We start from the raw sequence: 56,134 nt of genomic DNA, 5'->3' as shown, positions 1-56,134 counted from the left end.
CGGCGGCCACCGCGCCTATGCGCCGAGCGCCGGTTTCGTCGAGCTGAGCCCCGAACTGCTCCGGTCCGTCCGGGACCGACGTGTCGCGGTGTTCCAGCGGATGAACGTCGACGGGCGCCCTCGTCTCGTCGTCGGCATGCCCGTCACGTACACCTGGGGCGAGGGCCTGGAGACCAGGCTCTCCGGAGTCGTGATGTACCTGGAGGTCCCGCAGACCACCGAAGAGGGGTACGTCGAGGCCATGGTCAGCGGCATCGAGCGGGCCACCCTGGTGGCGCTGTGCCTCGCCGTCGTCCTGGCGCTGCTCGCCGCGAGCGGCGTACTGCGTCCCGTACGGGCGCTGCGCCGGGCGACGCGCCGGATGGCCGCGGGGCATCTCGACGTCCGGCTGGACGTCACCGGCTCCGACGAACTGGCCGACCTCTCCCAGTCCTTCAACGAGACGGCGGCCGAACTGGAGCGGACCGTAAGGGAACTGCGCCGCCTGGAGGCCCAGGGGCGCCGCTTCGTGGCGGACGTCTCCCACGAGCTGCGCACGCCGCTGGCGGCGATGTCGGCGGTCACCGACGTGCTGGACCTGGAGGGGGAAGGGGAGACCGGTGAGGCGCTGCGGCTCATCAGCGAGGGAACGAACCGGCTGAGCGGACTGGTGAACGACCTGATGGAGATCTCCCGCTTCGACGCGGGGGCGGCCGAACTCAACCGGGACGAAATCGACCTGGCCGAGTCCGTACGGCGCACCGTCGCCTCCCGGTGGCGGCAGGAACAGGTGGAGATGCGGCTGCCCGGACCGGGTGAGCTCCGCGCGCGCGTCGATCCGCGCAGGCTCGACGTGGTGACGGCCAATCTGATCGGCAACGCGCTGCGGCACGGAGCGCCGCCCGTGCGGCTGACCATGGGGGTACGGGTGGACGGGGCGGGCATGGCGTGGGCCGTCATCGAGGTGACCGACAACGGACCGGGGATCGCCGAGGAGGCCATGCCGCACGTCTTCGAGCGGTTCTACAAGGCGAACACCTCACGGGCCAGGAGCGAGAGCAGCGGGCTGGGTCTGGCCATCACGGCGGAGAACGTGCGCCTGCACGGGGGGCGCATCCGGGTGGCGAACCTGCCCCGGGGCGGCGCGGTGTTCACGGTCGAACTCCCGCTGCACCGCGACGACACCGACACCGACACCGAGACCGACGGGGGCACCCGGTGAAGGGCTCGCGGACGGCAGCGCTGCTGTCCGGGCTCACGGCCGCGGCCGCGGTCGCGCTCACGGCGTGCGGAGTCCCCCCGTCCGGTGTCATCGAGGCCGGTGCGCCGGCGAGCGGCATGGTCTCCCACAGTGCGACACCACCCTCGACGCCCACCACCGTCTCCCTCTTCTTCCTGCGCGACGGGGAGTTGGTGCCCCGTCCCCACCGGATCGACGACGCCGGGAACCTCGAGGTCGTCGTACGCCTGCTGTTCGAGGCGTCGGCCGCGAACGAGGTCCCGGCGGCCACCACGGAGCTGCCCCGCCTGACGGACGCGCCACGGGTGGCGATCGCCGACGACGGCATCCTCTCCGTCCGGCTCCCCGGTGAGACGGCACCGCTGAGCCGTCGGGCCATGCTCCAGCTGACGTGCACGGTGAACCACGCGGCTTCGCCGTCCCCCACCGCCGTCCCCCGCGCCGACGCGGAAGCCGACGGCGACACCGCGCGCCGTTCCGCCGCGCCCAGCAGCCTCCATGTGTTCGGGGACGGATGGGCGATGACGCAGTCGGACCACGCCTGCCCCGTCGTGTCCCCTCCGCAGGAGCAGCCGGAAGCACCGACCCCGCAGGAGCCCGCCGGCTGACCACCGGGCGGCCCCCGCCCAGAACCGGAGCCGGCCTCCCGGCCGCTTCCACGGCCGGCCCCCGGCCGCGGTCACCTTTCCGGCCGGCCCCCGGCCGCGGTCACCTTTCCGGCCGGCCCCCGGCCGCGGTCACCTTTCCGGCCGGCCCCCGGCCGCGGTCACCTTTCCGGCCGGTCCTACGGGCGGATCAGCGCAGTCCGGCGAAGAGATCGTTCTCGGGCAGGGCCGCGCCGGTGGAGTCCTGGACACGTACGAAGGTCTCCACGCCCATCAGCTCGCCGAACCTCTCCTTTCCCATCTTGAGGAAGAAGATGTTCTCGCCCTGACTGGCGTGCGCGGCCAGCGCGTCGAACTTCTGGCCGCTGAACGCGGTGGTGTCCACCCATGTGGTGATCTCATCGTCGGGGAGGCCGATCTCGGCCATCGCGGCGGCCTCGGCAGGGTCCGGCTCCGGCATGTCCGGATGGAACTCGCGCATGATCTCGCCGAACCGCTGCATCCCCGAGCGGGGCATCGTGGTCCAGTACACCTTCGGCGTCAGCGCGGTCATCTCCAGCGCCGCCATCGTGATGCGGTGGGCCTGGATGTGGTCGGGGTGGCCGTAGAAGCCGTTCTCGTCGTAGGTGACGACCACGTCAGGTCGGTAGTGCCGCATGAGTTCCGCGAGCCGGGCCGCGCCTTCCTCCACGGGGGTCCGCCAGAAGGACCCGGGGGCGTCGTTGCTCGGCCAGCCCACCATCCCGGAGTCGGCGTAGTCCAGCATCTCCAGATCGCTGACCTTCAGGACATCACAGCTTGCTTCGAGTTCTTGACGGCGCATCAAGGCGACCGACGCCGGATCGTGCCCGGGCTCGCCCGGCTTGACACCCCCCGGCCCGTCACCGCAACCGCCGTCGGTACACGTCACGAGAACCGTGCGGATTCCTTCCGCCGCGTACCGCGCGAGGACACCCCCGGTCCCGGTGGCCTCGTCGTCGGGGTGGGCGTGTACTGCCATGAGAGTCAAGGGCCGGTCAGTCATGAAACAGTCCTCCTGCGGATATAAGTCCTGGCCCGAGTACGCGGCGGGCGTGCCGCGATCCCGGAGCCCGGATCCTGGTGGGGGCGGACGACCTTGCGGCCTCAGCGCTCCCGCCGTCCGGCGCCGGCCCCTCGGTCGGTGCAACCGCGCCGGACGCACCGGCTGTTCCCGGCGCGGCCACCCGGCCTTCCGGGCGTCGGCGTTCGACGCGACCGGGGGACAGGCGCGACCTGCACGTCTCGGCACCACGTCGGATTCGGCTTCCGTCGCGTCCGGTAAGGCTCCGTGATCAGGTCTTCCACCCCGGTACGCGTCCCCGCCTGTCGCGTCGGCCCAGGTCCGCACCCTGGTTTCGTCCTCCGGCCCGGGTGCCTCCCGGTGCCGGGCGCCGAGACCTGAGGAGGGGGTTCGAGGCCGTAGCGGCTGGGCGGCCGTCTCACCGCGTATTACGGGGCTTCGTCGCAGGTCTTGCCGGGCCGCATACTCACCACGGCCGTCCATGGCGAGGAGACTTCGCCGTCCGTCTCGGAGCTGATCTCCACGTGATGCCGGTCAGCGACGATCAGTGACAGCGTGGGCACGTTCCCGCGACGATCACACCCCCGCCGTCCGGGGCGGGCTCCTGAGTGAACAGGGCGGTATCAACCACACCGAAATTCTCATCGGCGTACGGCATGCGGTAATCGTGTCGGTCGGCTCGCGTCATGGCATTTCTCCGCTTTCAGCGGGGCACTTCGGCTGGAGAGAGCTCGATCCGGTCCTGCCGGCGCGGGCACAGCCCACCAGCCGTTGCGCGGTGAGAGGGGCCCATTGAGGGGTTTCGAACCACTCGTAGTCCACGTCCTCGTGCGGGCCCCAGTCGACCAGCGCCGCGATCTCGTCCCACGTCGGGGTGAACTTCCTCAGCGCCTTGGGCAGGCCACAAGGGCGGCGCTCAGCCCGAGAGAGCGGTACGGGTGGTAGCGCGAACAGTGAGGAAGAGCCGAAGGGATCAGGGACGGCACCGGATCCGTGAGCGGGAAGGACGGGCCGTGTTCCCGTCGGGCGGGACGTGGGATGCGGAGTTCGTGGAAGGTGCCGTCGCAAAGCGTCGTGGAGAGCACGTCGACCCGTTGCCCCGCTCGGGTCCGCGATCAGTTGTGCTCCTCGTCGATGGTGACGGCGACCCCGTCCTCGACCTGGACGGCGACAGCGACGCTGCCCTTCTTGGCCGCGGCTTCGAGGTCTTCCTCGGTGCAGGGCGTGACGGTCTCCGCGTCACCGCAGATCCAGCCGGCGCCGTTGATGACGGTGTCGGTGGCAGTGAAGAACGCACGCTCGTCACCGTCGCGGCTGAGGGAGTACTTGCCCGGGGCCATGTACCCGAGCGTGCCGGAGAAGAGCCCCGACCTCTCGCCCTCGCCCATACCGTTGCCGCCGCCGGTACCGGTGCCGCTGTCGGTGTGGTCCTCGATGATGCTGACAGCCACTCCGTCCTTGACGTCGACCGTCGCTTCGAACCCCTTCTTGGCCGCGGCTTCGAGCTCCTCCTCGGTGCACGGCGTGGCGGCCTGGCCGTCCGCGTCACCGCAGATCTTGCCCGCGCCCTCGATGTCGGTGTCCTCGGAGGTGAAGAACGCCTGCTCCGCGTCGTTCGCGTCCGTGACGGTGTACTTGCCGGGGGCGAGGTAGGAGACCGTGCCGACCCACTTGCCCGACACCGTGCCGCTCTTCGAGCCCTTCTCGCCCGACTGGGACTCGCTGCCGGTACCGGTGCCGGTGCCACTCCCACCGTTGTCGGACTTCCCCTTGGCGGCCGAGTCCGAGACCGTGGCCCCGGCCGACTTGCCGCCGTCCTCCGTGTCCTCTCCCTGACAGGCGGTCAGCAGCATCGTCGTGGCCACCAGGGCCGCGGCGGCGAGGACGGACTTGCGGCGGTGCGTGCGAAGCATGGTGGGACTCCCCCTGCTGATGGTGATGCGGCCGGGCCGGACTGGTCATTCCGGCTGGTCTCTGCCTTGTCGATCACCATCCTGAACGGTGCGGCGACCCCCTGGAAAGCGCGGTTACGGTGTCATGACACTCCTGTCGTGTTCACGGGACGCCGCTACAACGTCCACGAGCCCATGCGGCACGGCCGCCTCTTCCTCGCCGGTCGGGCGGAAGTGGCGGAAGGCACGTGAGACCGTCGGCATGTCAGAGGGCTTCCGCTTCTACGATCTCCGCACTCCGACGACGAGCGGCAGGCGGAGGTCGCCGCCGGGCTGGATGCCACCGTGCGGAAGGCGCGGGCCGGCGACGGCGCTTGCACGACCGGGCGGCCGTCGGCCTGCGCGGATTCGTTGTGCTGACGCCGTTGCGTGGGCGAGGTCGTACCGCTGTGGACCGTGGTTGTCCGGTGGCACCGGCACGGATCGGGAACGGCCTCCGCTTGTGTCGCTCGGCGGCACCACTCCGTCTGTGGAACCGTGTGCCGGATGCCGTGTGCCGGATGCCGGATGCCGGATGCCGGTTCCGTGACGTGCTGCGGACGGCAGCGCCCGGTGGTGGCAGGGCTCGACAGACGTGAAGGACGACACGGTTACGGCGGTGTCCGCAGACCGGGAAACCGCGCTCCCGGCCCCGCGGCCCGTACAGGCGCATCCGGTACGACGGTCGGAATCGGCACGCCGGGACGTCAGGGGGAGCCCTCCGGGCCGGAAAACCTCCGTAGCAGCCCTCTCTCCATCGCCACCACCACAGCCCTCGTCCGGTCGTTCACGTCGAGCTTGGCGAACAGGCGGAGCAGGTGGGTCTTCACCGTCGCCTCGGCGATGACGAGTCGCCGCCCGATCTCCGCGTTGGTCAGGCCGTCCGCCACCGCGTTGAGAACGTCCGCCTCGCGGTCCGTGAGCGCGGCCTGGGCGGGCTGCCGCATCCGGGCGACAAGCCTCTCGGCGACCCGGGGCGCCAGCACCGTCTCACCGCGGGCCGCCGCATGGATCGCGTCGACCAGCTGCTCACGGGTGGTGTCCTTGAGGAGGTAGCCGATGGCCCCGGCCTCCACTCCGCGTTCGATCTCCGCGTCGGTGTCGTACGTCGTGAGGATCAGCACCCGGGTACGCGGGAAGCGCGCCACGATCTCGGTCGTCGTGGCCACTCCGTCGAGCACCGGCATCCGCAGGTCGACCAGGGCGACGTCGGGCTCGTACCGCTCGACGAGTTCGAGGGCCGCCCGTCCGTCGCCCGCCTCGCCGACGATCTCGATCGTGCTCTCGGAGACGAGGAGAGCCACCACTCCGGCCCGCATGACGGTGTGGTCGTCCACCACGACGATGCGGATCGCTCCGCCGCTCCCTCCTGCCACCCGCCGGCCGGTCACGCCTTCGCCCCGCTCTCCGCCGGCGCCTGGGAAGCCGTGGGAACCCACGCCAGTACCCGCGTTCCGTCCCCCACCGAACTCGTCACCGTCAGTCTCCCGCCCAGCTCCGCCAGCCGTTTGCGCATTCCGTCCAGACCGAAGCCCACCGACTCCTCGACCACGAATCCCGTCCCGTCGTCGGTGATCTCCAGTTCCACCCCGTACGCCTGCCGTGCCAGCACCACGCCGACCGTGGACGCGCGGGCGTGCTTGCGTACGTTGGCCAGGGACTCCTGGGTGCAGCGCAGCAGCGCGATCCGGGTCTGCTGGTCGCACACCAGGTCCTCCAGGTCGGCGTTCACGGTGAGCGCGGTGTCCTCGGCGAAGCGGTCCAGGGTCCGGCGCAGCGTCTGCGCCACCGAACCGGCGGCCATCTGGCCCGGCCGGTGCGCCGAGGCGACCAGTTCCCGTGCCTCGGTCAGGTTCTCCCGGGCCGTGGACTCGATCGACCGCAGCTGCTGGGCACTTCGCGCGGTGTCGGAGTCGAGTCCCGCCCGGGCCGCCTCCGCGAGCACGATGATCGAGGCGAACCCCTGCGCGAGCGTGTCATGGATCTCCCGTGCCATCCGCTCCCGCTCGTCCGCCGCGCCCTGGCGCTGGTGCGCCTCGGACAGCTGTGCCTGAGTCCGCTCCAACTCGTCGATGAGCCGCGCCCGTTCCGTGCTCTGTGCGACCACCGAGTGCGCCCACAGTCCGATGAGCACCCCCACGGCGACGACGATCAGCGTGGACACGAGCGTCTCGCTGAAGAACTCCACCGACCAGCCGTCCTGCCGCAGGACGCTCCCGGCCAGGGTGCCGGCCGTGGCGAGCCCCAGGAAGCCCATCGAGGCCCTCGGGGTCCGCCCGAACATCCAGTAGTGCGGCAGCGTCACCATGAACAGCGCCGCGTAGTTGCCGCGCAGGTATGCGAGCCCGCCCAGCGCCACGGCCAGCACCGAGAGGTAGACGTGCGGCCGTACGACGGGGTTGTCCGGGAAGCGGTCGAGGACCGCGTAACACAGCACTACACCACCGAGGAGCGCGAGCGCCGCGTACGTGCCCCCGCCGGGCCGGTCCATCGCCACGAGACCGACGGCCATCACGGCGAACAGCACCCAGCACACCGCGTTCCAGCGGCGCAGCGACATGGCCCAGAAGGTGTCGGCGGCGGGCCCGGCGAGAGCGGTCATACCGATCAACGTACGCCGGCCGCTGAACGTGGGATGGTCCCTTTCTCCGATGCGGTCGCCACCCGCCGCGGACGCGAGGGCCACCAGCTCGCCTCGCCCAGCAGCAGCATCGCCGACGGCAGCACCAGGATCCGGACCACGAAGGCGTCGAGCAGCACGGCCGCCGCCAGTACGAAGCCGATCTGCTTCATCTCGATGATGTGCAGGAAGACGAAGCTCGCGAAGACCGTCGTCATCACGACCGCGGCGCTGGTCACCACGCTCGCCGAGCTGCGGATCCCGTCGAGCACCGCCTGACGCGTGGGGACCCCGGCGGCCGCGGCCTCCCTGATCCGGCTCACCACGAACACCTGGTAGTCCATCGAGAGCCCGAAAAGGATCACGAAGAGGAAGAGCGGGACCCGCGACCCGATCGATCCCGTGGAGTGGAAGTCCAGCAGCCCTTCGGCCCACGTCCCCTGGAAGACCAGGACGAGCAGTCCCAGCGCCGCCGTCGCGGACAGCAGGTTCAGCACGACACCGATCAGGCCGAGCACCACCGAGCGGAAGGCGTACACCGTCATCGCGAAGGTCACCAGGAGCAGCGCGCCGAGGACCAGTGGGAGCTTGCCGTTCTGATGGGCGGGGTAGTCGGCGTAGCGGGCGACGTCGCCGCTCACACCGAACTCGGCGCCGTCGATCCCGCCCACGGCGGCGGGCAGGTAGTCGTCCCGCAGGCGGTCCAGGGAGTCGTACGCCTGGTCGGAGTTGCCGAGGTGCGGCACCTTCAGCTCCAGGACGTTGGTGCGGTGGTCGGCGGACGTCCGTATCCGCGAGGTGTCGGCGAACAGCGGGTCGGCGGCGGCTCGTCGGGCCACCGTGCGCAGGGCCGAGGTGACCTCCGCGGTCTGCGAGGCGTCGGCGCGTACGACGACCTGGTGGGTGACCCGCTGCTCCGGGAACGCCTCGTTGAGCCGGTCGTACACACGCATCGCGGGGATGTCGCGGGAGTGCGTGTCCCGGCTCATCTCCGTGATCTTCAGTCCGGCGAGCGGAGTGACGAGCGCCAGCAGGCCGAGGACCGAGACGCACAGGGTGACCAGGGGATGCCGGGTGGCGGGCCGCAGCAGTGCGGCCCACATCCGGCCGCCGGCTCCCTGCCCCTTCACCCGGCGGACGGGCTTCCCGCTCCGTGCTCGCCGCAGTTCCTTGCGTTCCGCCCGCTTCCCGAGCTTGACGAGGAGTGCGGGCAAGGCCGTCAGCGAACTGGCCACCGAGACCAGTACGACGACGATGGTGCCGGTCGCGAGCGAGGAGAAGATCACGTCGGAGGCCAGATACAGCGTCGCGGTGGATACGACGACCGCGAGCCCGGAGACCACGACCGCCCGGCCCGAGGTGGCGGCCGCCAGTTCCACCAGTGCCTCCGAGCCGAGCCGGCCGCCGGAGCGGGCCCGCTCCTCGCGCTCGCGCTTGAGGTAGAAGAGCGTGTAGTCGACGCCGACCGCGAGGCCGATCATCAGGATGACGTTCGTGCCGACCCCGGCGTCGGGGGAGAGGTGTGAGACGACCATGGAGAGCCCGATCGCCCCGGCGATCGACGACAGCGCCAGCAGCAGCGGCACCCCGGCCATGGTGACCGACCCGAACACGACCAGCAGCGTGATCAGCGTGACCGGAAGGGTGATCGCCTCGGAGAGCGCCAGGTCGTCGCTGCGCTGCCGGTCGACTCCCTTGCTGATGGAAGGACTTCCGGTCTCCTGGAGGAGCAGGCCGGGATGGCTCCGCTGCACCGCCGCGGTCTGCTCCACGAGCGCGTCGACCTTGTCCTTCGCGTCCCGCTCCTCGCCCTTCAGCGTCACCTCGACCATGAGGATCGCGCGGTCGTCGGAGAGCATCGGGTCGGCCACGCCCGCGACATCGGGCAGCCGCTCCATCCGCGCGGTGAGATCCCTCGCGGCGGCTTGTGCCGTGGCCCGGTCGAGAGCGCCCGACCTGGCGGAGATCAGCACCTGCTCGGTGGATCCGCGTTCCAGGTGTCCTTCGGCGGCCAGGGCCTCGGCGCGGCCGGCCTCACCGACCCGGTAGTCCGCGGTCCTCGCGCTGTTCGTACCGACAGCGCTGCCGACCCCCAGGCACAGCGCCACGAACACCAGCCAGCCGACGATCGCCCGCCAGGGGTGCCGCGCGCTCCAGCGAGCCATGCTCACAGAGAATGATTTCATGCCCGAAAGCCTTGTTTAACAGGTCACTTGCCGGACAGAGGTACTCGGTTGAACCTGCTGTCCACCACTCGGTGGACAGCAGTGCTGGGGGAAACCCCATGCGTACCGGGTTTCCGGTTCCCGGGAGTCGTCCCGACACCCCAGTTCAAGGGGTGCGGCGGAGTTCGAGATCCGCAGGTGCGGACGGTGGCCCGAGGCCGTGGGCGACTGGTCCGTGAGCGGAAGGAGCCCCGCACGGTCTCCGAGGGTTACGGGGTGAGGGCCCTGGGGATCCCGGAGATTTCCGGTCCTGGACAGCGAAGAACCCCCGGGTCGCTGACCTGGGGGTCTCGCTCGGAGCGGGTGACGCGAATCGAACTCGCGCTCTCAGCTTGGGAAGCCTGGGTTCTACGAGCTCGATGGTCTTGCTGACCTGCTGTCGATCCGTGTCATGACCTGGGGGCGTCTCTGGGTGGGTGCCCACTGTTCCCCGTGGCTCCCCGCAGTATCTGGCACGGTTCCGGCACGGGGCGCGTTCAGGCGGGTCAGTCAGTCGCGCAGCGACCCTGGCACGCCGGTGACGGATCCGAGATCGGAGGAGGCGGTCAATGAGCGAGCCGCGGTCCTGAGACCGCTCTCCCATTCCGGGAGTTCGTCCGCGCCCATCCATTCGCTGTACTCCGCTGCGATGGAGAGGAACCGCGTCTCCTCCGGGGTGCGGGCCGCGACCGTCATCGACAGCCGGTCGACCACGTCCTCGGGGCTCAGCTCGGCTTTCGCGAGACCGACCGCGAGGCTCACGAGGAGCCGGCGGCCGGCTGTCTCCTCGTCGGGAAGGGGTATGCCGAGTTCGTGCAGGGCCTGGACGTACAGTTCACGGATCTCGGTCTCATCGCTCCTGCGTGGCAGGCCGGCCAGTTCGCGCAGGGCGGGGGAATCACGCCCGTCGACGAGTGCATGAGCAGCAAGCATCGGGAGCTCCTCGGGTGGGAGTACCTCCGCCACATACCGCCAAGCGCTGTGCTCCAACCGGTCCATGCACTCATCGTGAGAGCAACGAGACGTCCTGGCCACCTGATTGCCGATTTGGCCTCGGTTTCTGCAGGCAGCGGCCTCTTCGTCCCGAGGCGACTTGGGTGGGGGTGCTGCATTGGGCTGATCTGGCTCTCACCTGGTGCAACGGCCCACAGGCGTCCACGGTTGTCCACCGCTGTTCGTCTGCGTTGTCACGCAGTTACTGACCTTCAAAGCGTGGTGTCGTCATAGTGAGCTGCCCCGAGTTTCGTGGAGTCCGCGGAGTGTCCGCCACATCCTCGATGACCAACGCCGACAACCCCGAAAGCACCTTTCCCACAAGCGTGTTCGCATCATGCACGCTCAATGATCACGGGCGAGCACTCACCGTCACAGTCCCGCACCGCCTCACTGTGTGGGGCCGGTCAGGCGGCCGGCGCGGTGCCGGGCTGGTCATGCACGTTTGCTGCCGCGTTGATCTGATCTGTGCCCGCCTGGGTGAGGAAGACCCACGTCCCGTAGACGCCCCACATGAGGCCGAGCAGCGAACTCGCGGCGTAGAAGCCCATTCCGTCGGTGGAGCCGACGGTGGCGAACAGTCCGGCGGCGGCGATACCTGCCGCGAACACGACGAGCGCGACGACGAGGATGGGCCGCGCATGCCGGGACGTGCCACGGCGGGCTGCGTGGTCGAGCACCGAGAGCAGACTTGCGCTTGCTGCTGCGGCGACCAACAGTTCGACCCCGAGCGCCCAGGTCGGTTGCGGCAGGGTGACCAGCGATGCGGTGACTGTGGTTGTCAGGAACAGGGAGACGGTTTGCGCGGCGCGGTTGCGGTATTCCTGGGAGGTGGCGACGACGTCGAAGCGGAAGGCGACAACGATGAAGGTGAGGCCGGTGAGGCCGGCGGCGCTTCCGCCGACGGTCGCAGCGAACGTGGTCCACATGGCGGTTGCTCCTGTGCGATCCGTGCTGGGGTGGAAGGTCTCGGTGCGATGAAATGCGGTGGGCGGCGGCCGTCGCGCCGCCGCCCGCCTCGCGGAACTACCTCGTTTCGACCTTGGCCATCGGGTCTTCACCGTTCTCCAGGGCGTTCACCGCGTTCTTCCAGGACGGGTCGGCCGAGTAGAGCTGGCTGCGCAAGTAGGCCCACACGAGAGCCCGCAGAGTCGCCACGCGCTCGGGATTTTCGTCGCCCGTCTCCGCCGCGTCGTATCCGGATATGCCACCGAAGATGTGACCAGCGCCGTACATGGTCACCATGGTCTTGTTGCCGCCGGGGCTGGCCGAGTAAGCGTCAGCACGGTAGCTGAGCCGATTGGAGAAGTTGGGGTTGAGGTCCTGATCGCCCACGATGATCAGGGCGGTGCCTGTCATCTGCTCGAAGTCGGTGTAATACAGCACCGGGTAGTTCGTCTTGGCCCACTCGGCGAAGTGCTCGTCGTTGCCGATGCCCGGAGCTCCGATGAGCACTCCCGCCTTGACACGAGAGTCGGAGAGGTCCTTCGGCCGGTCGTCGTCCGGGTCCAGCATCTGGGCTCCGAGGAGGAGGGAGACGGTGTTGCCGCCCAGGGAGTGTCCTACGGCGCCCACACGGTCCCTGTCGATCCGCCGTTCGGCAAGACCCGGGACAGCGGCCTCGATGTCGTCGAGGCGGTCGAGGATGGTGTGCATGTCGGTGACGCGGTCACGCCAGAACAGGGGCGCGTCCTTGAGGTCGGTGTCGCGCAGACCGAGGGCCGTCGAGTCCAGGTGGGTCGGCTGGATGACCGCGAACCCGTGGGCGGCGAAGAAGTTCGCCAGCGGCCCGTAGCCGTTGTAGGAGGACAGGAAGTTCGCCAGCCCGTGCCCGTGGGACAGGAGGATGAGCGGCAGGTCGGTGCCGTCCGCGGGGATCGACACCTTGACCTGCAGCGGCACGGGCCGGCCGGGGACGTCGAGGGTGACCGGGTGGTAGGTGAGGACGGGTTGCGACGCGTTGACCGGGATGTTGGCGGCGTCGCTGTACGGCTTGCTCATCGGAGCCCTTTCAAGGTCGGTGTCGACATAGCGCTTGTCGTAACTGGCGGTAGGCATGGAATCGGCGGTCGTGGCCGCGAGCCTGAGGGGTCAGGGACGGCCGCCCGGCACCCGGGTCGGTGTGGACGGTGATCTCCGCAGTGGTGCACAGATGTCGGCAGGTGTTCGTCCCGCGGTCTGACGGCGGGGGGAGGGCGGCTGACTCAGCCTTCGACTGTCGTGCCTACCTGGCCCGACGGATGCGCTTGTCTTGCCGGTAACTGTAAGATCAATCGAACAAGCCGAACTAGGGCGAAAATGACATGGCTGAGTCCGTGATCGATGGGCGTCGCAGAAGAGCACGGTTCGGAGTCGAGAGCCTGGCTGTGCGCGTTGCCGATGGTGACTTCCCGACCGTTGTGAACAGCGGGTACACCGTCAAGATCACGCATGGCGGCTCTGCGCCCCCTTTTCAGTACCTCGGGCGAACCCAGGGTCCCCCTGTTCCTGGCGCGGTGACGGTGATCGAGCCCCATGAGGTCGTGAGCTGCCTCGCTCAGGACAAAGCCGCCGCTGACGGCCAGGCCATTGTGCAACTGATGTTCATTGACGCCGATCTCATGCCAGTCGGCACAGGCAGGCCGCGCTTTCATGAGGTGACCTATTCAGACCGCAGCCTCTTCGACGGCGTTGCTGCGCTGCACAGGGATTTGGCGGACGGCGAGGACGAGTTGGATCTCGAGTCGTCGCTGATCCGCTTGTTGAACGTCCTGCTCGCCAGGCATGCGGACGCTCCCGGCGCAGCGAGTCCGACACTTCGTCCTCGAGCGCTTCGTCAAGTACGGGAGATGCTCCACAGCCAACTGAACTCCAACATCAAGCTCGACGACCTCGCGGCAGTCGCCGGTTGCAGCAAACGCCATTTGATCAGGAGTTTCCGGCAGGCTTACGGGGTTCCACCGCACCATTACCGGACCCTGTTGCGCTTGGCCGGCGCCAAGTCCATGCTGGTGGCGGGACGATCCGTGGCAGAGACCGCCGCCGAGCTTGGTTACTGTGACCAGAGCCAGCTCAACCGGCACTTTCGACGGGAGTTCGGCATGAGCGCAGGTGGCTATGCCAGGACCGTGCGGTAGACCTGCGATGTCTTGACTCAACTGCCACCTTGCCGGCCCTCATGGGAAAGCGCTGACCTCCGGTGGGTTGCGGGTGCGGTCAGCTCAGGAGAAGCAAGCGGCGATGGACCGGCTGACCGCCGAAGTGCGCGCTCACAAGCTCGCGGAGGTCAGGCGTGAACAGGCGCTGACTCAGCGCCAAGTGGCCGAGTCGATGGGGGTCTCAGCACCTCGGGTCTCCGCGATCGAGCACGGTGAGCTGGATCGCGCGGAGGTTGCGACCCTCCGGGCCTACGTGGCAGCGCTCGGCGGTCGGCTGCGAGTGGTCGCAGACTTCGGGGACGCGGAGTACACCGTCGCCTGAGGTGCGTGCCAAAACTCTCATCAACCATCAAGGCCCAGGTGTCTGACCTGGGCCTTGATCATGGAGCGGGTGACGAGAATCGAACTCGCGCTCTCAGCTTGGGAAGCGACGGCGTTTGCGTGGCCGTATAGCTGCTGACTTGCGCAGATTCGTATTGCGGCCGCAGGCGTGAGTGCTTGGTGGCACCGCTGTCGACCGTGGTTGTCCACTCTTACGGGCACGCTGTGGGCACGGGCGCGACCAGCAGTCGGGCCGCACAGCGCGCGACGCCTGCACCGGACGGACCGCATCGTCTCTGGGGGCTGACCCGGAGGGTCCGTCACGACCGCACGCACCGGGAGCCGACATGTGGACCGGTCAATGTTGGTGACGTATTCTTCTATGTACATCATCAACATCGCCTGGGAGGTTCGGTATGTCCGTGACCCAGATCGACATCGACGACGACGCCCTGGAGCGCGCCATGGCTCTGGCCCGCGTCCGGACCAAGAAGGAGGCGGTCAATCTCGCTCTGAACTTCTACGCCGAGCAACAGGAGCGTGCGGCGCGCATCAGCCGTCACTTCGAGCGTGCCCGTGAGTGGGGTGCCGTCGAGGACGCCGAGCATCTGCACAGGGCGGAGAAGCGCAGCCGGTGATCTACCTGCTCGACACGTCCGGCCTGGTCCGGCTGCTCCGGGATCCGAAACTGCAATCGGCCTGGTACGACGCGATCGACGCCGGGGCCATCGCATCCTGCTACGTGCAACGCACCGAGTTTCTCCACAGCGCCCGGAGCGGACGGGAGTACGACGAGATCGCGGAAATGTTCACGGATCTCTACCCCGACGTGTCGGTGCCGAAGAACGCGGGGCGTTGGATCGGTGCGGTGCAACACCGCATGGCCCGGGCAGGGGAGCATCGCAGCGCCTCGGCGGTGGACCTCCTCATCGCCGCCACCGCGGCCCACCATGGCCTGGCTGTCCTCCACGACGATGCCGACTACCGGGCGATTGCCCGGCACGCATCCGACCTGACTGAGCACAACGTCCACGACATCGCTTGAAGGCGCCTTGCCGCCCGACAGGTACAGCGTGTGGCGGGCCGGGATCGCTTCGCCTTCTCCTGCGCGGTGACGATCTCCGCACGAAGACGGTCAGGACGCCCGGTCTTCGTCCGCCTGTTCCCGAGCAGCTTGTCCGTTGAAGTCGTACGTGTCTGCCCGGACGGCCGGCTTGCGGTCACTCCGGTACCTGCACGACGGTCAAGACGATCACCACTGACAGCTCCGGTGCATGGAAGACCACGGCGAAGGCGTCGACGGACGGTTACCGGCGCTACACCTTCGCCGGCACGTCCACCACCGCACCCGCCACCGTCTCGGGCGATTACGTCGACGTCCGCTGATCCCGCGGAACCCGGCGACAGTCCTCACGCGAGTGGCGGCGCCCACCGACAGGAACCGATCACTTCTCGTCGACACAACGGCGAGCGCGCTCCCGATGGGACCGAGTCCGATGCGGGCGTCCGGGCTGTCGTTCTCCCGTCCTTGCTCCACAAGGAGGGTGGGACAGCACCTCGTGCGATGGGTCGAGAAGACCGCGCTGATCTTGGGTGTGACCACCGCATGAGGAGTTCGATCAACGAGGCCTCGCCGTATGCCGCGGCAGGGGGCGCGAGGGCAGGCCGAGCCGCAGGAGACCGTGGGGTCCGCCGTCGTCGACGTCAGGCTTGCCGGGGCACGATGCTCACCGCACGGTAGTCGTACCCGTCCTGCTTGAAGCCGGGAGCCTCCCACGTGAGGTCCACCTGTTGCCCGGGTGACAGCGTGCGGAAGCCGGCTGCCTGGATGTCGGAGTAGTGGCCGAAACAGCCGCCAGGAGTCTCGGGGCAGTCGAGCACGCCCCACCCCTCCTCATCGTCCCACTCGCGGACAGACGCGGTCACCATGAGCTGAACCCTACAAGCGCTGCCTGCGCCGGCACACGCCTGGATCTTGGTTCGGGAAGCTGCGATCATTTGGAGCCGGTCCGGGTGCCGACCCGGGCCGATGGCTGAGCGGACACCAACGTCTTGTCGTGCGGCCCTGCCGCACCGTCCGTCGTACGAGTCTCCCGTTTTCCTTGCTTTCCTGGCTTTCGTCTCCCGTGGAGGAACCGAGTGGGCAGATATGCCCTCACACGTGGTGGTGTCGCCGCCGCCACCTCGCTCGCCCTGGCCCTGGGCCTCGGACCGCTGACCCCCGACGCGCACGCGGACGGGGCCGCCGAGGTGGTCATCCCGGCGGCGACGTCGCTGCGGCCCCAGACCGCCCTGTTCAGCGCGGGACCGTCGGGGTTCCTGCGCCATGAACCCGGGCGCGGCCACATATGGACCACCTACACCGGTGAGGACACGGTGGTGGACTCCTCGGCCGCCGAGGTCTGGGGCATGCCGGAGTTCGGCGCCGGTTCCGACGTCGTCGCCCGCCAGGACGACGCACGGACCGTGACGCTGCGGGACATGGCGGCCGGGGGGACGGCCACGACGATCCGGCTCCCGGACCGGCACACCTACCAGGGGACGCTTGGGCGGACCGTCGTGACGACCGCCTGGTCGGGTACGGGCGACGACCTGACGTGGCACCTGTTCGACCTCCAGGACGACGGCACGGTGCGCGACCGCACGGTGGCGGGCGTCCCGACGGGCGTCACTTCGGTGATCAGCGGCGACTCGCCCGTGGCGGACGCCCACGGCATGGTGGTCCTGTACAGGGCCGGCGGGACGCTCCGGCGCGGCTGGCTCGACGCCGACGAGGGCCGGCTGGTCGAGCTGTCCCACGACCCGAGCGGCAACGGCAGCGGGAACGTGATCCTCACCGCCACCCATCTGCTGTCGTGGAACGGTACCGCCGTCTCCGTCTACTCCCGCGACGACCTGAACACCGCCGTCCGTACCGTGCCCCTGGCGAACGACGGGCCGACGCACCTGCTGGGCATGGTCGGCGACACGCTTCTGGTCTCCCGCTACGACTCCTCGCTGGGCGCCATGGACGGTGCCCTGCCCGTCTGGCGCGTCGAGGCGCTCGCCACCGACGGGTCGACGACGGGGACCGTACTGGCCCGGTCGCGCAGCCTCTCCCTCGCCGTCCCCACCCCCGACGGCGGCCTCCTGGTGCCCGGCAGCGGTCCCGACACCGCCGACTGGGGAGTGCATCTCGTCCGTGCGGGCGCCGACGGCACTCCCGTGGTCAAGAAGGTCGCCGCCGCCGAACTGAAGCCCGTGGTCGACCCCGTGCGGGAACTCACCCTGGCGGGTGGCCGGCTGACCGTGACGGAACACGACTGGGACCGGGGCCGTACGTACATGTACGGCCGGACGATCGACGCGACCGGTGACACCCTCACCGCCGGTTCACGCACGGCCCAGGGCGTCACCGACGGCAACCCCTACCTCGTGGGCACCGGGGACGGCCGCACGGTGGTCTGGAGCACGGGGCTGTCGGGCGGCGACCGCGTGCCCCGGTTCGTGGGACCGACGGGCTCGCTGCCCGGCACACCCGTCGACGCCGAGCACGACTACGTCCGCGTGTGGGACGCCAGGGGCCGGCACGTCGCGATGGCCACCGAGTACACCGACGAGACCGCGTCGCAGACGCGGGTGATCGACCTCGACACGGGTGACACGGTGCTGACCTCGCCGGAGAACGGTACGGCGATGTGGGGCACCACCCTGTGGGTGCGGGACGGCAACGACGGCGTGGCGCCGGTCGACGTCCGCACGGGCAGGCGCGGCGAATCGGTGTGGTTCGGGCGAGGGTGTCTGCTGGAGGACCTCCAGGCGGCCGGGCGCTGGCTGCTGTGGTCGTGTGTGGGATCGGCGGAGAGCCAGGGCGTCTACGACACCGTCGCGAAGACCAGGCTGACCCTCACCCAGGGAGCCTGGGAGACCGCGAAGCTCGGTGACGGGTTCGTCGTCACCGGCGTCGACGGACGGTTCGAGGTCACCGACGTCCGCAGTGGCACACCCGTCACGCACTCGGCGGGGACCTTCCAGTCCGGGCAGCCGTGGGACGTCGACCCGTACACCGGTCTGATCGCGTACGTGGACGCCAAGGGCGACACCCACGTGGTGTCCAGCGGTGTCCCCGCCCCGGCGCTCACCCAGCTCGACTCGGCCGTCGCCGGCTCGGCCGATGTGAAGGGCGGCGCCGCGAGCTGGAGCCCCAAGTGGTGGCTGTCGAAGCCGGCTGCCTCCTGGCACCTCGTCCTCAGGAACAAGGCCACCGGTGCGACCGTGCGCACCCTCACCGGCGGTACCGCACGGGGCGTGATCCCGGCGTCGTGGAACGGCAAGGACGGTGCGGGCAAGCTGGTCGCCAACGGCGCGTACACCTGGACGCTGACCGCAGCCCCGGCCGACGGACAGGGCGCGGCCCTGACGAGGACCGGCACGGTGAAGGTCACCGGCGCGACCCCGGTCCGGCGGGACTTCGCCACCTCGGACGGCTTCGGCGAGCTGCTCACCCTCAACGGCTCGGGCGGACTGACGTACCAGTACGGCACCGGCACCGGGACCTTCACCAGCAAGAAGACGGGCTCCGGATGGCCGACGAGCGCGAAGTTCGTGCCGTACGGCGACCTGAACGGCGACCGGTGCAACGACGTGCTCGTCCGCCACAGCAGCGGCACGCTGCGCGCCTACCGGCCCGCGTGCGGGGCGGCGGTGACCCCGTCGACCGCGTACACCTCGCTGGGCACGGGCTGGAACCAGTACGACGTGCTGACCTCGCCGGGGGACATCAGCGGTGACGGCCGAGCGGACTTGATCGCCCGTCAGTCCTCGACCGGGGACGTCTACCTCTACAAGGCGACGAGCACGGGGAAGCTCTCGGCGCGGGTGAAGATCGCGTCCAAGTGGACGGGCTACAAGAAGATCCTTGGCGCCGGTGACCTGAACGGCGACGGCCGCGGCGATCTGTTGGCGCAGGACAAGTCGAACGAACTGTGGCGGTACGACGGCACCGGGACGGGCGCGTTCAAGAGCCGGGTCAAGCTGTTCAACGACTGGGGCTCGTCGTACAACGTGCTGGTGGGCGTGGGCGACATCACCGGCGACGGCAAGGCCGACCTCGTGGCCCGCGACACCGCCGGCAACCTGTGGCGCTCCAACGGCACCGGCAAGGGCTCCTTCGGCAGCCGTACGAAGATCGCCACGGGCTGGCAGGGCTACAAGGGCGTGTTCTGAGCCGTAGTTCGTCTCCTCGGACACCGAGCCCCGGGGCGCGGTGTCCGAGGAGACGAAACCACTCCGACGACTGACGACGGACAGCAAGAAGGCCCAGGTCGATGACCTGGGCCTTCTTCATGGAGCGGGTGACGAGAATCGAACTCGCGCTCTCAGCTTGGGAAGCTGCGATCATTCGCGGCCGGATCGGCCGCTGACCTGCACGAACGGTACGGATGCCGCCTCGTCGGCCTCGGCGGCTTTCACCGTGGTTCCCCGCTGTTCCCCGCTCCGTCTGGTGCGCTTGTGGTGCGCGGCTGGCGACTGATCGGAATCTCGTAGACGATCTCGCAGAGCGCGGCGGGTACCACGATGTCCGCGGTCTCCACGGGCCGTCCCTGGTCGCTGTAGTACGTCCGCCGGATGTGCGTGACGAGCGCGCCCTTCTGGACGCCGAGGAGTGAGGCCTCCTCGGCTGTCGCCTGCCTCGGCTCCGGTTGCTCCACGGCGTGGGTGACGGTGACGCCGATCTCCGCCATGCGGTTCACCACCCCTGCCCCGGCGTGCGGTCCTCCCTCAGGGAGGACGACGAGTGTGCCGCCGGTGAGGTCGTACGGCTCCCAGCTCGTCGACAGCTGCACCGGCCTGCCGTCGGCGAGGAACTCGTACGCCGTCCGCACGCACAGCTCGCCTTCGGCGATACCGAGCCGCGCCGCGACCTCCGCCGGTGCCGGAACCTTGGCCTCGGTCCGGCTCTCCCAGTCGCCTTGCCTGCCCACGGCCTTCATGTCCGCGCGGAACGGTGAGCTGCTGGGCTGCTCACGCGCCGATGACCTGACCACCCGTACGCGTTGCCGTGGCTCGGCGACGTAGGTGCCGGAACCGGCGCGGCCTTCCAGCACACCTTGGGAGATCAGCAACTCCTGTGCCCGGCGCACCACGTTGTCGCCGACGCCGTACTCCTGGCCGATCTGGGCGCGGGAGGGAAGCCGGTCCCCCGGCTCCCACTCGTGCTCCGCGATCCGCCGCCGAAGCTCGTCGGCGATGCGGAGGTAGGGCGGTTGCTCAGGCATATGGAAAATCTAGTCCACTAGCTCTAATCTAGTTAACTAGCTTCACTCAACGTGATCGCCGCTAACCGGAGGGCTGCCCTGTGCCTGCTTCCACAGTGCGCGCGGAGGCCATCGCGGCCCGGTTATCGGCCGTCGGGCTCGCCACGCGCGTGGAGGAGCGCGACGACTGCACGGCCATCGAGGCGGAGGTGCCGGAACCACTCTCTGCCGAGTCATGGCGGGAGGTCCTGGAAGCGGTGGCCGATGCCGACCGCTTCGGCCTCCTCGCCACCAGTTCGAACGACCGCACCCTCTGGGCGGTCGTACGCAAAAGGTCCCCGCGACGGGCGATGTCGGGGGACCGGGCCATCAGCGACAGGAGCTGAACAGCGTGCTCAATCGTATCCGTCGTACCGTCTCGAACCTCAGGGAGCGGTACTTCCACAAAGGCCGGCACCGCCGCCCTGTAACGCCCGTGCGGCCGGTGGCCGTTTCCCCGGACGTCGCTTACGGGGCGGTGCTGTTGCTGCGTCGGCACCGCGAGCACACGGGCGTTCTCGTGGGCGAGGAGACGGCGCTCGTCCGCCCGTATGTACTCGCCAGTGAGGCGCGCGCACGGCACCGCTCAGCGGCTGTGAACTGCGCTCCGCTCGCCGGTCCTCGGCACGCCTCGGCAGGTGACCGCTGATGCCTTCCCGCCAACAGCCCCACACCGCCCAGACAGGGCCCGACTCCTTCCGGTCGACCTCCTGCCGGATCGGTACGCACCACGCCTGTGCGGAGTCGCCCCCGGCCACCGCCCCGGTTGACGTGCCGGTGATCTACGAAGCCTGCACCTGCTCGTGCCACACCATCGCCAATTGCCCCGCACCGCCGGAGGCGGCACGGTGAGGGGAACGGCACTTAGTGGCGCGGTGCTCTCTCCTGTCGAGATCACCTCCGCCAGCGTGCAGCGCGGCGACATCATCCAGGTCGGGGGCCAGCAGTGCCGGGTGACTGACCTCTTCCAACTGCCCGGCGGAGCCAAACGACTCGTCTTCGACTCGGGCGAATTGCTGACCATCCACACGGGGACCCGGCTCGTCGCCCTGCGGCTCGTGCGAGTGAGAGGCGGTGATCCCGCCCGTGCCCTCGCGTCGCGACGCCATCGCCGATGACCTCCGGGAGCGGATCGTCACCGGTCGGCTCAAGCCCGGTGAACGCCTGCCTTCTGAGGCGCACTTGGCCGCGCAATACATGGTCAGCACACCGACGCTGCGGAATGCCCTCGCCGTACTCCAGGCGGAAGGCCTCGTCGAGAAAATTCACGGCAAAGGGAACTTCGTTCGCCGCCCGCTCCGCAAGATCACGTACGTGGGAGGAGGCCGAACCCCCGACACACACAACGCGGATCTCGCACCTCTGAACATCACCGTCCACACCACCAGGGTTCGAGCCCACGGGCACCTGGCGGCCCTGCTGAAGATGCCGACCGGCAGCCCTCTGACCGAAATCCTCTGTCTCGGCCATGAGGGCGACAGGCCCCACAGCCTGGCTCGCATCTACGTCCCTTGCGACCTGGCGCCGGCCGCCGTGCTCCGCGAGTCGCTCCCGTACGAGGCGGTGGTGACGCGACTGATGGAACTCCGCCCGCCGCTGGCTGAAGTCCGGGAGGAGATCAGCGTCCGCCTCCCCACACCGGAGGAGGCATCCACCCTTCGGATCAGCTCGGCCCTGACCGTTCTCGCCGTCACCCGCCAGACGGCCGATACCGCTGGACGTGTGGTCGAGGCGGCTCTCCTGGTGCTGCCGGGAGACCGCGCCGACGCGGTGTTCACCACTCACTACGTGATCGATGAGAGGGCGGCGGAAGGATGACGATGTCGAACGAACTACGGCTCCTCCCCTGGACGGGACCCGAGGGCAAGCCGTGCTTCCTCAGCACTGATGACAATGGCGGCCACATGTCCCGCCTGGCCGACAACCTCGAGTCAGTACAACTCGGCATGGCGACCGAACTCCTGGACCAGGCGTTGGACATGCTCGCCGAGGCCGATACGGACCCGGACGACCTGCGACTCCTGACGAAGGACCTGACTGGAGCTCTGCGGGACACGCTCCGCGTTGCGACCAGCCGCGGTCACCGCCTGGATAGCCGGTCTGGCTGACCAGCGGAACTGAAGAAGCCCACGGCTCTGACCAGATCAGATGCCGTGGGCTTCTGTCGTTGCTGGTCGACGTCGGCTGGCTTTGGACGGCCCGGGACGGCCCGGCTTTGCGCGCCCTACCAGCCTGGGAGAGACGACCTCTTCGTCCCGAAGCAACTCGGACGGGGGCTCTGCCTTGGGAGGGCGTGCCCTTCACCTGGGCTGATGGTCCGCAGCCGTCCGCGCTCGTCCGCCGTTGTTCGTCGGCGTTGTCACGCAGTTAGACACTCACCCAGCAGGCGCTATGAGAGCTTCAGTCGCCCGCGAACCACAGGTAACTGCCTGGAGTGGCTGCGCACTCACCCAGCATCCTCGCGAGGTCGTCCAATGCGGCGAGCTGACGCTCGTCACTGCATCTCTGCTTCAGATTGCCAATCTCACGGACGGCGGCTGCGGCCTCCTGCTCGTTCATCAACGTGTCCCCGTACAGATCGACGGCAGTTAGCCTCCCGGGTACGCCGAGGAGCTGAAGCGAGCCGAGCGCATCGGCCAGAGCGTCGCCATGCCCGTAGGAACTCTGCAAGAGCGTCGCGCGCCAGTTCTTGCGCGCCGGCCGTGATGAGTGCAGCTCCAGATCAATCCCCATGCCTCATGATGCACACGCTGTGCTGTTGGACAGCTGTTCGTGACCTGCGCGGCCACACGTGGTCAAGGCCCTTCGCACACAGGTGTCTTCTTGCCCTGGGTCTTGTCGGAGATCTTGATGAGCTGGGTTTTTACTGGTCAGGGGCAATTGGCGCGTGCGCCTGGTGGTCGTCATTGACCACTGTCGAGCGACCTGGGACGGCCTAGAGACGGCCCGGCGCTGACACCCTCTGGCTTCTCAGGAGCAGGCCGTTGTCAGTGGCTACGGCTAGGGTCACGGGCGCGCGGTCGGCATCCGAGGTGCCCAGCTCTGTAGTGCAGCTGCATCCCCGGTTCTGTCTGGGGGCGGCCCGGGAACAGCCCGGGACCTAACCGACGGCCGGGCTTCGTCGATGGCCAAGAGCGAGACCTGCCAGCGCCGGCCGCGCGCTTCTTCGTCTCGAACCGCTGGCTGAAGGTCCATCGAGAATCAGTGGCTGGTCGGAAGGCTCGGTGGTCGGCTGAGGTTCGGCCCTCGACACCCGCTTTAGGAGAGAGGCTGGGTGATCTGCGGGTTGAGCTGCGGTTTCGCCGACCGAGGAAGCGGGCGGCTACTCGACTGCCAGGCACCGGTGTTGACCGTGGCTGACCCCTGCATCTGGCACGGTTGTGGCACGAACCCCAGCCGACGACAGTCAGCCACGACGGCGGGTGCGCCGAGCGACCATGTACGCGTGTGCCTCGCTGCACCCCTACCGGCCTCCACCACGCTGGCAGCGTCCGTCGACCACAGCACGCCACGATGGCCGGCGCGTCATGACGGTGCCTGAGCCCATAGCTGAGGAGTTGAGTTCTCCGGGCTTAGGCATGGCTCAACCAGTGTCGCAGATCCAATCGGGTGACCTGCGGCTGTCGCCGCCTACGACTGTCGTTAGTAGTCGTCACCGGTCGCCACTGAGCGGCCTCGGACGGCCCAGAGACGGCCCAGAGACGGCCCAGCGAAGATCACTCGTCGGCCGCCAGCCACTCATCGAGCCGGACCTTGACCTGGTGGTTTTGGGCGGCGCGCCAGACGACCGAGCCAGGTGCTGTTGTCAACTTCGATCCAGATCTGGTGGGCCTTTGCTCTATGGTGATTTGTCTCAGGCATCAAACCAGGGGGTTGGAATGCTGAACGAGGCTCTGACAGCCATGGCCGCAGCGGGCGGGACGGCTGTAGTACAGGCGGCCGGGACAGACGTCTGGATGGTTGTACGGAGCCGAGTGGCTGCACTGTTGGGTCGGGATGATGTAACAGAACAGACCGTGCTGGCCAGGTTGGACCGCACTCTGGCTGAGCTCCAAGAAGGCCATCGGCCCGACGAGGCCACACAAGCGCGCCTCGTGGACGCCTGGCGAACTCGATTCGAAGACTTCCTCGAAGATCTTCCTGAGGAGGACCAGGAGAACGCCACACAGGCACTGCGAGACATTGCTGCGCTGGGTGCCCTCGGTCAGGGCAACACGTGGGCGGGTGACCGAGGGTTGGCGGTTGGCGGAGATCTTCATGTGCAGGCAGAGCACGGGTCCGTGGCTGGCGGAGTATTGAATGTAGAGGGCGGCCTGAGCTTTGCAAACCCTCCCTTGCCGGAGGCAGGCCAGGGCTGACCGCTTCCGGCAATTCACAAAGCCCGCAGGTCGCAGCAGAGACGTCCGTGCTCGCAAGTAATGGCGGGCTAGCGGCTGGATACATTGGCCAGTTGGTCATGTCCTCGTCGTCAACGGAAGCGGACAATTCCGCGATCCTGATTGGCAGCCCTCCCAGAGAAGCTGACTGTTTCCAGGAACGGAAAGAGAGTGAGCGTCTAGCCCTAGAACTTGCATCAGCAGACGCGGTACCCGAAGCCTGCTTTTTGATCGGGGGAGGCGGGGTAGGCAAAACTCAAATTGCCGCACGCTACGTCAGGGAACGCTTAAATGAGCGATCAGTCGATGTGGTTGTATGGGCCTCAGCCAGCAGTAGAGATTCGGTACAGTATTCTTACGCTGAGGCGATCCATGCTCTGACGGGTGCTGATGCCAGTGACGCAGAAGGTGCCTCCGCCCGCTTCCTGGCCTGGGCTCATACCACGGATAAAAAGTGGTTGGTCGTACTGGATGACCTAACCACACCCTCTACCCTCAAGGGACTTTGGCCCCCTTCAAGCAAAAGCGGTAGGGTTTTGGTGACAACTCGCCGGAGAGACGCAGCACTCTCTGCCGCGCGATGGCGCCGCATTCCCGTAGATATCTTCCGTGCGGACGATTCCGTGAGCTATCTAACTGAAAAACTCTCAGTTTGCGGAATCATCGAAAGCCCTCAGGAGTTGCTGAACCTTGCGGATGACTTGGATCATTTACCACTAGCGCTGGCTCAGTCCGCTGCTTACTTGATCGATTCGGGTCTGGAATGTTCGCAATACCGAGAGCTGCTCGCTGATAGACGCCGCACACTAAGGGAGATTTTGCCAGACCAGGAAAGCCTGCCAGACGATCATAGTGACATAGTGACGGCTACTTGGTCACTTTCCATGGAACAGGCGAACTCACTTACGCCGCATGGCGTTGCTCGCCCACTGCTCCAGATCGCCGCCGTCCTTAGCCCTAACGGTATCCCAAGGCGGGTCTTCGCAACATCCGCCGTACGGGAATACCTACGCAGTTTTATAGATGGGATGACAGAAGAGCATCTAACAGAGGCTCACGTAAAGGCTGCACTGCGTAATCTCCACAGACTCAGCCTGCTGGATGATAACTCTGCGGCATTGCCCGGTTCGGAGGTGTCGGTGCACGCACTGGTGCAGCGGGCAGTCGTGGAAACATTGAGCGAAGAAACCTACCACACCACTATCCAAGCGGCCGCAGACAGCCTACTCGAGGCATGGCCAGAGAGTCCACTTCAGTCGGACTACATACGAGCCTTGAGGACGAACGCGGAGTTCATGCGCGATAATTTTCTCCCTCGATTGCTGTCTGATTACTGTCACGAGCTGCTCTGCAGGCATGGCGAAAGCCTCATCGCGGCCGGCCTGGCGTCAGCTGCGGTGGATCACTTTGAGATACTTCGGTCTGCTGTTACAGCGATTGATCCATCTCGTCCCGACCTCACCTTCCTGAGGGTGTCACTGGGTGATGCTCTCGAAGAGGCGGGGCAGACCACGAAGGCATTGAGAGAATATCGAGAAGTCCTCAATGACGAGTTGGAACATCGCGGCAAGGATGACGGATGGGTTCTGCATATCTGGAGCTCCTTGGCCGAATGCCTAGGACGCGCCGGTGACGCGAAGGGTTCAGTGCGCGAATTCGAGAAGCTCTTGATGGAGAGAATTCGAGTTAACGGTCCTGATCACGAGTACACATTTGACACACGCCGTCGTCTAGTGGTGGCGCGGAGTCGTGCCGGTGACATCCCTGGAGCAATTGCCACCTGCGAGGAACTACTGGAAGACGAACTGCGAGTTCACGGTAGAGATCACAGGCACACCTGGCACACTCAAACTCACCTCGCGGACGAGATTGGTGCTTCTGGTGACGTAACCACAGCAATCGAAATCTTGGAAGGTGTGTTACGTCAGATTACGCGACAGTACGGAGAACACCACGAGGAGACGTTTTCGGTTCGCCGTCACCTCGCGCAATGGTACGCCGAGGATGAACGTTACAAAGTGGCTATCGAGACTGTCCAGTCACTGCTGCAAGACGAGCAGGCAGCCTTCGGGGAAAGTCACCCGAGAGTGCTAGATCTTCAGTCCGACCTTGCCGACTATATTGGAGTCGCCAGCGACCCAAGTCGCGCTCTTGAGATCGCTCGAGATGTGTACGAAAAGCATCTTTCCGAGCTAGGCCCTGAGCATCCGGAAACTCTGGACGCCAGAGGATTGGTCGCGCATTGGAAGGGCCGGTCAGGTAATTGGCAAGAAGCAGCTCGCGAGTATGAGACGTTGCTTAAGGATTGCGAGCATATTCTGGGTCCTGATCACCTGATGACCGTCAGAATGGTGATGCTGCTCGCTTCAGCGTTGCGTAATACCGGAGACCTCCGAGGGGCACTCTCGTCCTATCAAAGGCTCGCTCGCGACAGGGAGAGAATTCACGGATCCGACGACCCCCGCACATTGAAGGCTCGGGACTACCTGGCTTACCACTTGCATTTTATGGGAGAGCGGGAAAAAGCTTTGGAGGCGTTCAAGCAAGTGCACCTTGATCAAGTTCGCCTGCTAGGGGAAGATCATCCGGACACGCTACATACACGCGAACACATTGAAGATCTGGAGATCTAATGCCGTTATATCTTCAGGTTGGCACGTGGATTGAGGTCGGCGGAACGGCTTTGGGCTGGAGCTGATTTGGCGCGAGTGATCATGGCCCATTACGCTGGCCCGCGGATCGGGCAGGTTTGTGAGCCTGCCCGTTAGTGCCCGATCTTGGGCCATGATCTTCGAGGCTCGCGCCAAATTGGCTGCCTAAAGCCGTGGAGCCGACCGGCCTCAGCCACGGAGGGTTTCCCCACCTCTGCACGCAGCGCGCCGCCGGGCGCGGCCAGCCGGGGCGGAGACAGGAGGCAGGCCGCGCCGCAGAGGCGGCGCGCGCCCGCGCCGTGCGCGGGCTTGATGAAGTAGGGAAAGTCTTATCCCGCTGGGATGAGCTGTTTGCCGTCGTGGCTCCGTACGTGGGGGCCGTTGCCGTCCAAGGCGTCCAAGAGCCTGATCGCGTAGACCTCGGCCATGCGCTCGCTGACCTCGTCGGGTGTGAGCCAGGAGACGGCCGTCGACTCGCTCGATGTGCGCTCAGTGCCGCCGGAGGGCTTGCAGCGGAAGACCAGGGCGACGATGCCGCGGGTTGTGTTCTTGTAGACGCCGGTGAGTTCATCCACCTCGACGTGGATGCCGGTCTCCTCCAGGACCTCGCGGGCTACGCCGGCCTCCGGGGTCTCGTCGAGTTCGAGCACGCCGCCGGGGAGTTCCCATGTGCCGTTGTCGGCCCGGCGGATGGCCAGGAGGCGCCCGTCCTCGCGCACCACTACTCCGGCGACGGAGACGGAGTGCAGGGGTGAGGGCGTTGCTTCCTGTGATTGACTCATGTACAGGAGCATAGGAGGCGGAGAACGACTATGGGAACTGCGGTAGAGGGGGGCAGGTCGGGGCCTCGGTACGTGCAGATCGCCGATGAGATCGTGCGGCAGATCCGGGCCGGTGTGCTCAAGCCCGGCGACATGGTGCCGAGTGAGTCGGAGCTGGTGGAGCGTTACGGCGTCTCGGGCGGCACGATCCGCAAGGCCATGGTCGAGGTGCGGGCGAGCGGGCTCGTCGAGACTCGGCACGGCAAGGGGTCGATCGTGAAGGACCGGCCGCCGGTGCGGCATCGGTCGTCGGATCGCTTCCGGCGGTCCCATCGGCAGGGAGGTAAGGCCGCGTACCTCGCGGAGTCCGCGCAGTCCGGCGCCACGGCCAAGGTGAGCGTCCTCTACATCGGGCCCATGGAGGCCCCCGAGGATGCCGCCCGGCGACTGGGCGTCCCCGCTGGCACTCAGGTGCTCGCACGTCGGCGTCTCTACTTCCGCAACGGCACCCCGGTCGAGACCGCCTCCTCGTACCTCCCGTGGGACGTCGTCAAGGAGATCCCGGAGCTGTTCGCCGAGAACCCCGGCGGCGGTGGCATCTACGCCCGACTCGAAGACCACGGGCACGAGTTCGCCGAGTTCGTCGAGACGCTGCAAGCGCGGCCGGCCTCCAAGGTGGAGGCGTCCGAGCTGGCGCTCAGCCCCGGTGCGCCGGTGGTTCACCTGATCCGTGAGGCTCGCACGACTGCGGGGCTCGTGGTCGAAGTCTGCGACACGCTCATGGCTGCTGACCAGTTCGTTTTCGAGTACCGGATCCCTGCCGCCGACTGACGCCTGCTCAACTCCTTGCGATCCGTCGTGACTTCTTAGCCGCGGCGGGTTGACTCATGTATAGGAGTCAGGCACTCTTCTTCCCATCACTCATGTACATGAGTGGCGGAGTTCGACATCTGTAGAGGAGTGATCTGCTGTGCGTCAGATTCCCGTGGAGACGTCCGGTGCCACCGTGATGGTCGCCAAGGCCCCACAGCCCAAGGTCCGTGACCGCCGTACCGGTGAGATCGCCACCGACATGGAGACCGGCGTCAAGTTGATGACGGTCGACGTGATGTTCGCGGCCAACGACGAGGTGGAGATCCTGTCCATCACCGTCCCGGAGACCGGCTTCTCCGGTGAGCTGGCCATGGGTACCCCGGTGGCGCTCACCGGCCTGGTCGCCCGACCGTGGGAGAACGAGTTCAACGGCCAGAAGCGGCACGGGATCGCCTTCCGCGCGGTCGCCGTCACCTCGCTGGTCGACGTCGACTCGGCCTCGAAGGCGGCCTGAGCCGTGACGTGGCCGACGGTCTTACTGCTGGTGGTCGTCGCCGCTGCGGGTCTCCTGCGGTGGCGGCGCCCCGCCTGGTACTGGCTGACCTTCGGGGTCACCCTCGCGGTTCTGCGGGTCCTGGTCCGGTACGGCTCGGTCATGGACGCTTGCGGCCTGACGGTCCCGCCCTCGCGCTGGCGTCTGACGCTGGCTCGGATGACCAACCGCCCGGCGCCAGAGTCCCGCGCACCGCGCATCCTGCGGGTACGGCCCACCCGCACCGGAATGGTCCTCCGGCTCAAACTCCGGCCCGGACAAGACGCTTTCGACGTCGCCGCCGCCTCGGACCGGCTGCGCCACTCCTTCGGCATGTACGGCGTGACCTCCCGTGAGCTGCGTTCGGGCGTGGTCGAGATCCGGATGACCGGCTACGACGTACTCAAGCGGGTGCAGATGCCTGCCAAGACGGACACCCGCCCGATGCGGGTCCCGGTCGCACTGCGGGAGGACGGCTCGGTCCACTACCGCGACTACCGTGCCGTCCCGCACGGCCTGACCCTCGGCGCCACGGAGTCCGGCAAGTCCGTCTATCAGCGCAACCTCGTCGCCGGCCTTGCTCCGCAGCACGTCGCCCTCGTCGGCATCGACTGCAAGCAAGGGGTGGAGCTGTTCCCGCTGGCGCGCCGGTTCTCCGCGCTCGCGGACAACCCTGACACCGCGCTGGAGCTCCTGGAGGCGCTGGTGTCCCACATGGGGGACGTGTATCAGCTCATCCGGGCCGAGCAGCGTGTCAGCGTCGCTGTGCCGGATGCGGAGATCGCCGCCGACATATGGGACCTGCCCGAAAACCTGCGGCCGGTGCCGGTCGTCGTCCTGGTCGACGAGGTCGCCGAACTCGCTCTCTTCGCGAGCAAGGAAGAGGAGAAGCGCCGGGACCGGATCATCACCGCCCTGGTCCGCCTCGCCCAGCTCGGCCGTGCGGCCGGCATCTATCTGGAGATCTGCGGGCAGCGCTTCGGCTCCGAACTCGGCAAGGGCATCACGATGCTGCGCGCCCAGCTCACCGGCCGCACCGCCCACCGCGTCAACGACGAAACCTCGGCGAACATGGCCTTCGGCGACATCGCCCCGGATGCTGTCCTGGCCGCCATCCAGATCCCCGCCGAGACTCGCGGGCTCGCCATCGCCGGGGACTCCACCGGCGGTTGGCACCGCATCCGCGCCCCGCACACCTCACTTCGGCAAGCCGTGAACACCTGCAACAAGTACGCCGACCGCACCCCGGATCTTCCCGCCCTGGCGGCCTTCCGGCCCTCGGTCGCCTCCGTGCCCTCGGCGCGTGTGCCGCTGTCCAAGACGGCCCCCGCCACCGCCTGATCTCTCCACATCCCACGGTCGGCGCGACCGTTCTTCGCGCCGTGTCCCTACCACCGCCATGCCTGATCACAGGAGGAGCTGTCATGACCCGCCCCGCCCTCCGCGTGGACGCCGTGCTCGTTCAGGCCGTCATCGCCGGGGCACTGTCCTTCGCCCATCTCCACGACCTCGCCGCCGCCGCTGGGCAGGATGGCTGGAAGGCCTGGGCCTATCCGGTCTCCGTAGACCTGCTCCTCGTCGCCGCCTGGCGTCGGCTGCGCACGGACGGGCCGTCCCGGCTGGCCTGGTGCTGGTTCCTGATCGCCCTGGTCGCCTCGCTCGGCGCCAATGTCGCCACCGCCGGGCTTCTCGACCTGGACGACGTTCCCGCCTGGCTGAGCATCCTGGTCGCCGCCTGGCCTGCCCTGGCCTTCATGGGCGGCACTCTCCTCGCCCACTCGTCCGCGGGCCACACCTCGGCTTCGCCGGGCCCTGCGCCGGTGCCGGACCCCGAACCGGCCTCCGCTGCTGAGCCGGAACCGGCCCCGGTCGACTCCGCCGACGCTGCCCTGTCCCTCCCGCCCGTCCACTCCGCTCCGGCGCCGCCGGCCGTTCCGGTCCCGGCCGCGCTGGTGGACCACGCCCGCAAGGTCGCGGCCGACCACGAGGAGCGGACCGGTGCCCGGATCGACACCGACACCCTGCGCGCCCGCCTCGGCGTCCCGCCGCACCTGGCCGACGCCATCGCCGCCCAACTCGCCTGACCTGAAGGGAGACACCTCGTGCTCGTCGACCCGGCCGACCTGACCGCCGCCGACCACCTCGACGCCGCCCGCGAGATGGCCGCCACCAACAGGCCCTTCCTCGCCCACCTGCTCGCCGAGGAGGCCGCCCGCCTCACCGCCGACCCGGCCACCGCCGCCGGTATCCGCGCTGCCTTCCCCGACCCGAACCTGACCCGAACGGAGACCGACTGATATGCCCGCCCGCGACTTCTTCCACTCCGTGATGCGGATCGGACCGGTGCAGATCGGCACCCACCGCGACCGCCACGGCACCACCAAGCACGCCGCCGTGTGCAGCAACGACGGCTGCGGCTGGTCCGCCGACTACTCCAGCCAGTCCGCCGCCCAGCTCGCCGCCCGCACCCACCGCTGCCGCGTCCGCTAGGAGGCCACCGCCATGGATGTCCCGCTCTGGTTCGCCCTGATCGTCGTCGGCTGGCTCGGCGTCAAGCTCGTCCGCCCGCCGTGGTGGCTGATCGCCGTGCTCCTCATCGGCGGCTTCCTCCTCGCTGACAGCGTGCTTGCCCCGGTCATCGACACCGCCGTCAAGTAAGGAGATCCGCTCATGTTCCGGCCCAAGCTCCCGACCATGCCCCAGCCCACTGGCTCCGTCACCCCGCCCGTCGTCGAGCCGACCACGATCATCCCGCCAACCTCGACCCCGCCGGCTCCCGTCGCCACGGTCCCGGTTCCGTCCCGGCCTACGGTCCAGCTCACCCCCGGCACCGCGCTCGCCCTCGTCGGCGGCGGCACGGCCGTCGTCCTGGTCGTCGGCGCCGTCCTGGTCTCCATGCTCCTGGCCGTCGCCATCACGGGCGCCTCGGTCGCCGTCTGCGCCCTGGTGATCCGCTCGCTCGTCAACGCCGACGCCAAGCGTCGCTGACCGGCCCCCGGGCGGCCTCGATACCGCCAAGCATCCGCCGCCCGGGAGCCGTCCCTGTCCGATCTCTCAACCGGAAGGAAGCACCCAGCATGGCGCATCGCGCCTCACTCGCGCCTGAGCCTCTGCTCGACCCGGTCGTCCTCGGCGATTTGCTGCGGGTGGCCTCGGCCGACGACTACACCCGATGGGAAGAACAGATCCGCCGCACCGGCGGCTGCTCCGACCCCATCCACCTCACCGGCTGGACCCTCCACAAGGACAAGACCACCGGCGAGACCCTGCACCACTACACCACCGCCGATGAACCCGGCGGACGCCTCCGCCTCGCCTGCGGCAACCGCCGCGCCTCCCGCTGCCCGGCCTGCGCCTGGACCTACGCGGGCGACACCTATCACCTCATCCGCGCCGGCCTCGCCGGTGACGACCGCCGCGACATCCCCGCCACCGTCCGCGATCACCCGCGCGTCTTCGCCACGCTCACCGCGCCCTCGTTCGGCCCGGTCCACAACCGGCCCGATCACGGCGTCTGCCGCTGCGGCACCCGCCACGCTTCCGACGCACCCGAACTGGGCACCGCCCTCGACCCGGCGACGTACGACTACGCGGGCGCCGTCCTCTTCAACAACCACGCCGGGCAGCTCTGGCAACGCTTCACCACCCGGCTCCGCCGCGAACTCGCCGCCCGCGGCGGCCTTCCTCGCCGGGAACTCGCCGATCACGTCCGCCTCTCGTACGGCAAGGTCGCCGAATTCCAGAAGCGGGGTGCCCTGCACTTCCATGCGGTGATCCGGCTGGACGGGCCGGAGGGTCCTGGAACACCGCCGCCCGCGTGGGCCACGGTCGGTGTCCTCGCCGACGCGATCGGTGCGGCTGCGGCACACTCCTACACATCGGTCTCCGTCCCGGCCGCCGGGGACCAACCGAACCGGTCCTTCCGCTGGGGCACACAGCTCGACGTCCGGCCGGTGAAGGCGTTCGGGGACGGCTCCGACATCACCGAACAGGCCGTCGCCTCCTACGTCGCCAAGTACTCCACCAAGGCAGCGGAGAACACCGGCACCCTCGACCGCCGCATCGGGGAGATCTCCGAGCTCGACCGCCACGGCGTGCCCGACCACACCCGCCGCCTCATCACCGCCTGCCGAGACCTCGACCCGCTGTATCCGGACCGGCGGCTGTGGGCCTGGGCTCACATGCTCGGCTTCCGCGGCCACTTCTCCTCGAAGTCCCGCCACTACTCCACCACCCTCGGCGCACTCCGCCAGGCACGCGCCGACTACCGCGCCGCACAGGACGCCGGGGCCCTCGGCCTGGACGACCGCGAGCCGGACACCGTCCTCGTCCTGGCGGACTGGCAGTACGCCGGCCACGGCCACACCCCCGGTGAATCCGCCCTCGCCGCCACCATCGCCCGGGACATCCGGCTCAACCGTGAGACCGCCCGCGAAGCACTACGCGACCAAGCCGGGACCGAGGGGGAGTGGTGACCATGGAGCGACTCCTCACCGTGAACCAGGTCGCCGAACGCCTCGGCACGGGCGTCCGCTTCGCGCGGCGGCTCATCGAGGAGCGGCGCATCCGGTACGTGAAGGTCGGCCGACACGTCCGCATCCCCGAGAGCGCCGTTCGCGACTACCTCGCCGCCCACACCGTGGAACCGGTGAGGCTCCGCCGCGCCGGACTGCGGAGGGCCGCCTGATGGCCAACAAGAAGGGCAGGCGCCGGCGCTTCGGTGCGGTGCGGCAGTACCGGTCCGGCCGGTGGACGGCTTCGTACCTCGGGCCCGATGGTGAGCGCATCCGGGCGGACGAGACCTTCGAGACCAAGAAGGACGCCGAGATCTGGCTGTCCCAGGTCGAGGCGGACCTCAGCCGCGGGGACTGGCGCGCTCCCGACGCCGGGTCCGTCAACTTCGGTGTCTACGCCGAGAAGTGGGTCGAGGAACGGGAGCTGGCCGTTCGGACCGAGGACCTGTACCGGCACCTGCTGCGCCTGTACATCCTCCCGGCGTTCGGCGGGCTCGACCTGGACGAGATCACGGCTCCGCGCGTGCGTGAGTGGCGCGCCGAACGGCTCCGCGCCACCCGGGCCAAGACCACCGTCGCCAAGGCGTACCGCCTCCTCAAGGGCATCCTTGAGACAGCCGTCGACGACGACCTGATCACGCGCAACCCGTGCCGGATCAAAGGGGCGGGCAAGGAGTCGGCGGCGGAACGGCGCATCGTCACCGTCGCCCAGGTCGACGCGCTCGCCGACGCTATCGGTATCCGCTGGCGGCTCATGGTCTACCTCGGCGCCTACGGTCCGATGCGGCCGGAGGAGTTGGCCGGCCTCCGCCGTCGGGACGTCGACGTCGACAACCTCGTGATCCGCGTGCGGGTCGCCGAGCCGGAGCGGACCAACGGCAGGCGGGCCCCCGGGCCGACCAAGTCCGATGCGGGTGCTCGCGTGGTCGTCCTCCCGCCCTTCCTCCGTAAGGAGGTGAGGCGGCACCTCGACTGGTTCGCCGAGAAGGGCCCGGACGGGTTGGTCTTCGTGGGGGAGAAGGGAGCGGCTTTCCGGCGTACGACCTTCGGGCGGAAGTGGCGGCGGGCCCGTGAGGTCGCCGGTCTCCCGGACGGCTTCCGCTTCTACGACCTCCGCCACACCGGACACACCCTGTCGACCCGTTCGGGTGCCACCCTCCGGGACACGATGGTGCGCGCCGGCCAGTCCTCCGAGAAGGCGGCGCTGATCTACCAGCACTCCGACGAGGACCGGCAACGGGAGGTCGCCGCCGGGCTCGACGACCTCGTACGCGCCGAGCGTGCGAAGCACCACACCGACGGTCGTGCGCACCACAAGGAGGAGCCACCGGAAAGCTAATGGTGCGGTTGTGGTGCGGCACCCGCTCACCGGTCTGGACAACAAAGAACCCCCGGGTCGATGACCTGGGGGTTTCGCATGGAGCGGGTGACGAGAATCGAACTCGCGCTCTCAGCTTGGGAAGCTGATGTTCTACCATTAAACTACACCCGCGTGATCCGGAGGCCCCGCCCTGAGCGGTGTCCGGATGCTCGGTCACTCTACCCCATGTCGGGCCCCCGGTGTTCAAGGCCGGGGGCCCGATGCTGTTTCAGGGGATGGATGCGGCTGCGGGGGGCAGGAGTTGGGGCGTACGGTGAAGGGGCGGGGTGCCGCCTGGAAGGCCGTTCCTTTGATCCCGTAATGTGGCTTTTGTCGTCAGGGTAGTCGGCCGGACCCGGCCAGACGCGGCCTCTTGGGGAAGGGACTCTTGGACTTGATGGAGCGCACCGTCGTCCGCTGTGCCGATGGGCACGTGTTCACCACCGCCTCGTTTCCGATGCAGAAGGCCGAGCGGCTCGGCCCCGGCCGGCTCCTGCGGTGTCCGCGCTGTGCGCGGCTTCGCAGTGTCGTGCCGGTGAGTCTTCAGAAGCAGTAACACCGGTAACAGCGAGGGCGCGCGGGGCGGCCGATTGTGGCCGTTCCGCGCGCCTTGCGTATCCTCGGGCCCGTGCTTCTCTCTGACAAGGACATCCGGGCCGAGATCGACGCCGGACGGGTGCGTATCGATCCCTACGACGACGCCATGGTGCAGCCGTCCAGCATCGACGTACGCCTCGACCGCTACTTCCGGGTGTTCGAGAACCACCGGTACCCCCACATCGACCCCGCCGTCGAGCAGGCGGACCTGACCCGGCTCGTGGAGCCGGAGGGGGACGAACCGTTCATCCTCCACCCCGGCGAGTTCGTGCTGGCCAGTACGTACGAGGTCATCACGCTGCCGGACGACCTCGCCTCGCGGCTGGAGGGCAAGAGCTCGCTCGGGCGGCTCGGGCTGGTCACCCACTCCACCGCCGGGTTCATCGACCCCGGCTTCTCCGGGCACGTGACCCTCGAACTCAGCAACCTCGCGACGCTCCCGATCAAGCTGTGGCCCGGCATGAAGATCGGGCAGCTGTGCATGTTCCGGCTCAGCTCGCCGGCCGAGCACCCGTACGGGAGCGAGCGGTACGGGTCGCGGTACCAGGGGCAGCGGGGGCCGACGGCCTCACGCTCCTACCTCAACTTCCACCGGACGCAGGTGTGAGCGGCATGCGGGAGAACCTCACCTACGAGCAGTTCGGGGTGGCCGTGCGCGAGCTCGCGCAGGCCGTCGCGGACGACGGGTACGAGCCCGACGTCGTGCTGAGCATCGCGCGCGGCGGGGTCTTCGTCGCCGGCGGGCTCGCGTACGCCCTCGACTGCAAGAACCTTCATCTGGTGAACGTCGAGTTCTACACCGGGGTGGGGACGACCCTCGAGATGCCGGTCATGCTCGCGCCCGTGCCCAACGCCATCGACTTCACCGACAAGAAGGTGCTGATCGCGGACGACGTCGCCGACACCGGCAAGACGCTCAAGCTCGTGCGCGACTTCTGCCTCGACGCCGTCGCCGAGGTGCGCAGCGCCGTGATCTACGAGAAGACGCAGTCGCTGGTGAAGTGCGAGTACGTCTGGAAGCGCACCGACGAGTGGATCAACTTCCCGTGGTCCGTGCTGCCGCCGTGCCGCAAGTCCGGTACGCCGATCACGCCGTCGGCAGAGGCGGGCTGAGGCCGGGCGCCCGCACCCGTGCGACCTGTGCGGCCGGGCGGCAAGGTGTGTTCGCCGATCTTGTCAGCCGGTCTGGGCCCGGCGGGCGCGGTCGGACATCATCGGAGTCAGGGTGTCGAGCGTGAGGGCGTTGTCGACCTTGGATATGACGGTGATCACCGTTCCCGTGCGCGTGATCGTGACGTTGAAGGTCCTGTCCATGTCGACGAGCCCGGTGTTCTGCGGGCGTGTCGTCGAGTACGCCAGGCTTTCGTCGCCGGCTTCGGGCATCGTCAGGGGCTGGGTGTCCGAGCTCTGCGACGGGGTCATCGCCGTATAGGCCTCGTGTGCCTTCGCGACGCTCGGGAACGCGTAGACGAAGAACTTGATTCCGCCTCCATTACCCGGGATGTAGTCGACGCGGCCGGTGAAGTCCGGTGCGCCTCCCCCCTCTTTCGCGGTTGAGCGCTCCACGCTGGGGGCTCGCGTCTGAGTCCACCCCGCCGGCAGACTTGCCCCGTCGGGCAGGACCTGCTCCACGGACGCTGCGTCGGTCAGCGACGCCCATGGGGCCTTCGCCGGATCCTCCGAGGTCTGTCCCGGCCCTCCGCTGTCGGACCCGCCGTCCTTGCCGGCTCCTGGTTTCTGGCGTGCGGTTCCCGGAGAGGCGTCCGGGGAGTCGTCCGGTGTGATCAGCTGGGCCCCGCCGTACACCGCGAGGCCCAGCAGCGCGACCAGCAGGACGCACAGAACCGTCAGTGCCGTGCGTCCGGAGGGGCTGTTGCTGAAAGTCACCGGCCCGAGCGAGATCGTGTTGCGGTTCACTCTGGCGCCGCCGCCGATCACCACACTGCTGGTGACCTGCGTGGGTGCCGTGGCCGGAGGCGGTCCCGCCAGCGCCGACGTGAGGCGGGCCGCGAAGTCCGCATCCGCCGCCACGGCGGTCCGCACCGCGTCATGCAGGCCGGCCACCGCCTGCGGGTCCTGCGGCTGCTCATCCAGGGCCTGCAGTGCCGCCTGCCCCTCGGGCGACGCGCCGATCCGCTCGCGCACGAGGGCGGAGACCGTCCGCCCGACTTCGGCCCCCGTCGCGGTCGCCACTCCCGCCGCGAGGTCCGAGATGATCTGTACGGCTCCTGCGACCATCGAAGACTCCATGAGGTCCCCCACCTCCATCATGCGCACGGCATAACTGACTCTGCATCAGAGTGACTCAGCGCACAATCGAAGTCACGGGTTTTCCCCGGGGCAGTGGGGAGTCGTCGTGCAGCCATGTGGGGTATCGCGAAGGGCTCCCCGTCCGGACCTGGACCGGTCGGGGAGCCCTTTCCTGCGCGGCAGGGATCAGAACGTGCCCAGCTTCACGATCGACAGCAGGGCGACCAGCTGGATCGCCGAGGCGCCCAGGGCCTTCGGCCAGGGGAGGTCGTGGGAGCGGCCGACCATGACCGTGAGCAGGGCGCCGGCCGCGACCCAGGTGGCCCAGCCGAGGATCTGGACGAAGGCGGCGTCGCCGCCGGCGAACATGGCGAAGACCAGGCGGGGCGCGTCCGTGAGGGACATGATCAGCATGGAGAGGCCGACCGTGGGCTGCCAGGCGCCGTCGCCGCCGAGCTGGCGGGCCAGGGTGTGGGTGACCACGCCGAGGACGAAGGAGCTGAGCACCATCGCGACGGCCGTCGTCAGGACGATCGGGATCGCGTTCGACAGCGTGGCGCCGATCGCGTCCTCGCGCGCGGTGTCGAAGCCGAAGACGGCGAGCAGGCCGTAGAGGAAGGTGACGACGAGGGCGGGGCCCCACACCGTGTAGTCGCGCATCTGGAGGAACGTCCGGGCGGGGGACAGGACGATGCCCTTGAGCAGGTCCTTCCAGTGCAGGCGGGGGCCCACCGGGCCGGCGGGCGGGGCCGCGCCCGCCCGGTAGGTGTCGCCCTGGTGGTAGGGGTCCTCGTTGATCGAGAAGGCCTGGGTGTGGCCCGGGTTGTTGGCCGCGTACGGGTCGTGCGGGGCGCCCTGGGCGCCGTGCGGGTACGCGCCGTCGCCGAAGTACTCCGGCTCGCCGTGACCGCCGTGACCGCCGTGGCCACCGGGTCCGCCCGGGCCGCGGTTCGCGTGCGGCCAGGGGCCGGCGCCGCCACCGCCGTACGACGGCTGCTGCGGGTACGGCTGCGGCGCCTGCGGGTAGCCGTACGACGGCCCCTGCGGCGTCTGCTGCCCGTGCGGGGGTTGTTGCGGTCGCGCGTGAGGAGCGCCGTTGTTGTTCCGGCCGCGTCCGATCCTGAATCCAGCCACGTCATCGAACGTACCTGGTCCCGGGCGGTGACGTACCGGACCCCGGCGTTCGGGCCCGGCTTTGCGGCCGAGCTGTGACATCCCCTAAGGGGTCGTCAGCCTTCTCGTCCGTCCTCCGTAGGGGGGCGGGGCGGGGCCGGTCCTACGGAGGACGGAGACGGCGGACGGTGGACGGCGGACGGTGGACGGCGTCAGTCGAGGAAGCCGCCGCCGAACTCGGGCAGCGGGATGGCACGGTCGGTCGTCGGGACCGTGTTCGTGCCGCGCAGCACGATGGCGTTGTCCGCGCCGAGCGCCAGGTCGGCCCGCCCGTCGGCGGTGAGGTCGCGCAGGCGCAGGGAGGCTCCGAAGTAGGCGGACTCGTCGGCGGGGCCGGTCACCGTCTGGGGGATCCAGGAGGCGCGGGCGCCGCTGAGTCCGCCCGAGCCGCCGCGGAAGAAGTGGACGCCGCCCTGGTCGGCCTTTCCGTCGACGTCCTCCTGCGGCACGCCGACCGCCAGGTCCGCGTATCCGTCGCCGTTCGCGTCGGCGGCGGACACGGCGTGGCCGAAGTTGTCGCCGGCCTCGGGGCTGCCGGAGACGCCGGAGGTGGCCTGGGTGAAGGTGCTGGAGCCGCTCGGGCCGGAGGAGGTGCCGCGCCACACGGTCACCGCGCCCTTGGCGTTGCTCTGGTCGGGCAGTCCGACGGCGATGTCGCCGTAACCGTTCTTGTCGAAGTCGCCGATGGTGGCGGACCAGGGTTCGGTGCTGAAGGTCTTGTGGGGGCCGGAGGTCAGGCCGGAGGAGGAGCCCTTGAGGAACCAGACGCGGTGGCGCGGCACGTCGCCGGCCTCGTACTGGGTGCCGAGGACCACGAGGTCGGTCCGTCCGTCGCCGTTGACCTTGCCGGCGACGAGGCTGTGCGCGTACCAACTGCCGCCCGTCTTGTCGATCCTGCTCACGCTGCCGGTGCCGCCGGCCCTGGTGAACGCCCCGCGGTACAGCCAGGTCTTCTCGTTCCCGATCACCGCGAGGTCGGGCGATCCGTCGCCGGTGAAGTCGCCGGTGGCCACGTCGCGGCCGAAGTGGCCGCCGGCGCCGGACTTGGGGGCGAGGTTGGTGCCGCCGGACAGGCCGGACTTCGAGCCCCAGACGATGGTGACGCTCCCGCGGTACTCGGCGCTGCCGACGTGCTCGCTGGGGTTGCCGACGACGAGGTCCGCGTAGCCGTCCTTGTCGAGGTCGGCGCTCGCCAGCGTCTCGCCGAACATGTCGTCCTCCTCGCCGCCTCCCGGTATGCCGGGGCTGTCCTGGTGGATCAGCTGGGGGCGGGTGGTGTCGAGGCCGCCGGCGGTGCCGTACACGACGGTGACGGTGCCGCCGTCGCGGTCGACGTCGTCCAGCCCGCGGTAGGCGAGGTCGCGGTGGCCGTCGCCGTTGAAGTCGTCGTAGTGCTTGGCGACGGCGGCGGAGGCGGGGGTGGTGAGGAGCACGGGGGTCAGGCCCGTCGCCAGGAGGGTGGCGGCCAGGGCGGTGGCGGTGTGTCTGCGCATGTGGTCTCCGTGTGGTTCAGCCGATGGGGGCGTCGAACGTGCGGTGGGTGCGGGACTGCCGGCGGTCACGGTGCGGTCGTCACCGGAGGGCCGGTGGACATGCGGCCGGGCCCGCGGTGGTACGCGGGCCCGGCGCGGGGAGACGCGGCGTCGTTCAGTCGGCGAAGTTGGAGCCGAAGTACGGTGTGCCCGTCGTGGAGACGCCCGAGGTGCTCGGGGAGACGGAGCGGGCGCCGCTCGTGGTGATCTTCGAGCCGGTGGACGGCAGGTAGGTGATCGCGCCGTTGCCGGCGTTCTCGGCGGAGCCGACGATCAGGTCGGCCTTGCCGTCGCCGGTGACGTCGTCGAGCTTGACGTCCAGGCCGAAGCCGTCGTTGTCCTCGTTGGAGCCCGGGACGCCCGCGGTGTCCTGGGAGAAGGACTGGGCACCGGAGGCGGTGTTCAGGCCGTTCGCGGTGCCGTAGAGGACCGTGACGGTGCCGGTGTCGACCTCGGTGTCGATGTTCTCGCCGGCGACACCGACGGCGAGGTCGAGGAAGCCGTCGGCGTTGATGTCGCCGAGGTCGAGCTCGTAGCCGAAGTAGTCGTTGCCCTCGGACGTGCCGGGGACGTTGCCGGTGTTCTGGGTGATGCCGACGGCGGAGTCGGTGAGCGGGCCGGCGTCCGAGCCGTAGGTGACCCAGACCTTGCCGCCGTTGGCGGAGTCGGGGATCGTCGTGCCGTCCTCGATGGTGGAGTTCCAGTAGGCGCCGCTGACGATGTCGCCGAAGCCGTCCTTGTCGATGTCGCCGACGGCGGTGATCACGCCGGGCTTCAGGGACGTGGCCGCGGACGTCTGCAGACCGCTCGAGGAACCGGGGATGAAGTAGTTCCGGTTCCAGCCGTACTCGGAGGAGGTCTCGTAGCCGTCGACGATGAGGTCGGTCGCGCCGCCGTCGACGTCCCCGGCGGTCAGGTTCACCGGGCCGTCCGCCTCGCTGCCCAGGATCGGCGGCTTGATGGTGTAGCGGCCGCCGGACTTGCCCGCGGTGGTGAAGCCGCCCTTGTAGACGTAGAGGGTGGCGTTGTTGCTGCCGACGGCCAGGTCGGCCTTGCCGTCGCCGTCGAAGTCGCCGGCGGCGAGGTTCTTGCCCCACTGGTCGTGGGAGGAGCGGGACGGGTCGGTGACGGTGATGCCCTTGCCGGTGATGCCGGAGGCGGAGCCCCACAGGATGGCGAGGGTGCCGCCGTCCTTGTCGCCGTCGACGTCCTCGTACGGGGAGGAGACGGCGACGTCGTCGTAGCCGTCGCCGTTGAAGTCGGCGTACGCGTGGTCGTAGCCGAAGTTGTCCCCGGCCTCGGCGGTGCCGGGGACTCCGGTGGAGTTCTGGCTGAGGGTGTGGCGCTTGGCGGAGGACACACCGGTGGAGGTGCCGTAGAGGACGACGAACTGGCCGGCCTGGGCCTTGCCGGAGACGTAGGCGCCGTTGGCCGAGGAGGCCACGTCGCCCCGGCCGTCGCCGTTGAAGTCGGCCAGGGCGACGTCGGTGGAGTCGGCGGCCGTCGCGGGTGAGGCGACGAGGGTGAGCAGACCGCCCGTCAGCGCGACGGCGGTGGCCGAGGCGAGAGCGAGTCTCATGGGTCGGTGCATGCGGGTTCTCCTGCGGCATGCGAGGGATGCCTGGCGGGCATCCGGAGTCGATGAGGTGCCGGGACCGTGCGGGTTCGCCGGGAGTTGTCCCGTGGTTCACCGGACGGTCGGCGATCATGAGACCGGCGACGGCATGTGAAGGTTGTACGCGCGTTCGGTGATTCTCGAGGCGGGTGCGACGCCTCGGCCGGCCGGTGCGCCCTTGAAGAACGGGCGTGCGCCCGGGCCCGGTTCGCCGGGGGTGGGCAGGGCCGAGCCCGTGCCGGCCGGGCCGGAGGCGGCGGCGGGCAGCAGGTGGAGACGTCCGGCCCCTCGTCGGCGGTGGCGGCCGGTTCGGCGCGGGCCGGAGGCGGTACGTGGACATGCCGAAGGGGCCGCCCTGTCGGACGGCCCCTTCGTGGCGTGTCGCGTTACTTCACCGGCTCGGGTTCCGGAGCGCTCTCGCTCTCCTCGTCGCCCGCCGGGTCGGCCGGGGTCTTGACGGACTCCAGCAGCAGCTGGGCGACGTCGACGACCTGGACGGACTCCTTGGCCTTGCCTTCGTTCTTCTTGCCGTTCACCGAGTCGGTCAGCATGACCAGGCAGAACGGGCAGGCGGTGGAGATGATGTCCGGGCTGAGCGAAAGGGCTTCGTCGACGCGCTCGTTGTTGATGCGCTTGCCGATCCGCTCCTCCATCCACATCCGGGCGCCGCCCGCGCCGCAGCAGAAGCCGCGCTCCTTGTGGCGGTGCATCTCCTCGTTGCGCAGGCCCGGGACCTTGCCGATGATCTCGCGCGGAGGCGTGTAGATCTTGTTGTGGCGGCCCAGGTAGCACGGGTCGTGGTAGGTGATGAGGCCCTCGACCGGGGTGACCGGGATCAGCTTGCCCTCGTCGACCAGGTGCTGGAGCAGCTGGGTGTGGTGGATGACCTCGTAGTCGCCGCCGAGCTGCGGGTACTCGTTGCCGAGGGTGTTGAGGCAGTGCGGGCAGGTGGCGACGATCTTCTTCGCCGACTTGGGCTTCCTCGACTCCTCCGTGACGTTGCCCTCGTCGTCCGTCTCCTCGCCGAACGCCATGTTCAGCGCGGAGACGTTCTCCATGCCCAGCTCCTGGAACAGCGGCTCGTTGCCCAGGCGCCGCGCGGAGTCACCGGTGCACTTCTCGTCGCCGCCCATGATCGCGAACTTGACGCCCGCGATGTGGAGGAGTTCCGCGAAGGCCTTGGTGGTCTTCTTCGCGCGGTCCTCCAGGGCGCCGGCGCAGCCGACCCAGTACAGGTACTCGACCTCGGACAGGTCCTCGATGTCCTTGCCGACGACCGGGACCTCGAAGTCGACCTCCTTGGTCCACTCCAGGCGCTGCTTCTTGGCCAGGCCCCAGGGGTTGCCCTTCTTCTCCAGGTTCTTGAGCATCGTGCCCGCCTCGGACGGGAACGCGGACTCGATCATCACCTGGTAGCGGCGCATGTCGACGATGTGGTCGACGTGCTCGATGTCGACGGGGCACTGCTCGACGCAGGCGCCGCAGGTGGTGCAGGACCACAGGACGTCGGGGTCGATGACGCCGTTCTCCTCCGCGGTCCCGATCAGCGGGCGCTCGGCCTCGGCGAGAGCGGCGGCGGGCACGCCCGCGAGCTGCTCCTCGGACGCCTTCTCCTCGCCCTCCATGGTCTTGCCGCCGCCGGCCAGCAGGTAGGGGGCCTTGGCGTGCGCGTGGTCGCGCAGGGACATGATCAGGAGCTTGGGGGAGAGGGGCTTGCCGGTGTTCCAGGCGGGGCACTGCGACTGGCAGCGGCCGCACTCGGTGCAGGTGGAGAAGTCCAGCAGGCCCTTCCAGGAGAACTGCTCGACCTGGGAGACGCCGAAGACGTCGTCGTCACCGGGGTCGGTGAAGTCGATCGGCTTGCCGCCGGAGGTCATCGGCTGGAGCGCGCCCAGGGCGGTCCCGCCGGCGGCCTCGCGCTTGAACCAGATGTTCGGGAAGGCCAGGAAACGGTGCCAGGCCACGCCCATGTTGGTGTTGAGCGAGACCACGATCATCCAGACGAACGAGGTCCCGATCTTGATCATGGCGACCAGGTAGACCAGGTTCTGCAGCGTCTCGACCGACAGGCCGTCGAACGCGAGGACCAGCGGGTACGAGGCGAAGTACGCCGCCTCGTAGTGGTCCACGTGGTGCAGCGCGCCCTCCAGGCCGCGCAGCACGTAGATCGCCAGGCCGATGGTGAGGATGACGTACTCGACGAAGTACGCCTGGCCCGCCTTGGAGCCCGCGAAGCGGGACTTGCGGCCCGGCCGCGACGGCAGGCTCAGCAGGCGGACGACGATGAGCACGGCGATGCCGAGCACGGTCATCACGCCGATGAACTCGATGTACAGCTCGAACGGCAGGAAGCCGCCGATGACCGGCAGCACCCAGTCGGCCTGGAAGAGCTGGCCGAAGGCCTGGGCGAGGGTCGGCGGCAGGGTCAGGAAACCGACGGCGACGAACCAGTGGGCGATGCCGACGACGCCCCACCGGTTCATGCGGGTGTGGCCGAGGAACTCCCGCACCAGGGTCACACTGCGCTGGTAGGGGTTGTCGGTCCGGACGCCGGCCGGGACCGGCTGGCCCAGCTTGAAGTACCGGACGAACTGGCCGATCGCGCGTGCGAGCAGCGCGACGCCGACCACGGTCAGGACCAGCGACACGATGATCGCGGCGAGTTGCATGGGGGCTCCTCGGGCCTGCGAGGGGTTTGACGAGGGATTTTCGGAACGTCGACGGGGGCTCCACTAAGGCTTCCCCGAGATTACTAAGCGGTAACTTATGCAGTCCGTTCGAGATTACCCCCATCTCCGGTCGCACTGTAGCCGGGCGCGGGGTGATCTGAATCGCTGAGGGTTGCCTATGGCGGCACCCTCGCGGGCGTCCCGGATGGCGTCCGGGATCCGATCGTGTTATTCACGCTAAATCGGTCCATATGCCCCTAACTTATATCCGTGCTCTACGGGATCGTCGCCGCCGCCACCGCCCTGCTGCTCTCCGCCCTCCTCGCGGAACTGCTGCGGGTCCCCGCCCTGCGCCTGGGAATCCTGGACCGCAGACGCCGCCTGGCGGTGCCGCTGTCCGGGGGAACGGCCGTCGTGCTCGCGACCGGGCTGGTGGCGGGGCTCGGCGACCGGGCCGGACTCGCCCCGCTCGGCACCGGGATCGGGCGGCTGCTGGCCGCCGGGGTCTGGCTCGGCGTCCTCGGGCTGGCCGTCGACGTGTGGCGGCTGCGGTGGTGGATCCCGCTCGCCGGTACGGCCGTGGCGGCGGCGCTCGTCGTGCCGTACGCGGAGACCGGGGTGGTGTGGGGGGTGCTCGCCGTGGGGTGGGTCGTGGCGGTCACCGCCGCGTTCCGGGGGCTCGACCACGCGGACGGACTGGCCGGCACCGTGGGGGCGGTGGCCGCGTTCGGGGTGGCGGCCTGCGCGACGGCCGGGCTGATGGACGGGATCGCGGTACTGCTGAGCGTGCTGGCCGCCGCGCTCGCCGGGTTCCTGCTGCACAACTGGCATCCCGCGCGGGTGGGCCTCGGGGCGGGCGGCTCGCTGTTCGCGGGGTTCGTGGTGGCCTCGGCGGCGGTGTTCGTGCGGGCCGGACAGGGAATCGGGACCGGCGCCGGGGTGTTGTTCGCCCTGACGGCCGTGGTGTGCGCCGACGCCGTGCTGGTGGTCCTCGCGCGGCGGCTGGCCCGGTGGCCGCTGGCCCGCGGCCGGCCGGATCACCTCGGGCACCGGCTGCGGCGGCTCGGACTCGCCCCCCGCGCGGTGACCGTACTGCTCGGCGCGGGAGCGCTGGGCGGGGTGGTCGTGGGGGTGGCCGTCCACCTCGGGCGGGTCTCCGGGGGCGCGGTGGTGTGGGTGGCGGCGGTGGCCGTGGTGGTCGTCCTCGCGCTCGTACGCCTTCCCATCACCCCCGTTTTTCGTCCCCGTCAACGATCTGCCGAGGCATCGCCGCAGGTCACGGAGCAGTTGCGTGTAAGGAGCGGATAAGAGTTGAGTCTGCTCGACTCAGCTCTGTTGACCCCGCGCCGCGTGTCATGCATGCTTGAGTCCGTTCCACTCAAGTCAGCTGGAGGAATCGAAATGGCACGTGCGGTCGGCATCGACCTGGGCACGACTAACTCCGTCGTCAGCGTTCTGGAGGGCGGCGAGCCCACCGTCATCACCAACGCCGAGGGCGCCAGGACCACGCCGTCCGTCGTCGCCTTCGCCAAGAACGGTGAGGTGCTGGTCGGCGAGGTGGCCAAGCGTCAGGCGGTCACGAACGTCGACAGGACCATCCGGTCGGTCAAGCGCCACATGGGCACCGACTGGAAGATCGAGCTCGACGGGAAGCCCTTCAACCCGCAGCAGATCAGCGCCTTCGTGCTGCAGAAGCTGAAGCGCGACGCCGAGTCGTACCTGGGCGAGAAGGTCACGGACGCGGTCATCACCGTCCCGGCGTACTTCAACGACGCCGAGCGCCAGGCGACGAAGGAGGCCGGCGAGATCGCCGGTCTGAACGTGCTGCGCATCGTCAACGAGCCGACGGCCGCCGCCCTGGCGTACGGCCTCGACAAGGACGACCAGACGATCCTCGTCTTCGACCTCGGTGGCGGTACCTTCGACGTCTCCCTGCTGGAGATCGGCGACGGTGTCGTCGAGGTGAAGGCCACCAACGGTGACAACAACCTCGGTGGTGACGACTGGGACCAGCGCGTCGTCGACTACCTGGTCAAGCAGTTCCAGTCCGGCCACGGCGTGGACCTCGGCAAGGACAAGATGGCCCTCCAGCGCCTGCGCGAGGCCGCCGAGAAGGCCAAGATCGAGCTGTCCTCGTCCACCGAGACCTCGATCAACCTCCCCTACATCACCGCCTCCGCCGAGGGTCCCCTGCACCTCGACGAGAAGCTGACCCGCGCCCAGTTCCAGCAGCTGACCGCGGACCTGCTCGAGCGCTGCAAGACGCCGTTCCACAACGTCATCAAGGACGCCGGCATCCAGCTCAGCGAGATCGACCACGTCGTTCTCGTCGGTGGCTCCACCCGCATGCCTGCCGTCGCCGAGCTCGTCAAGGAGATGACCGGCGGCAAGGAGGCCAACAAGGGCGTCAACCCGGACGAGGTCGTCTCGATCGGTGCCGCGCTCCAGGCCGGTGTGCTCAAGGGCGAGGTCAAGGACGTCCTGCTGCTCGACGTCACCCCGCTGTCCCTCGGCATCGAGACCAAGGGCGGCATCATGACCAAGCTGATCGAGCGCAACACCACGATCCCGACGAAGCGCTCCGAGATCTTCACCACGGCCGAGGACAACCAGCCGTCGGTGCAGATCCAGGTCTACCAGGGCGAGCGCGAGATCGCGGCGTACAACAAGAAGCTCGGCATGTTCGAGCTGACCGGTCTGCCCCCGGCGCCGCGCGGCGTCCCGCAGATCGAGGTCTCCTTCGACATCGACGCCAACGGCATCATGCACGTGACCGCGAAGGACCTGGGCACGGGCAAGGAGCAGAAGATGACCGTCACCGGCGGCTCCTCGCTGCCGAAGGACGAGGTCGACCGGATGCGCCAGGAGGCCGAGAAGTACGCGGAGGAGGACCACGCCCGCCGCGAGGCCGCCGAGTCCCGCAACCAGGGCGAGCAGCTCGTCTACCAGACCGAGAAGTTCCTCAGCGACAACGCGGACAAGGTCCCCGGTGACGTCAAGACCGAGGTCGAGACCGCCGTCGCCGAGCTGAAGGAGAAGCTCAAGGGCGAGGACTCCGCCGAGATCCGCACCGCCACGGAGAAGGTCGCGGCCGTCTCCCAGAAGCTGGGCCAGGCCATGTACGCCGACGCCGGGGCCGGCCAGGCGGCCGGCGGCGCGTCCGCGGGTGCCGGTGAGGGCAAGGCCGACGACGACGTCGTCGACGCGGAGATCGTCGACGAGGACCGCAAGGACGGTGCGGCGTGACCGAGGAGACCCCGGGCTTCGACGAGCAGTCGCAGCAGCCCGACGTCCCCTCCGAGGAAGCCGAGCCGAAGGCCGCCGCCCAGCCCTCCGCGGAGGAGGCGGCGGCCCCGGCCGGGGACACGGGCCAGGAAGCGGCACTGGTGGCCCAGCTGGACCAGGCGCGCACGGCGCTCAGCGAGCGCACGGCGGACCTCCAGCGCCTCCAGGCCGAGTTCCAGAACTACCGGCGCCGGGTCGAGCGCGACCGGATCGCGGTGAAGGAGATCGCCGTCGCGAACCTCCTGAGCGAGCTGCTTCCCGTGCTCGACGACGTCGGCCGCGCGCGGGAACACGGCGAACTGGTCGGCGGCTTCAAGTCCGTCGCGGAGTCGCTGGAGACGATCATCGCCAAGATGGGCCTCCAGCAGTTCGGCAAGGAGGGCGAGCCCTTCGACCCGACGATCCACGAGGCACTGATGCACAGCTACGCGCCGGACGTCACCGAGACGACGTGCGTGGCGATCCTGCAGCCGGGGTACCGCATCGGCGAGCGCACCATCCGCCCCGCGCGGGTGGCCGTCGCCGAGCCGCAGCCCGGCGCGCAGACGGCTTCGCCGGCCGAGGAGAGCACCGAGGCGCAGGCCGACTCGGAGAACAAGGAGAGCGGTGGCCCGGACGAGGGCTGACGCGGGAGTCGACGCAGGGAAGGAGGGACGTCGGGGATGAGCACCAAGGACTTCATCGAGAAGGACTTCTACAAGGTCCTCGGCGTCCCCAAGGACGCCACCGAGGCCGAGATCAAGAAGGCGTACCGGAAGCTCGCCCGCGAGTTCCACCCGGACGCCAACAAGGGCAACGCCAAGGCGGAGGAGCGGTTCAAGGAGATCTCCGAGGCGAACGACGTCCTCGGCGACCCCAAGAAGCGCAAGGAGTACGACGAGGCGCGCGCGCTCTTCGGCAACGGCGGTTTCCGTCCGGGGCCGGGCGCGGGCGGCGGCTCCTTCAACTTCGACCTGGGTGACCTCTTCGGGGGTCAGGCCGGCGGTCAGCAGTCGGGCGGCGGCTTCGGCGGCGGCGGCCTCGGTGACGTCTTCGGGGGCCTGTTCAACCGCGGCGGCGCGGGGACCACGCGTACCCAGCCGCGGCGCGGCCAGGACATCGAGTCCGAGGTGACGCTCAGCTTCACCGAGGCGATCGAGGGCGCGACCGTCCCGCTGCGGATGTCGTCGCAGGCGCCCTGCAAGGCCTGTTCGGGCACCGGCGACAAGAACGGCACACCGCGCGTGTGCACGACCTGCGTCGGCACCGGCCAGGTGGCGCGGGGCTCGGGCGGCGGCTTCTCGCTCACCGACCCCTGCCCCGACTGCAAGGGCCGCGGTCTGATCGCGGAGGAGGCCTGCGAGATCTGCAAGGGCAGCGGCCGGGCCAAGTCCTCACGGACCATGCAGGTGCGCATCCCCGCGGGCGTCAGCGACGGCCAGCGGATCCGGCTGCGCGGCAAGGGCGCGCCGGGCGAGCGCGGCGGCCCCGCCGGCGATCTGTACGTCGTCGTGCACGTCGGCGCCCACCCGGTGTTCGGCCGCAAGGACGACAACCTCACCGTCACGGTCCCGGTGACGTATCCCGAGGCCGTGCTCGGCGGCGAGGTCCGGGTCCCGACGCTGGGCGGTCCGCCGGTCACGCTGAAGCTGCCGCCGGGCACGCCCAACGGGCTCACCATGCGGGCCCGGGGCAAGGGCGCGGTCCGCAAGGACGGCACCCGCGGTGATCTGCTGGTCACCGTGGAGGTGAGTGTTCCCAAGGACGTGTCGGGGAAGGCTCGTGACGCGCTGGAGGCGTATCGCGAGGCGACCGCGGACGAGGATCCGCGGGCGGAGCTGTTCCAGGCCGCGAAGGGAGCTTGATCTGGATGGACGGCCGTCGACGCAATCCGTACGAACTGACCCAGGAGACCCCGGTCTACGTCATTTCGGTGGCGGCCCAGCTCTCCGGTCTGCACCCGCAGACGCTGCGCCAGTACGACCGGCTGGGTCTCGTGTCGCCGGACCGCACGGCCGGCCGGGGCCGCCGTTACTCGGCCCGTGACATCGAACTGCTCCGTCAGGTGCAGCAGCTGTCGCAGGACGAGGGCATCAACCTGGCCGGAATCAAGCGCATCATCGAACTGGAGAACCAGGTCGCCGCTCTCCAGGCCCGCGTGGCCGAACTGGAGGGTGCCCTCGACGGGGCGGCCGCGGCGATGCGTCAGCGCGAGGCCGCGGTGCACGCCTCGTACCGCCGTGACCTGGTGCCGTACCAGGAAGTGCAGCAGACCAGCGCGCTGGTGGTGTGGCGGCCCAAGCGGCAGCAGTCGGACTGAGGCGCGGGTGTGAAGCGCCGCGGGAGGCCCGGAGGTCGAGTGAACCTCCGGGCCTCCCGGCGTATGTACGGACACGTGTGTGATTATGGTATGGCTGCGTGTCCAGATGATCCTCGCCGGATGTCCGCAGGTCTCTCACGAGTTCAGCGCACCGCGCTGTGTCCATCTCGTTAAGCGGCCGGCCTTGACGCCGGCGGGGGCTGAAGCGTTGGCTTTTCAGTCACATGGGCCGCACAGCTGTGCCCACGTCCGAAACGCACCTGAAGTGAGCCCTCGCATGCGTCGTATCGCCATATCCGTGGCCGCCACCTCCATGTCCGTCATGCTCGCCGGATGCGGCGTGCTCAACGCGACGGGGAGCAGCGACGACGCGAGCCCGAGCAAGGGCGACGACATCACCATCGGGCTGCTGCTCCCGGAGAAGGCCAACACCCGGTACGAGCAGTTCGACTACCCCATCTTCAAGACGAAGGTGGAGTCGCTCACCAACAAGAAGGGCACCGTCGAGTACGCCAACGCCGAGGCGGACGCCGACAAGCAGGCGAGCCAGATGCAGGAGATGGTCGACGACCAGGTCGACGCCATCGTGCTGGACGCGGTCGACGCGCACGCCATCGCGGACAGCGTGCAGAAGGCCAAGGACGCGGGCATCCCCGTCATCGCCTACGACCGTCTCGCCGAGGGCCCGATCGACGCGTACATCTCCTTCGACAACGCGCTGGTCGGCGAGGTGCAGGGCCGCTCCCTGCTGGAGTCCCTCGGGGACGACCTCGCCATCACCGACAAGATCGTGATGATGAACGGCTCGTCGACCGACCCCAACGCCAAGCAGTTCAAGGCGGGCGCGCTCTCCGAGCTCAAGGGCAAGGTGACGATCTCCAAGTCCTATGACACCAAGGACTGGAAGCCGGAGAACGCCCAGGCCAACATGGTCGAGGCGATCAACGCGATCGGCGCGGACAACATCGAGGCGGTCTACTCCGCCAACGACGGCATGGCGGGCGGCATCGTCAAGGCGCTGAAGGCCGCCGGCGTGACCGAGATGCCCCCGATCACCGGCCAGGACGCCGAACTCGCGGCGGTGCAGCGGATCCTCGCCGACGAGCAGTACATGAGCGTGTACAAGTCCTACCCGGACGAGGCCGAGAACGCCGCGGAGATGGCCGTGGCGAAGGTCCAGGGCAAGGACATCCAGTTCGACGCGCTGACCCGCGACCGGGTGGACAGCCCCACGGCCAAGGACATCCCGGCGCAGCTCGTGCCCGTGATCGCGCTGACGAAGGACAACATCGAGGACACCGTGGTCGCCGACGGGATCTACGACGTCTCGGACATCTGCACCGCGGAGTTCGCGGCGGCCTGCGAGGCGGTCAAGCTGAAGTAGCCGCCCGTCGGTATTCGGCCACCCGCCGGTCCTCCGACCGGCGCCGGGCCCTGACCGTGTTGCACAGCCGGTTTTGGCCGCGCATAGTTGCGCTGCGGAAAGTGGCTGAACCGGGGGTGGGATGGGCGATGGCCGGGCACGGGGCGGACGGGCATCCACACGGTGCTGACCGACTGTGCGAGGCCGGGGATCGCGTGTATTCCCGGGCCGTACGGCGCGGACGGCTGCCGCGCCGGGACGCGGAGCCGGTGCCCTGCCTGCTGGAACTGGCCCTGCTGCACCCCGATCCCGACGACATGGACTGGCTCGTCCCCACCGCCCCGCAGGAGGTCATGACCCGGCTGCTGCGCGGGATGTACGACGAGGTGAGCGCGAGCCAGCGCCGGGTCGGCTCGGCCGTCGAGGCCTTCGAGCGGTACGCCGGCCTGGGCCGCCAGGTGCCCGCCGCGCCGTCGGCGGCGGAGGGCCCGGCGATCCGGGTGCTGGACGGGCTGGCCCGCATCCAGGCCGCGATGGACGAGGCGACACAGGCGTGCACCACCGAGGTGCTCACCGTCCAGCCGGGCGGCATCCGGCGCGAGGCGGAGCTGTCGGAGGGCCTGCACCGGGCGACGACGCTGCGCGGCCGGGGCGTGCGCATGCGGGACCTGTACACGCACGTCGCCCGGCACGGGCACGGGCTGCTCAGCTATCTGGAGCTGATGGGCGACGCGGTGGAGGCGCGCACGCTGGACGAGGTGATCGAGCGGCTGATCCTCTTCGACCGCACGGTCGCCTTCATCCCCGCCAACGCCGAGCGCACCATGGCGCTGGAGCTGCGCCACCCGGCGCTCGTGGAGTACCTGGGCACGGTCTTCGACCGGCTGTGGCGGCTCGCCATCCCGCTCACCGCCCCGCTGCCCGACACCGGCATCGAGGGCATCTCGCACCGGGAGCAGTCCATCGCGGCCCTGCTCTCGGAGGGCCACCAGGACGCGGTGATCGCGGAACGCCTGGGCATCAGCGTCCGGACCTGCCGGGCCCACATCGCCCGCCTGTCGGAGACGCTGGGCGCTGCCAGCCGTACGCAGCTGGGCGTCCGGATCGCCCAGGCCGGCCTGGACGGGGCCCGGGGGCCGGCGGTCATTCGGCCCGGTCGAGAATCCCGGACCGTCCGATGAGATAGCCCAGCTGCGCCCGGCTCTGACTGCCCAGCATCGCGGCGAGTTTGGCGATGTGGACGCGTGCGGTGCGGATGTTCATGCCGAGGCAGTCGGCTATGACGGCGTCGGTGTGGCCTTCGACGAGGAAGCGGGCGATGGCGCGCTGACGGGCGGTGACGCCGTTGAGGGACGCCGGCTGGACGGCCCGGGGGTGCATGGGGGTGGCCAGTCGCCAGAAGCGGTCGAACACGTTGACCAGGTAGGTGATGACGGCCGGGTGGCGGATCTCCAGCGCGACGCTGCGCTGTCCGTCCGCGTCACCGGGAATGTAGGCGACGGCCCGGCCGATGACGATCAGACGGCCGGGGACCTCGTCCAGGGTGCGTGCCTCGGCGTCGCCGTTCAATTGCTCGTAACGGGCGACGACCAGAGGTATGTGGCGCTGGGTGTGCGGGTAGAGGACGCGGATCCGGCCGCCGCGGTCGAGGAAATCCTGGTCGCGGACCAGGGCGGCGGCCTGAGCCGCTCGCGCGCCCTCGGAGGTGTGGTAGTTGCTGTGAGGCTGCATGCAGAGGAGCTCCCCCGTCCCTTCCGCCAGTGCCTCGACGATGGCGCCGTTGATCCGCTCCGAGCCGTTGAGGACCCGGAACGTCGGGGTGTGCGTCTCCACGGGAGGTTCACCCGTCCGCATGAGCGACTGGAAGGCCTCGGCCAGCCGTACTTCGCGCCGCCGCTCCGCCGCGATGCGTTCGCCGGAGAATCGCAGCAGCCGGTGCAGGGCGACCGCCGGCGCGACGGGCACCAGCCGTCCGGGGTGGTCGAGGGAAGGGTGGAGCAGCCCGGAGTCGAGCACACAGGGGGTCTCGTGGGCCTCCTTGGCGGGCACGAGGCCTTCACGCAGTGCCCGGGCGTACAGCTCGGCACCCGCGTCGCACAGGTCCTCGGTTTCGTGGTGGTGCGCACATGCGGTCACGCGGGGCTCGTACCTCCTCGGCTTCACAGTTCCTGCTTGAGGATTCCCGACTGCGCGATCAGATAGCCGAGCTGGGCGCGGCTGCCGCTTCCGAGGGCGGAGGCGAGCTTGGCTATGTGGGCGCGGCAGGTGCGTACGTTCATCCCCAGACGCCGGGCGATGGCTTCGTCCACGTGGCCCTCGACGAGCAGTTTGGCGATGGAGTGCTGGATGTCGGTGAGGCCGTCGGGGGCCGGTTCGTACGGGGCGCCCGCGTTCAGCGAGACCGCGCGGGTCCACATGAACTCGAAGACTTTGATCAGGTAGCGGACGAGACCCGGGTGGCGCAGCTCGAGGGCGACCTGCCGGTCGTCGCGGGTGGGGATGAAGGCGACGGTCTCGTCGCAGATGATGAGCCGCTCCACCAGTTCGTCGATGGTGCGGTACTCCACCTTGGCGGTGTCGAACCGGGCCACGTACGCCAGCGTCTCGGGACTGTGCCGGGCGGTGTGCTGGTAGAGGGTCCGGATGCGCACCCCCCGCTCGGTCATCTGCCGGTCGCGCTCCAGCGCCTGGGTGAGGGTGTGCTCCAGACGACGGCCGCCCGGCTGGACGGAGAGCATCTCGGACCGGCACTGGGAGGTGGCCAGATCGAGGGCGGCGTTGATCTGGTCGAAACCCTCCAGCACCGTCATCGAGTGGGTGCTCATCGTGGCCTGGGCGCTGAGGGTCATGAACGGCTCGAAGGCGTCGGCGAGTTCGATCGACACCCGCCGACGCTCGGTGATCTCCCGTTCCAGCGGGTTGAGCCGCTGGGCCAGTGCCACCGCCGGGGCGACCGGGCGCAGCCAGGTGGGGTCGTCCGGATCGGGGTGCAGCAGGGCGAGTTCCATCAGGCAGGGGGCGGACTCCGCGTCCGCGCGGGGGATGCGGCCTGCCCGCAGCGCGTCGGCGTAGAGGTGGCTGCCGGCCTCGCACAGTTCGGTCACCGCATGGGGATGTGCCTCATTGGTCCGATTCATAATAAAATCTCCACCCCCCAGGGTCCTGAACATGCAGGAACATGATGCACCGATTGTGTGGCCATGACGTGCCCGAATGAGCCATCGTCGTACTTGACGGGGGAAGGGTGACTTTCGAGTGAGGACGAAGCCGACTATGCGCAAGAGAACGCTTCGCTCGGTACTTGTCGCCGCCTTCTCTGCCGTCATGGCCTTCGGAGCGCTGAGTGGCCTGGCCGGCACGAAGGGCGACGTCCGGGCTGACAGCAGCTGGGGGCCGGTGGTGGTATCCAAGTCCGGGCCCCCGGACAGCAGTTGGGGCTCGCCGTCGCCTCAGCTCGCAGATGACAGCAGTTGGGGCTGAGTGATGACCACACCACCCGACGACCGCTCCTTCCGCAGGGAGATGGCGACCGCCTACCGGTCCGGATGGCACTTCATCGACCTGGTCACCGCGATCCCCCACAGCGGCGACTCGTTGATGGTGACCGTCTTCGGTGAGCCGGTCGTCGTCACCCGCGACGAGGACGGGGACGTACGGGCGTACCGGTGCCTGCGGCGGCCCAGGGGGGCGCCGAAGCCCGTACGGTGTGCCATCCGGTACGGAATGATCTTTGTGAACCTGGACCAGCGGGACCATCGGCAGGTGGAGTCCGACTCCCCTGTCTCCCGGACCATCTCTGCCACCCCCCGCAGTGCCTGACGCGATTCCCCCGTCGTAAAAGATCGCGCAGGTGCTTCCCCCCGCAGCGGGGGGGGGGGGGGGTGGATGACGTTGGCCGCGGGGGGGGGTGGCGGGGAGTTTGGGAGAGTGGGCGCGGCGGGGTGGGGGGGGCCGGCGGCTCCGGGCCGGAGGCGGCAGGCGCGCCGCGAGGCCCCCC

52 protein-coding genes, 1 tRNA gene and 1 pseudogene (1 of these 54 running past the window's edge) are annotated in these 56,134 nt (G+C 68.9%); 33 read left to right on the top strand and 21 right to left on the bottom strand.

Going from position 1 to position 56,134, the window contains the following annotated elements; genetic code table 11:
- A protein-coding gene (locus ACFXAE_RS01170) for an ATP-binding protein (protein ID WP_384706351.1) crosses the window boundary here: on the top strand, window positions 1-1,201 show its 3' portion. The gene continues 437 nt to the left of window position 1, outside the view; only the last 1,201 of its 1,638 coding nucleotides appear in the window; its start codon lies off the left edge, out of view; it ends in the stop codon at window positions 1,199-1,201.
- Window positions 1,198-1,827, top strand: coding sequence for a hypothetical protein (locus tag ACFXAE_RS01165; RefSeq protein ID WP_384706349.1), 630 nt, complete (start codon window positions 1,198-1,200; stop codon window positions 1,825-1,827). The genes ACFXAE_RS01170 and ACFXAE_RS01165 overlap by 4 nt, the downstream gene beginning before the upstream one ends.
- A 187-nt stretch (window positions 1,828-2,014) precedes the next feature.
- Here the strand turns inward: ACFXAE_RS01165 and ACFXAE_RS01160 are convergent, their stop codons facing one another.
- From ACFXAE_RS01160 to ACFXAE_RS01125, 8 genes are all read right to left on the bottom strand, one after another.
- Entirely contained in the window at window positions 2,015-2,848 is an 834-nt protein-coding gene (locus ACFXAE_RS01160; RefSeq protein WP_384706347.1) for a PIG-L family deacetylase, read from the bottom strand.
- Window positions 2,849-3,981: 1,133 nt separating this feature from the next.
- Entirely contained in the window at window positions 3,982-4,779 is a 798-nt protein-coding gene (locus ACFXAE_RS01155) for a hypothetical protein (protein ID WP_384706345.1), read from the bottom strand.
- A gap of 725 nt (window positions 4,780-5,504) precedes the next feature.
- Entirely contained in the window at window positions 5,505-6,116 is a 612-nt protein-coding gene (locus tag ACFXAE_RS01150) for a response regulator (protein ID WP_384706456.1), read from the bottom strand.
- A 68-nt stretch (window positions 6,117-6,184) separates the two neighbouring features.
- Window positions 6,185-7,399: a sensor histidine kinase gene (locus tag ACFXAE_RS01145; RefSeq protein WP_384706343.1), complete on the bottom strand. Its 1,215-nt coding sequence runs from the start codon at window positions 7,397-7,399 to the stop codon at window positions 6,185-6,187.
- A gap of 5 nt (window positions 7,400-7,404) precedes the next feature.
- Window positions 7,405-9,603: an MMPL family transporter gene (locus tag ACFXAE_RS01140; protein WP_384706341.1), complete on the bottom strand. Its 2,199-nt coding sequence runs from the start codon at window positions 9,601-9,603 to the stop codon at window positions 7,405-7,407.
- Between the two features lie 528 nt (window positions 9,604-10,131).
- Window positions 10,132-10,620, bottom strand: a complete 489-nt coding sequence (locus ACFXAE_RS01135; RefSeq protein ID WP_384706339.1) for a hypothetical protein — start codon at window positions 10,618-10,620, stop codon at window positions 10,132-10,134.
- A gap of 401 nt (window positions 10,621-11,021) precedes the next feature.
- Window positions 11,022-11,543, bottom strand: coding sequence for a hypothetical protein (locus tag ACFXAE_RS01130; protein WP_384706337.1), 522 nt, complete (start codon window positions 11,541-11,543; stop codon window positions 11,022-11,024).
- A gap of 97 nt (window positions 11,544-11,640) precedes the next feature.
- On the bottom strand, window positions 11,641-12,615 hold the full coding sequence (locus tag ACFXAE_RS01125; protein WP_384706454.1) for an alpha/beta hydrolase family protein: 975 nt from the start codon (window positions 12,613-12,615) through the stop codon (window positions 11,641-11,643).
- A 302-nt stretch (window positions 12,616-12,917) separates the two neighbouring features.
- Here ACFXAE_RS01125 and ACFXAE_RS01120 point away from each other — a divergent pair, with 302 nt between their 5' ends.
- The 4 genes from ACFXAE_RS01120 to ACFXAE_RS01105 all read left to right on the top strand — a co-directional run bounded on the left by ACFXAE_RS01120 (window position 12,918) and on the right by ACFXAE_RS01105 (window position 15,117).
- A complete protein-coding gene (locus tag ACFXAE_RS01120) occupies window positions 12,918-13,730 on the top strand; it encodes a helix-turn-helix domain-containing protein (protein WP_384706336.1) in 813 nt (270 codons plus the stop codon).
- A gap of 52 nt (window positions 13,731-13,782) precedes the next feature.
- Window positions 13,783-14,073, top strand: coding sequence for an XRE family transcriptional regulator (locus ACFXAE_RS01115; RefSeq protein WP_384706452.1), 291 nt, complete (start codon window positions 13,783-13,785; stop codon window positions 14,071-14,073).
- Between the two features lie 415 nt (window positions 14,074-14,488).
- Window positions 14,489-14,710: a type II toxin-antitoxin system VapB family antitoxin gene (locus tag ACFXAE_RS01110; RefSeq protein WP_384706334.1), complete on the top strand. Its 222-nt coding sequence runs from the start codon at window positions 14,489-14,491 to the stop codon at window positions 14,708-14,710.
- Complete coding sequence (locus ACFXAE_RS01105; protein ID WP_384706332.1) at window positions 14,707-15,117, top strand: PIN domain-containing protein; 411 nt, start codon at window positions 14,707-14,709, stop codon at window positions 15,115-15,117. The genes ACFXAE_RS01110 and ACFXAE_RS01105 overlap by 4 nt, the downstream gene beginning before the upstream one ends.
- Window positions 15,118-15,776: 659 nt before the next feature.
- Here the strand turns inward: ACFXAE_RS01105 and ACFXAE_RS01100 are convergent.
- Complete coding sequence (locus ACFXAE_RS01100; RefSeq protein ID WP_384706330.1) at window positions 15,777-16,001, bottom strand: cold-shock protein; 225 nt, start codon at window positions 15,999-16,001, stop codon at window positions 15,777-15,779.
- A 210-nt stretch (window positions 16,002-16,211) separates the two neighbouring features.
- Between ACFXAE_RS01100 and ACFXAE_RS01095 the strand changes: the two genes are divergently transcribed.
- Window positions 16,212-19,277: an FG-GAP-like repeat-containing protein gene (locus ACFXAE_RS01095; RefSeq protein WP_384706328.1), complete on the top strand. Its 3,066-nt coding sequence runs from the start codon at window positions 16,212-16,214 to the stop codon at window positions 19,275-19,277.
- 242 nt (window positions 19,278-19,519) lie between these two features.
- Here ACFXAE_RS01095 and ACFXAE_RS01090 read toward each other — a convergent pair whose 3' ends face one another.
- Window positions 19,520-20,329, bottom strand: a complete 810-nt coding sequence (locus ACFXAE_RS01090; RefSeq protein WP_384706326.1) for a GntR family transcriptional regulator — start codon at window positions 20,327-20,329, stop codon at window positions 19,520-19,522.
- Between the two features lie 80 nt (window positions 20,330-20,409).
- Between ACFXAE_RS01090 and ACFXAE_RS01085 the strand changes: the two are divergent.
- The 4 genes and pseudogenes from ACFXAE_RS01085 to ACFXAE_RS01070 form a co-directional block, all read left to right on the top strand.
- Window positions 20,410-20,684: pseudogene (locus tag ACFXAE_RS01085) on the top strand (hypothetical protein); the annotation flags it as partial.
- Between the two features lie 511 nt (window positions 20,685-21,195).
- Entirely contained in the window at window positions 21,196-21,465 is a 270-nt protein-coding gene (locus ACFXAE_RS01080) for a hypothetical protein (protein ID WP_384706450.1), read from the top strand.
- Entirely contained in the window at window positions 21,422-22,165 is a 744-nt protein-coding gene (locus ACFXAE_RS01075) for a GntR family transcriptional regulator (RefSeq protein ID WP_384706324.1), read from the top strand. The genes ACFXAE_RS01080 and ACFXAE_RS01075 overlap by 44 nt, the downstream gene beginning before the upstream one ends.
- Complete coding sequence (locus ACFXAE_RS01070) at window positions 22,162-22,455, top strand: hypothetical protein (RefSeq protein WP_384706322.1); 294 nt, start codon at window positions 22,162-22,164, stop codon at window positions 22,453-22,455. Before ACFXAE_RS01075 ends, ACFXAE_RS01070 begins: the two co-directional genes overlap by 4 nt.
- Window positions 22,456-22,747: 292 nt before the next feature.
- Here ACFXAE_RS01070 and ACFXAE_RS01065 read toward each other — a convergent pair whose 3' ends face one another.
- Both ACFXAE_RS01065 and ACFXAE_RS01060 read right to left on the bottom strand, forming a co-directional pair.
- Window positions 22,748-23,080 carry a hypothetical protein gene (locus ACFXAE_RS01065; RefSeq protein ID WP_384706320.1) on the bottom strand — a complete coding sequence of 111 codons (333 nt, stop codon included), beginning with the start codon at window positions 23,078-23,080 and terminating at the stop codon, window positions 22,748-22,750.
- A 1,127-nt stretch (window positions 23,081-24,207) separates the two neighbouring features.
- The gene (locus tag ACFXAE_RS01060) at window positions 24,208-24,606 is read right to left on the bottom strand and encodes a hypothetical protein (RefSeq protein ID WP_384706318.1); all 399 of its coding nucleotides are present in this window, start codon (window positions 24,604-24,606) and stop codon (window positions 24,208-24,210) included.
- A gap of 197 nt (window positions 24,607-24,803) precedes the next feature.
- Here ACFXAE_RS01060 and ACFXAE_RS01055 point away from each other — a divergent pair, with 197 nt between their 5' ends.
- Window positions 24,804-27,356, top strand: a complete 2,553-nt coding sequence (locus tag ACFXAE_RS01055; protein WP_384706448.1) for a tetratricopeptide repeat protein — start codon at window positions 24,804-24,806, stop codon at window positions 27,354-27,356.
- Window positions 27,357-27,703: 347 nt separating this feature from the next.
- Here the strand turns inward: ACFXAE_RS01055 and ACFXAE_RS01050 are convergent, their stop codons facing one another.
- Window positions 27,704-28,168, bottom strand: coding sequence for an NUDIX hydrolase (locus tag ACFXAE_RS01050; RefSeq protein WP_167534432.1), 465 nt, complete (start codon window positions 28,166-28,168; stop codon window positions 27,704-27,706).
- An 18-nt stretch (window positions 28,169-28,186) separates the two neighbouring features.
- On the opposite strand from ACFXAE_RS01050, the gene ACFXAE_RS01045 reads away from it, so the two are divergent.
- The 11 genes from ACFXAE_RS01045 (at window position 28,187) to ACFXAE_RS00995 (ending at window position 35,333) form a co-directional block, all read left to right on the top strand.
- Entirely contained in the window at window positions 28,187-28,966 is a 780-nt protein-coding gene (locus ACFXAE_RS01045; RefSeq protein WP_150151064.1) for a GntR family transcriptional regulator, read from the top strand.
- 139 nt (window positions 28,967-29,105) lie between these two features.
- Window positions 29,106-29,462: a hypothetical protein gene (locus tag ACFXAE_RS01040; protein ID WP_004929398.1), complete on the top strand. Its 357-nt coding sequence runs from the start codon at window positions 29,106-29,108 to the stop codon at window positions 29,460-29,462.
- Window positions 29,463-29,465: 3 nt separating this feature from the next.
- Window positions 29,466-30,821 carry an FtsK/SpoIIIE domain-containing protein gene (locus ACFXAE_RS01035; protein WP_384706315.1) on the top strand — a complete coding sequence of 452 codons (1,356 nt, stop codon included), beginning with the start codon at window positions 29,466-29,468 and terminating at the stop codon, window positions 30,819-30,821.
- An 83-nt stretch (window positions 30,822-30,904) separates the two neighbouring features.
- Complete coding sequence (locus tag ACFXAE_RS01030) at window positions 30,905-31,564, top strand: DUF2637 domain-containing protein (RefSeq protein ID WP_384706313.1); 660 nt, start codon at window positions 30,905-30,907, stop codon at window positions 31,562-31,564.
- 18 nt (window positions 31,565-31,582) lie between these two features.
- The gene (locus ACFXAE_RS01025; protein ID WP_384706311.1) at window positions 31,583-31,777 is read left to right on the top strand and encodes a hypothetical protein; all 195 of its coding nucleotides are present in this window, start codon (window positions 31,583-31,585) and stop codon (window positions 31,775-31,777) included.
- Between the two features lies 1 nt (window position 31,778).
- Window positions 31,779-31,970, top strand: a complete 192-nt coding sequence (locus ACFXAE_RS01020) for a mobile element transfer protein (RefSeq protein ID WP_384706309.1) — start codon at window positions 31,779-31,781, stop codon at window positions 31,968-31,970.
- Window positions 31,971-31,982: 12 nt separating this feature from the next.
- Entirely contained in the window at window positions 31,983-32,138 is a 156-nt protein-coding gene (locus ACFXAE_RS01015; protein WP_210963134.1) for a hypothetical protein, read from the top strand.
- Window positions 32,139-32,150: 12 nt separating this feature from the next.
- Window positions 32,151-32,468 carry a SpdD-like protein gene (locus ACFXAE_RS01010; RefSeq protein ID WP_384706307.1) on the top strand — a complete coding sequence of 106 codons (318 nt, stop codon included), beginning with the start codon at window positions 32,151-32,153 and terminating at the stop codon, window positions 32,466-32,468.
- A gap of 89 nt (window positions 32,469-32,557) precedes the next feature.
- Window positions 32,558-33,955, top strand: a complete 1,398-nt coding sequence (gene repSA / locus ACFXAE_RS01005) for a replication initiator protein RepSA (protein ID WP_384706305.1) — start codon at window positions 32,558-32,560, stop codon at window positions 33,953-33,955.
- A 2-nt stretch (window positions 33,956-33,957) separates the two neighbouring features.
- Window positions 33,958-34,167 (top strand): helix-turn-helix domain-containing protein, encoded by a 210-nt coding sequence (locus ACFXAE_RS01000; protein ID WP_384706303.1) that lies wholly within the window; start codon window positions 33,958-33,960, stop codon window positions 34,165-34,167.
- Window positions 34,167-35,333: a tyrosine-type recombinase/integrase gene (locus ACFXAE_RS00995; protein WP_384706301.1), complete on the top strand. Its 1,167-nt coding sequence runs from the start codon at window positions 34,167-34,169 to the stop codon at window positions 35,331-35,333. Before ACFXAE_RS01000 ends, ACFXAE_RS00995 begins: the two co-directional genes overlap by 1 nt.
- A gap of 79 nt (window positions 35,334-35,412) precedes the next feature.
- Here the strand turns inward: ACFXAE_RS00995 and ACFXAE_RS00990 are convergent.
- A tRNA-Gly gene (locus ACFXAE_RS00990) sits at window positions 35,413-35,486 on the bottom strand.
- 496 nt (window positions 35,487-35,982) lie between these two features.
- Between ACFXAE_RS00990 and dcd the strand changes: the two genes are divergently transcribed.
- Both dcd and ACFXAE_RS00980 read left to right on the top strand, forming a co-directional pair.
- Window positions 35,983-36,558, top strand: coding sequence for a dCTP deaminase (gene dcd, locus ACFXAE_RS00985; RefSeq protein WP_384706299.1), 576 nt, complete (start codon window positions 35,983-35,985; stop codon window positions 36,556-36,558).
- Window positions 36,559-36,563: 5 nt separating this feature from the next.
- Entirely contained in the window at window positions 36,564-37,064 is a 501-nt protein-coding gene (locus ACFXAE_RS00980) for a phosphoribosyltransferase (protein ID WP_384706297.1), read from the top strand.
- 63 nt (window positions 37,065-37,127) lie between these two features.
- Here the strand turns inward: ACFXAE_RS00980 and ACFXAE_RS00975 are convergent, their stop codons facing one another.
- From ACFXAE_RS00975 to ACFXAE_RS00955, 5 genes are all read right to left on the bottom strand, one after another.
- The gene (locus ACFXAE_RS00975) at window positions 37,128-38,096 is read right to left on the bottom strand and encodes a hypothetical protein (RefSeq protein WP_384706295.1); all 969 of its coding nucleotides are present in this window, start codon (window positions 38,094-38,096) and stop codon (window positions 37,128-37,130) included.
- A gap of 291 nt (window positions 38,097-38,387) precedes the next feature.
- The gene (locus ACFXAE_RS00970; protein ID WP_384706293.1) at window positions 38,388-39,416 is read right to left on the bottom strand and encodes a Yip1 family protein; all 1,029 of its coding nucleotides are present in this window, start codon (window positions 39,414-39,416) and stop codon (window positions 38,388-38,390) included.
- A gap of 110 nt (window positions 39,417-39,526) precedes the next feature.
- Entirely contained in the window at window positions 39,527-40,867 is a 1,341-nt protein-coding gene (locus ACFXAE_RS00965; RefSeq protein ID WP_384706291.1) for an FG-GAP and VCBS repeat-containing protein, read from the bottom strand.
- Window positions 40,868-41,021: 154 nt separating this feature from the next.
- The gene (locus ACFXAE_RS00960; protein WP_384706289.1) at window positions 41,022-42,497 is read right to left on the bottom strand and encodes a VCBS repeat-containing protein; all 1,476 of its coding nucleotides are present in this window, start codon (window positions 42,495-42,497) and stop codon (window positions 41,022-41,024) included.
- Window positions 42,498-42,907: 410 nt separating this feature from the next.
- The gene (locus ACFXAE_RS00955) at window positions 42,908-45,190 is read right to left on the bottom strand and encodes a heterodisulfide reductase-related iron-sulfur binding cluster (RefSeq protein WP_384706287.1); all 2,283 of its coding nucleotides are present in this window, start codon (window positions 45,188-45,190) and stop codon (window positions 42,908-42,910) included.
- Between the two features lie 270 nt (window positions 45,191-45,460).
- On the opposite strand from ACFXAE_RS00955, the gene ACFXAE_RS00950 reads away from it, so the two are divergent.
- The 7 genes from ACFXAE_RS00950 (at window position 45,461) to ACFXAE_RS00920 (ending at window position 53,318) form a co-directional block, all read left to right on the top strand.
- Window positions 45,461-46,498, top strand: coding sequence for an MraY family glycosyltransferase (locus ACFXAE_RS00950; RefSeq protein WP_384706285.1), 1,038 nt, complete (start codon window positions 45,461-45,463; stop codon window positions 46,496-46,498).
- Between the two features lie 93 nt (window positions 46,499-46,591).
- Window positions 46,592-48,436: a molecular chaperone DnaK gene (dnaK, locus tag ACFXAE_RS00945; protein ID WP_384706283.1), complete on the top strand. Its 1,845-nt coding sequence runs from the start codon at window positions 46,592-46,594 to the stop codon at window positions 48,434-48,436.
- The gene (gene grpE / locus ACFXAE_RS00940) at window positions 48,433-49,101 is read left to right on the top strand and encodes a nucleotide exchange factor GrpE (RefSeq protein ID WP_384706281.1); all 669 of its coding nucleotides are present in this window, start codon (window positions 48,433-48,435) and stop codon (window positions 49,099-49,101) included. Before dnaK ends, grpE begins: the two co-directional genes overlap by 4 nt.
- A gap of 36 nt (window positions 49,102-49,137) precedes the next feature.
- Entirely contained in the window at window positions 49,138-50,319 is a 1,182-nt protein-coding gene (dnaJ, locus tag ACFXAE_RS00935) for a molecular chaperone DnaJ (RefSeq protein WP_384706279.1), read from the top strand.
- Window positions 50,320-50,324: 5 nt separating this feature from the next.
- A complete protein-coding gene (locus ACFXAE_RS00930; RefSeq protein ID WP_217127207.1) occupies window positions 50,325-50,774 on the top strand; it encodes a heat shock protein transcriptional repressor HspR in 450 nt (149 codons plus the stop codon).
- Window positions 50,775-51,051: 277 nt separating this feature from the next.
- Window positions 51,052-52,158 (top strand): sugar ABC transporter substrate-binding protein, encoded by a 1,107-nt coding sequence (locus ACFXAE_RS00925; RefSeq protein WP_384706277.1) that lies wholly within the window; start codon window positions 51,052-51,054, stop codon window positions 52,156-52,158.
- A 128-nt stretch (window positions 52,159-52,286) separates the two neighbouring features.
- Window positions 52,287-53,318 carry a LuxR C-terminal-related transcriptional regulator gene (locus tag ACFXAE_RS00920; protein WP_384706446.1) on the top strand — a complete coding sequence of 344 codons (1,032 nt, stop codon included), beginning with the start codon at window positions 52,287-52,289 and terminating at the stop codon, window positions 53,316-53,318.
- Here the strand turns inward: ACFXAE_RS00920 and ACFXAE_RS00915 are convergent.
- Window positions 53,281-54,273, bottom strand: a complete 993-nt coding sequence (locus ACFXAE_RS00915; RefSeq protein WP_384706275.1) for a helix-turn-helix transcriptional regulator — start codon at window positions 54,271-54,273, stop codon at window positions 53,281-53,283. The two genes, ACFXAE_RS00920 and ACFXAE_RS00915, sit on opposite strands and share 38 nt — an antisense overlap.
- Before the next feature lie 23 nt (window positions 54,274-54,296).
- Window positions 54,297-55,274, bottom strand: coding sequence for a helix-turn-helix transcriptional regulator (locus ACFXAE_RS00910; RefSeq protein ID WP_384706273.1), 978 nt, complete (start codon window positions 55,272-55,274; stop codon window positions 54,297-54,299).
- A gap of 346 nt (window positions 55,275-55,620) precedes the next feature.
- Between ACFXAE_RS00910 and ACFXAE_RS00905 the strand changes: the two genes are divergently transcribed.
- Window positions 55,621-55,956 carry a hypothetical protein gene (locus ACFXAE_RS00905; RefSeq protein ID WP_384706271.1) on the top strand — a complete coding sequence of 112 codons (336 nt, stop codon included), beginning with the start codon at window positions 55,621-55,623 and terminating at the stop codon, window positions 55,954-55,956.
- Window positions 55,957-56,134 lie beyond the last annotated feature (178 nt).

Origin of the sequence: Streptomyces sp. NPDC059454 (assembly GCF_042749965.1) — a bacterium.
In the GTDB taxonomy this organism is placed as follows: domain Bacteria; phylum Actinomycetota; class Actinomycetes; order Streptomycetales; family Streptomycetaceae; genus Streptomyces.
Note: the sequence above shows the minus strand (reverse complement) of the source record. Positions and strands in the feature narration are given on the sequence as shown.

Coding starts and splice junctions, on each gene's coding strand:
- ACFXAE_RS01160 (WP_384706347.1), bottom strand. CDS start 2,848: ATGACTGACCGGCCCTTGACTCTCATGGCAGTACACGCCCACCCCGAC.
- ACFXAE_RS01155 (WP_384706345.1), bottom strand. CDS start 4,779: ATGCTTCGCACGCACCGCCGCAAGTCCGTCCTCGCCGCCGCGGCCCTG.
- ACFXAE_RS01150 (WP_384706456.1), bottom strand. CDS start 6,116: ATGCGGGCCGGAGTGGTGGCTCTCCTCGTCTCCGAGAGCACGATCGAG.
- ACFXAE_RS01145 (WP_384706343.1), bottom strand. CDS start 7,399: ATGACCGCTCTCGCCGGGCCCGCCGCCGACACCTTCTGGGCCATGTCG.
- ACFXAE_RS01140 (WP_384706341.1), bottom strand. CDS start 9,603: ATGAAATCATTCTCTGTGAGCATGGCTCGCTGGAGCGCGCGGCACCCC.
- ACFXAE_RS01135 (WP_384706339.1), bottom strand. CDS start 10,620: ATGGACCGGTTGGAGCACAGCGCTTGGCGGTATGTGGCGGAGGTACTC.
- ACFXAE_RS01130 (WP_384706337.1), bottom strand. CDS start 11,543: ATGTGGACCACGTTCGCTGCGACCGTCGGCGGAAGCGCCGCCGGCCTC.
- ACFXAE_RS01125 (WP_384706454.1), bottom strand. CDS start 12,615: ATGAGCAAGCCGTACAGCGACGCCGCCAACATCCCGGTCAACGCGTCG.
- ACFXAE_RS01120 (WP_384706336.1), top strand. CDS start 12,918: ATGGCTGAGTCCGTGATCGATGGGCGTCGCAGAAGAGCACGGTTCGGA.
- ACFXAE_RS01110 (WP_384706334.1), top strand. CDS start 14,489: ATGTCCGTGACCCAGATCGACATCGACGACGACGCCCTGGAGCGCGCC.
- ACFXAE_RS01100 (WP_384706330.1), bottom strand. CDS start 16,001: ATGGTGACCGCGTCTGTCCGCGAGTGGGACGATGAGGAGGGGTGGGGC.
- ACFXAE_RS01090 (WP_384706326.1), bottom strand. CDS start 20,329: ATGCCTGAGCAACCGCCCTACCTCCGCATCGCCGACGAGCTTCGGCGG.
- ACFXAE_RS01070 (WP_384706322.1), top strand. CDS start 22,162: ATGACGATGTCGAACGAACTACGGCTCCTCCCCTGGACGGGACCCGAG.
- ACFXAE_RS01065 (WP_384706320.1), bottom strand. CDS start 23,080: ATGGGGATTGATCTGGAGCTGCACTCATCACGGCCGGCGCGCAAGAAC.
- ACFXAE_RS01060 (WP_384706318.1), bottom strand. CDS start 24,606: ATGAAGATCTCCGCCAACCGCCAACCCTCGGTCACCCGCCCACGTGTT.
- ACFXAE_RS01055 (WP_384706448.1), top strand. CDS start 24,804: ATGTCCTCGTCGTCAACGGAAGCGGACAATTCCGCGATCCTGATTGGC.
- ACFXAE_RS01050 (WP_167534432.1), bottom strand. CDS start 28,168: ATGCTCCTGTACATGAGTCAATCACAGGAAGCAACGCCCTCACCCCTG.
- ACFXAE_RS01045 (WP_150151064.1), top strand. CDS start 28,187: ATGGGAACTGCGGTAGAGGGGGGCAGGTCGGGGCCTCGGTACGTGCAG.
- ACFXAE_RS01030 (WP_384706313.1), top strand. CDS start 30,905: ATGACCCGCCCCGCCCTCCGCGTGGACGCCGTGCTCGTTCAGGCCGTC.
- ACFXAE_RS01020 (WP_384706309.1), top strand. CDS start 31,779: ATGCCCGCCCGCGACTTCTTCCACTCCGTGATGCGGATCGGACCGGTG.
- ACFXAE_RS01015 (WP_210963134.1), top strand. CDS start 31,983: ATGGATGTCCCGCTCTGGTTCGCCCTGATCGTCGTCGGCTGGCTCGGC.
- ACFXAE_RS01010 (WP_384706307.1), top strand. CDS start 32,151: ATGTTCCGGCCCAAGCTCCCGACCATGCCCCAGCCCACTGGCTCCGTC.
- repSA (WP_384706305.1), top strand. CDS start 32,558: ATGGCGCATCGCGCCTCACTCGCGCCTGAGCCTCTGCTCGACCCGGTC.
- ACFXAE_RS01000 (WP_384706303.1), top strand. CDS start 33,958: ATGGAGCGACTCCTCACCGTGAACCAGGTCGCCGAACGCCTCGGCACG.
- ACFXAE_RS00995 (WP_384706301.1), top strand. CDS start 34,167: ATGGCCAACAAGAAGGGCAGGCGCCGGCGCTTCGGTGCGGTGCGGCAG.
- ACFXAE_RS00980 (WP_384706297.1), top strand. CDS start 36,564: ATGCGGGAGAACCTCACCTACGAGCAGTTCGGGGTGGCCGTGCGCGAG.
- ACFXAE_RS00970 (WP_384706293.1), bottom strand. CDS start 39,416: ATGTCACAGCTCGGCCGCAAAGCCGGGCCCGAACGCCGGGGTCCGGTA.
- ACFXAE_RS00965 (WP_384706291.1), bottom strand. CDS start 40,867: ATGCGCAGACACACCGCCACCGCCCTGGCCGCCACCCTCCTGGCGACG.
- ACFXAE_RS00960 (WP_384706289.1), bottom strand. CDS start 42,497: ATGCACCGACCCATGAGACTCGCTCTCGCCTCGGCCACCGCCGTCGCG.
- ACFXAE_RS00955 (WP_384706287.1), bottom strand. CDS start 45,190: ATGCAACTCGCCGCGATCATCGTGTCGCTGGTCCTGACCGTGGTCGGC.
- dnaK (WP_384706283.1), top strand. CDS start 46,592: ATGGCACGTGCGGTCGGCATCGACCTGGGCACGACTAACTCCGTCGTC.
- dnaJ (WP_384706279.1), top strand. CDS start 49,138: ATGAGCACCAAGGACTTCATCGAGAAGGACTTCTACAAGGTCCTCGGC.
- ACFXAE_RS00930 (WP_217127207.1), top strand. CDS start 50,325: ATGGACGGCCGTCGACGCAATCCGTACGAACTGACCCAGGAGACCCCG.
- ACFXAE_RS00925 (WP_384706277.1), top strand. CDS start 51,052: ATGCGTCGTATCGCCATATCCGTGGCCGCCACCTCCATGTCCGTCATG.
- ACFXAE_RS00920 (WP_384706446.1), top strand. CDS start 52,287: ATGGCCGGGCACGGGGCGGACGGGCATCCACACGGTGCTGACCGACTG.
- ACFXAE_RS00910 (WP_384706273.1), bottom strand. CDS start 55,274: ATGAATCGGACCAATGAGGCACATCCCCATGCGGTGACCGAACTGTGC.
- ACFXAE_RS00905 (WP_384706271.1), top strand. CDS start 55,621: ATGACCACACCACCCGACGACCGCTCCTTCCGCAGGGAGATGGCGACC.